Raw genomic sequence first — 57,671 nt, 5'->3', positions numbered from 1 at the left:
ATATTGCAGCTGAAGATGAGTGGGATGCTGAAGATGCGGTTGCTGTACATTTCATTGTTTTTCAGCAGGATCAGGCGATTGCTACAGCACGCTTATTGTCAAATAGCAGTATCGGTCGGGTTGCGGTCCTAACCACAGCACGCGGTTTAGGTGTTGGTCAGCGCCTGATGCAGGCCGTGATTGACTATGCGCGTGCAGAGCAGCGCGAGTTGGTCAAGCTGTCTTCGCAAGTGCATGCCATTGGCTTCTATCAAGCATTCGGGTTCGAAGTTCAAGGCGAGGAATATCTGGATTGTGGCATTCCACATATTAATATGTATTTAAAGCTTTAATTTTCAGCCATTCAAATATAAAAAAGCGAGGCATTGACCTCGCTTTTTTATGCATAGCCTGAATCTGGATCAGTGGCCATGTGCTGGATTTGAGCTGTGCTCGGCATTATCCATGTTGGCATGTTCTTCAGCTGACATATGATGCTCAGTGGCTGTCGTATCTGTAGGAGCCACATTGGCAGCTTCACGTGCTTCACGATCCGCTTGCGCTTTGGCAATGGCTTCTGGAGACATCGTCGGTGCATTTTTAAAAGCGTGTTGCTGAGTGTTCTGTTTATTTTGCTGGCTTGGCATGTAATCCGGTTCATTACTTACTGCAAGCCAAAAAATAAGCATGAATAATCCACCTAAAATACAGAAGATAATAAGTGCTTTCCAACCCCAAGGAGATTTTTCAGGTGAACTGTGATCAGTCATAGGTCTTACCCACGTGGATACCAAACTTATGTAACTTTATAACATAAATTAATCAAAAAGCAGATCAAAATCTGTCATCACATAACGCTGTTCCGTGCTTGAAGCAAATCTGAAAGATAAAAAAAGAGGAAACACGTTCCTCTTTTATTTAAGTGCTCAAATTATTGAATCGGCTGGGTGTGTGCTGCGCGATCTTTGAGGAGCTGTGGAGCTTTGAAGCGTTCGCCATATTTATTTTCAAGTACTTTGGCACGGGTCACAGCTCTGGCCAGACCATACTGATTCAAGAATTGTACTGCACCGCCCGTCCAGGCGGCAAAGCCAATACCAAAAATGGAACCCACATTGGCATCGACCACGGATTCCAGGACACCTTCTTCCAGACAGCGTACGGTATCTAGTGCCTGTACAAACAGGAAGCGGTCAATCATTTCCTGTTCAGAAATATCGTTGTCTTTTTTCCAGTGGCTGAGACCAGACCAGAGCTGCTTTTTGGCATCGGCCGGATAATCATAAAAACCTGCGCCTGCAACCTTACCTTTACGGTTAAATTCGTGAATCATGCTGTGAATCACGTCATCCGCAGGTGATTTAGTGATGGTCTGACCTTGTGCTTCTAAAGCTTTGTATCTTTCATTGGCTACATGTTCAGACAAGGTCAATGACACTTCATCCTGAATCGCCAACGGGCCCACTGGCATACCGGCTTTGAGTGCAGCCATTTCAATTCGCGCTGGATGTACACCTTCTGCCAGCAGGCGTAAACCTTCCTGTACAAAGGTACCAAACACGCGGCTGGTAAAGAAACCACGGCTGTCATTCACCACAATCGGTAATTTGCCAATTTGCTGCACGAAGTCGAAAGCTTTGGCCAGCGTTTCTGCCGAGGTATTTTTACCTTTGATAATTTCCACCAGCTGCATTTTATCGACCGGACTGAAGAAATGCAGGCCGATAAAGTTCTGATCATTTTTTGAAGCCTGGGCTAACTCTGTAATCGGCAGGGTCGAGGTATTCGAAGCCATTACGCCGTTGCTGGCAAGATATTGTTCTGCCTCTTGTGTAACTTGAGCCTTGAGTGCGGGATTTTCAAAAACTGCTTCAATGATCAGGTCACAACCGGCTAGATCTGTATTAGATGCAGTTGTTTGAATCAGGCTTAAAACCTGATCTCGTTTCTCGGCTGATAAACGCCCCTGAGCGACTTTTTTATCCAGCAGTTTCTGGCTATAGGCTTTGCCTTTTTCAGCCGCTTCGATTGAAATATCTTTTAATACCACAGGAATGCCTGTGCTGACAGTCGCATAGGCGATCCCAGCCCCCATCATACCAGCACCTAGAATACCGACTTTAGTGGCTTTCCACCTTTCAATACCTTGAGGGCGACTGGCGCCGGACTTGTTTGCATTCAGGCCATGCCAGAAGGTACCAATCATATTTTTAGAAATTTGACCGATGGCAAGATAAGTAAAGTAACGTGATTCAATGGTCAGGGCTGTATCGACATCGACCTGTGCACCTTCTACCGCAGCCGACATGATCGCTTCAGGTGCAGGGTAGCAGCCTTTGGTTTTATCGCGCAGCATCGCCGGAGCAATAGCCAGCATCTGGGCAACTGCTGGTGTCGAAGGGCTACCACCTGGAATTTTATAGCCTTTTACATCGAATGGCTGCTGAGATTTTGGATTGGCTTTGATCCAGGCAATGGCCTTTTCCAGCAATTCATCGGTACTGTCTGCGACCTCATGAATCAAGCCTAAAGATCTGGCTTTATCGACTCCAAACTGTTTGCCTTCCATCAATAAAGGAAGGGAATTTTGCAGACCGAGCAGGCGGACGCTACGGACGATACCACCGCCACCTGGTAATAAACCCAGTGTGACTTCAGGCAGGCCAAATTTGCTTTTAGGGTCATTCAGGGCAATACGATGATGGGCACACAAGGCAATTTCCCAGCCACCGCCAAGCGCCGTACCATTCAATGCAGCAACAACAGGAATACCGAGAGTTTCGATATAGCGTAGTTTGGCTTTCATCTCTTCAATCATATTGAAGAATTCAGTTGCATGTTCAGGAGTGGCTTGAATCAGTTCGTCCAGATCACCACCAGCAAAGAAAGTTTTTTTCGCTGAACGGAAAATAATCCCGGCAATATCTTCATCTGCTTGTAACTGGGCAACGACTTCATCCAGTGCCGTGCGAAAGTCGGCATTCATGGTATTGGCAGACTGGTTTGGAGAATCAAACGTTAAAATAACAATATTATCTTCATTTTTTTGATATTGAATTGTGCTCATTATTTTTCTCCTTATACCAGTTCAATAATGGTTGCGATGCCCATACCGCCACCCACACAAAGTGTAGCCAGACCCCGCTTTTTGCCCTGGCGTTCTAGCTCGTCCAGTAATGTCCCTAAAATCATCGCACCAGTCGCACCGAGTGGATGTCCCATGGCAATTGCACCGCCGTTAACATTCACCTTGGCAGGATCAACCTTCATCTCATTGATAAAGCGCATCACCACGGCAGCAAAAGCTTCATTGACTTCAAACAGGTCAATATCATCAATTGTTAAACCGGCTTTCGCCAAGGCCTTACGAGCAGCCGGGGCAGGGCCGGTCAGCATAATGGTTGGATCTGCACCGACCAGTGCCGTCGCCAGTACTTTGGCACGTGGCTTCAGACCTTGTTCTTTTACTGCTTGTTCCGATGCGATCAAAACCACAGCCGCACCATCGACAATGCCTGAAGAATTCCCGGCATGATGCACATGATGGACAGCACCCACTTCAGGATATTTTTGCAGGGCAATCGCATCAAAGCCCATTTGTCCCATAGTGGCGAAACTTGGATTGAGTTTGCCCAAGCCTTCTGCAGTCGTTGTCGGTTTGATAAATTCGTCTTTGTCCAGAATTACTACACCAGCTTTGTCTTTTACCGGGATAACAGAGGCGTTGAAATAACCATTGGCTTGAGCGGCAGCTGCTTTCTTTTGTGATTGTTCGGCAAACTGATCTACATCTGCACGGCTATAACCGTCAATGGTAGCAATCAAATCTGCACCAATACCTTGTGGAATAAAGTCACAGGCCATATTGGTTTCAGGGTCCAGTGCCCAAGGACCGCCGTCTGAACCCATCGGCACGCGGGACATGGATTCGACTCCACCTGCAACAACCAGATCTTCCCAGCCTGAACGGACTTTTTGTGCGGCCAGATTGACAGCTTCCAGACCGGAAGCACAAAAACGGTTAATTTGCACACCCGCTACATCATTGTCCCAGCCGGCAGCGATGGCAGCCGTTTTGGCAATATCGGCACCCTGATCACCAATGGGGGTGACACAGCCGAGCACGATATCATCCACTTTTGCGGTATCAAACTGATGACGCGCCTGAAGTTCGTTGAGTAAGCCAGTCAGTAAGGAAATGGGTTTTACCTGATATAAAGATCCATCTTTTTTGCCTTTTCCGCGTGGGGTACGAATGGCGTCAATAATATATGCCTCGCTCATAGCTTGTCCCTTTTATTGATTTGATGAAATTTATTCTAATGACTCGAGTGTAATACTTAATTTTTGAAGTGCAATGACGAGAACGGGCCAGATCATTTGAGCGATTTAGCCAATTTTAACTATAAAAAAAGCCTAAGCTAGGGAGCTTAGGCGGAGAGAAACGATTTTAATTTTTATCGGTTCGGGAGTATCAGCTTAATGATAACCGTGTAATTGACGATACAGACCCGGAGTCACACCTGTCCATTTTTTGAAAGCACGGTGGAAGGTACTGGTTTCACTGAAACCGACCTGTTGCGCGACATCTTCAAGGGTAAGATCAGGGTTAAGTAACAGGTGAATTGCGGCATCACGGCGCAAGGCATCTTTCACACCTTGATAGCTTTTGCCTTCGGCTGCCAGACGGCGACGCAAGGTTTGCGGTGATAGATATAACATCGATGCCACATCATTCAAGGTTGGCATTTCTTCACCAATCTGGCTCTTCAGCACATCACGGATTCTGGAGGTCAGTGAATTGGTATTTTTGAATTTCACCAGCAGTTGGGCCGGTGCTGCTTTTAAAAACTCTTCCAGAGTTTCTTCATTCTGACGAACGGGCAGGTCCAGATAGTCTGCAGCAAAGGTAATTTCGGTGCGTGGCATGTCAAACTGCATCACAGGTGCAAAGAATAAAGCATCATATTCATCGGCATGGGCTGGACGCGGATAGCTAAAGTGTACGCGTTCCAGCGGTACACGACGCTCAATAAGCCAGGAAGCCAGACCGTGCCAGATCATTAGCATACTTTCGGTAATAAAATGATCCGGATCCATTGCATTTGGAATCAATGGCACCAGACGTGCTTCATGCTTGTCACGTTCCAGGGTCACCGACCAGTCATCACCGAAGAGTTTGTAGAACTGGGAAGAAAGTTCCAGTGCATCACCGAGGGTTTTGGCATGAATAATCAGCTGGCACATGATCGCAAATGTACCCAGACGGCGTTGCTGTTTATCAAAACCGACATGCTCGTCCTGAGTCACCATCCACAACATTTTTATAAAGCGGGTATATTGTTCAGGTGAAATACGCGCTTTGGGCTGATGCAGCAGTTCTGCTTCAATCCCGACGTGAGACAATAAAGTATCGACATCCATGCCCAGACGTTTAACGCCAGATAGAGCTGCGTTGACGAAATGGATACTGATCGTATCACGACTCATGTTTAATCCTTCAGTCTCTTTAATGTTCACTAATAATTGACCTAAATGACGAAAAATAATAAAGCAATGGCAATTTACAAGAATACCTTTGCCATTTTCTTACATATTAGATTGCCGAAACTATCAAGGTAAATGGCTGAACATGACATTGTTTTTGTGCATTTATATTCTTATGATGCTAAAAAAAGCAATAGAAGTAGAGCAAATACTCCAATGTCATATGCATTAAAAGGATTGAAAATCCTAGACTTTTCTACACTTTTACCCGGTCCGTTTGCCACTTTATATCTTGCTGATTTAGGTGCAGAAATTGTGCATATTGAATCACCAACCCGACCGGACCTGCTACGGTTAATGCCACCTTTTGCCAATGGACAGGCCACCTCACAGAGTTATCTGAACCGTAACAAGCAATCGGTTGCTCTGGATCTGAAAGATTCTGCAAATATCGAACTGGTCAAATCCAGGATTGCAGATTATGACATTGTGATTGAGCAATTTCGCCCCGGCGTAATGCAACGTCTAGGGCTAGACTATCAAACCTTAAGCGAAATTAATCCGAAACTGATTTACTGTTCCATTACCGGTTATGGCCAAACTGGCACATATAAAGATAAGGCAGGGCACGACATTAATTATCTGGCTTTATCTGGCATTGCCGGACACAGTGGCCGGATTGAAAATGGTCCACCAGCCTTGGGAATTCAGGTCGCCGATGTTGCAGGTGGTTCCATGCATGCCGTAATTGCAATTTTGGCTGCCGTAATTGAACGTCAGCAAAGTGGCAAAGGACAATATATTGATATATCCATGACCGATTGCGTGGTGACGATGAATAATCTGGCCGCATCTGCCAGTCTGGCTGGCAATCAGCATCAACGACCTGAGTCGGGCTATCTGAATGGCGGGACTTTTTACGACTATTATGAAACCCAGGATGGCCGTTATCTGTCAATTGGTAGTTTGGAGCCACAATTTATGCAGGGGCTGGCACAGGCCTTAGAGCTGCCAATTATTCTGGAAAAGGGCAACTCTTTTGCTGAAGAAGATCGTGCCGAGGTGAAGCAGGCGATTCAAAATAAAATCAAGACCAAGCCTTTATCTGAATGGCAAACACAGTTTGCCGCGCTGGATGTCTGCGTCGAACCAGTACTCAAACTTGAAGAAGCGTTACATTCTGATCTGGCCCAGCAGCGAGGCTGGGTGGTACAGGTGCCACTTAAAGCCCGCAGTCAGCAAACTGAAGCACAACTGGCTTGCCCGATTAAATTTTCACGTTCAACGATACGCTATGAATTTGTAGGACAGCAATTGGGAGAAAGTCAAAAGTGGTAATATTTTTAACGTGTTAATAAGATGATTAATGAAATGAGAGGAAATTTTTCCTATATGAAAATAAGTAATAATGATTGAAGATTTTCATCATTATTACTTTAAATTTAATCCAATGCTGTAAATACAGAGATCCGTGAAAGTTTGACAGGCTTATCAATAAAACCGCTATGAAATATGTATAAAAAGCATTTTATTGATAGGTTCAATCTCGCTATCCTTGCCGGCGATATAATAGAAACTACTAGCTGTACGCCATGTATTTATATACTGATTTTGATCAGCAACTGATTAATGAACGTGTTGCACAGTTCCGAGACCAGACGGAACGTTATTTAGCCGGTAAACTCACTGAAGATGAGTATCGTCCGCTTCGTCTGCAAAATGGTTTGTACGTACAGCGTTATGCGCCAATGTTACGTATTGCCGTGCCATATGGTTTGATGAATTCAAAACAACTTCGTAAAGTGGCTGATTTGGCAAAAGAATATGACCGTGGCTACGCGCATATTTCGACCCGCCAAAATATCCAGTTTAACTGGCCTGCACTGGAAAATGTGCCGGATATGCTGGCTGAACTGGCGACGGTGCAAATGCATGCGATCCAGACCTCAGGGAACTGTATCCGTAATACCACGACGGACCAGTATGCAGGTGTGGTTGCCGGTGAAATTGCCGATCCGCGTCCGACCTGTGAATTGATCCGTCAATGGTCAACTTTCCACCCGGAATTTGCTTTCTTGCCACGTAAATTCAAGATCGCAGTTTCTGCGCTGGAAGAGATTGACCGTGCAGCCACTGCATTCCACGATATTGGTGTATATATCGTGCGTAATGAAGCAGGCGAAATGGGCTATAAAATCAAAGTGGGTGGTGGTCTCGGCCGTACGCCAGTGATTGGTAGCTTTATCCGTGAGTTCTTGCCACGAGAAGACCTGATTGCTTATTTGGAAGCAGTACTTCGTGTGTATAACTTGCATGGCCGTCGCGACAACAAATATAAAGCGCGGATCAAGATTCTGGTAAAAGCCTTAACACCAGCAGTATTTGCCGAGAAAGTTGAAGCTGAATTTGCGCATACGGTTAAAACACTGAAAATTGATGCAGACACCTTGGCAAAAATGGATGAGAACTTCACGCCATTCGATTACCAAGATTATGCAGATGAAGATTTCACTGAATTGTTCGCGCAATATCCGAAATTCAAACAGTGGTTCAACATCAATACCAATGCCCATAAAGTGAAAGGGTATCGTATTGTGACGATTTCACTGAAACGTGCCGGAATTGCACCGGGTGATGTGAGCACTGAAGAAATGAACCTGATTGCAGACCTTGCAGACAAGTACACTTTCGGTGAGCTGCGTACCACGCATGAGCAAAACATTTCTCTAGTTGATGTACCGCAAAAAGATTTGTTCGCTGTATGGCAAACCCTTGACCAAAACAACTTGGCACGTGCGCATATCGGTTTCTTGACTGACATCATTTGCTGCCCGGGCGGTGACTTCTGTTCATTGGCCAATGCCAAATCTATTCCAATTTCGGAAGCGATTTCACGCCGTTTTGATGATCTGGATACAATTTACAATTTAGGCAAACTGGATCTGAATATTTCAGGTTGTATGAATGCCTGTGGTCATCACCACGTTGGTAATATTGGTATTCTAGGTGTAGATAAAAAAGGTGCAGAATTCTACCAGATTACGCTTGGTGGAAATGCCGATCATGATGCTTCAATTGGTGATATTCTTGGCCCATCATTTGCAGCCGAAGTCGTGCCGGATATTGTAGAAGAAATTCTGAATACTTATCTTGACCTGCGTCAGGATGGTGAAGAGTTTATTGATACTTATCGCCGTGTCGGCATTCAACCATTCAAGGAGCGTGCATATGCTTAATACCGCACTTCAAGTGCTCTCTAAAGATGGCACGATTGCAGACAATACCTATCAATTAGTTGGTGAAGATGGCGTTTTGCCGCAGGGTGATGTGGTTCTGACTGTTGATCAGCTAGACCAGATTGCCAATGTATCAGGTAAAAAAGCATTGTACTTAACTGTAGACGCTTCTCCTGAAAACCACGAATTTCCACTGGACCAGCTAGATGCCATCTTCATTGAGTTTGCCGGTTTTAATGATGGTCGTGGTTATTCATTTGCAGCACTTCTGCGCCGTCAGGGTTTCCAGGGCGAACTGCGTGCTACTGGGGATGTATTCAAAGATGTGTTGAACTACATGAAGCGTTCCGGTTTCGACACTTTCGTGATTAAAGAAGGTAAGGATATTCAGGAAGCAGCTGCCGGTTTGAATGATTTCAAAAATCCGTATCAGGCATCGACTGCGGTTGCACAGGCACATTATCAAACAGGTGCATAATTTAAATTATGCTGCTGTAAAAAGCCGGATTGAGTCCGGCTTTTTTATGTCTTGATTAAAATTCTCAACTTTCTTCAAGTTGACAGTTGATCATCCAGTGAATTCCAAACTGATCGCTAAAGGCCGCATAAAGTGCGCCCCAAAAGGTCTTTTCAAGCGGCATCTCAATTTGACCATTCACCGATAAAGCATTAAAGAGTCGTTGTGCTTCAGCTTGTTCGCTGGCGTCTAAGTTAATGGAAATATAGTGGTTATTACCTTGCGTGAACACGGTATTGGTTTGCGCGCAAAATTGATCATTCGTATCAGATGCCATCAGTTCTGTAAATTCGTTAATGGGAAGTGAGATATGCAGGATTTTATTTTTATCCGCTTCCGGCAGTGTGACACCTTCTTCGGCTGGCATTTCACCATAACGACTCAGACTTGAAAATTCGCCTCCAAAAACTGATTTATAAAAGTTAAAGGCTGCTTCAGCCTGACCTTGGAAATTGAGGTAATGATTTAGCTGCATGGGAGAACTCCCTTTTTATTGTGCTTGCTTTAATCTACGCCACTTTGCGGTATTTTGCGCGAACACGCTTTATCAAGATGTAAGCGAAAAAAATCCTCCAGATCAGGAGGATTTTTAACTCCCTCTTCCTATGGGAGAGGGATGGGATGAGGGAAGAGGTTACAGTAATTCAATCGCCACAGCAGTCGCTTCACCACCACCGATACACAGGGCTGCAATCCCTTTCTTGCCGCCCGTACGTTTTAGTGCATGAATCAAAGTCAGGATAATACGTGAACCGGTAGAACCCACAGGATGGCCGAGAGCACATGCACCACCGTTGATGTTGACTTTTTCAGGGCCTAGCTTGAACTCATCCATTGGGCACATGGTCACCATGGCAAAGGCTTCATTGATTTCCCAAAGGTCGACATCAGAAGCGGCCCATCCGGTTTTATCCAGCACTTTCTGGATTGCACCGACTGGAGCAATAGTAAACTCAGATGGATGTTGCGAATTCGAAGCATAAGCAACAATTTTGGCTAAAGGATTCAACCCTTTTGCTGCTGCATTGTCAGCCGAGGTAATTACTAAAGCTGATGCACCATCTGAAATCGAGCTAGCATTAGCCGCCGTAATCGTACCGTCTTTAGCGAAAGCAGGACGCAAAGTTGGAATTTTATCGATGTTGGCATTGAACGGCTGTTCATCTTTATCAACGACTACATCACCTTTACGGGTTTTAACTGTTACAGGCACGATTTCATCAGCAAAGTAGCCTTCATTGACTGCAGTTTGCGCCCGCTTTAATGAGCGAATCGCAAAATCATCCATCTGCTCGCGGGTATAACCTTTGGTATTTGCCATATCTTGGGTAAATGAACCCATCAGTCGGCCAGTTTCCGCGTCTTCCAAACCGTCCAGGAACATATGATCCTTGATTTCACCATGGCCCATACGGAAACCGCCACGTGCTTTTGGCAATACATAAGGCGCATTGGTCATGGATTCCATGCCACCTGCAACTACAATATTAGCAGAACCAGCTTTAATCATGTCAGCCGCTTGCATGACGGCTTTCATGCCTGAACCACATAATTTATTAATGGTCACCGCACCAGTAGAATCTGGAAGACCAGCTTGACGCATCGCTTGACGTGCAGGACCCTGCTTTAAGCCTGCAGGGAGTACACAACCCATAATGACTTCTTCAATATCCGTTGGTTGCAGACCCGCACGGGCAATTGCTTCCTTAATAGTGACAGCACCCAGTTCCGGGGCAGTTACACTGGCCAGACTGCCCTGAAAGCCACCCATGGCTGTACGTGCACCATTTACAATTACGATGTCAGTCATTGTTGTATCTCCCTATCAGTTTTGATCGTTTTATCTTGAACTTAAGCAGTATATTGAAAAAAACTGACGATTGAAGCTTTAATCGTACCGAAGCATAAACTGGATAGTTCTATTAACAAGAGGGAAGGCTTTCCCTTCGGATATGCCCCATTTTGCTAAGTATAATACGCTGTTGGCTAGAAAACTGGGCAGAACAGTAGTAGAAACTGCCATTTGAACCAATTGGCAGACCTGTTTGTGCCTGATAAGTGACACTCGCTAAGCTCAAAGCTCCTCGCCAACTCAGGTTACCGTATTTGAGATTAACTACATCAATATGTAAAATGGTCTCTCCTGTATCCACTTGCCTGTTTTTATTTTTATCAATGAAAACCAGCATAGTCTTGTTCCATTGATTGGCTTGGCAAGTGAGAGAATCCTGGCTTGGGCAGATCACTACATTCTGTCGCAAAATTGCAGCCTGACTGCGTGCATAACGATTAATTGTAGATAACTTGATCGGTATGTTTTGAGCTTCCTGTCTGGCTCGGTACTCGTGATAGTAGGGAAGTGCGATACTTGCGAGAATTGCAATCATTGCAATACAGATAATTAACTCAACAATAGTAAACGCTCTTGTTATTTTTTTATACATAGAGTTACCTGATTTATATATTATTTTTCTTATAAGGGTGCTATTAATTATATGTTTTTTATGCTTTATTGAGCGTGTAATTCATTGCTTACTTAAGTTTAAAGAAAGCTGTTAAAAATAATTGGCAATCACAATAGGTCATTCAGAATAAAAAATTGAGTAAAAAGTTACCGAATTACAACGGAAATTGTAAGTAATTTTGTCAATAATTTACTTGATTAGATTAATCAAGCACTTGGAAAAATAATAAAGTGTTTGTATGATGCCATGTGAATAGCTTAAGAATAATACTGGGGTAATAAAAAGCCTATCTCAGGATGGCCTATTTATAAGGCTTGAGCTTGAACAACAATTGTTATCTCTGGAGGATAAATCCATGAAAATGAGTCGTATTGCTTTAGCTATGCTTGTAGTTGCACCTTTTGCTGCTGCAAACGCAGGCGTAACTGTTACTCCATTAATGCTGGGTTATACTTGGCAAGACACCAAGCATAACAATGGTCAGTCCCACTTGTTATCTGCACAACTCGGTCAAGGCGAAATGCAAAACGACTTGTTCGTTGGTGCAGCACTTGGTGTAGAACTAACTCCATGGTTAGGTTTCGAGGCTGAATATAACCAGGTAAAAGGTGATGTTAACCAATCACTTCGTTACATTACTGATGGTCGTCCATCACAAGTTGAACCAGGCGCTGAGTATAAGCAAACTCAAATCAACGGTAACTTCTATGTTACTTCTGATTTAATCACTGGTAACTATGACAGCAAAGTTAAGCCTTACCTATTGGCGGGTGCGGGTCACTACAAATATAAATTTGATGGTTTAACTCGTCTTAACAGCCCAACAGCTCCAGTACGTCGTGACCGTGGTAATACTTCAGAAGGTACTTTAGCAAATACAGGTATCGGTGCTTTCTGGCAGTTAAATGACGCGTTATCACTACGTACTGAAGCTCGTGCTACGTATAACTTTGATCACGAGTTCTGGAACTATACAGCACTTGCTGGTCTTAACGTAGTTCTAGGTGGTCACCTGAAGCCTGCTGCTCCAGTAGTTGAAGTTGCTCCAGTTGAGCCAGTTGCTCCAGCTCCACAAGAGTTGACTGAAGACCTGAACATGGAACTTCGTGTGTTCTTTGATACTAACAAGTCAAACATCAAAGATCAGTACAAACCAGAAATCGCGAAAGTTGCTGAGAAGCTAGTTGAATATCCAAACGCTACTGCTCGCATCGAAGGTCATACTGATAACACTGGTCCACGTGCATTGAACGAACGTTTGTCTCTAGCTCGTGCTAACTCTGTTAAGTCTTCACTTGTGAACGAATACAACGTAGATGCATCTCGTTTGTCTACTCAAGGTTTCGCTTGGGATCAACCGATTGCTGATAACACTACTAAAGAAGGTCGTGCTATGAACCGTCGTGTATTCGCGACAATTACTGGTAGCCGTACTGTTCTAGCTGAACCAGTTATGCAACAACAAGCTCCAGTTACTCAATAATTCGTTATTGAACACAGACTGAAAAAGCGACTCTAAGGAGTCGCTTTTTTTATAGCTGTTTTTTGCATACACTTGCTGTTCTAAAATGATTTTGAGTAAAGGCATGAGCATAGAACTTCCTCAAGACTTGCTGAGTCTGGAAGCCAATAGTGGTATTTATGCAATTTGGATGATCTTTCATCATTATGGTATCGATCTACATATTCCTGATCTGGTGCAATTGACAGGGCACGATGATGAGATGGGAACTTCAACTATTGCGCTCGCAGTTACGCTCAAAACCTTGGGGCTGGATGCTGAATTTTTTACAGAAGTTGATCTGGATAAACAGCCTGTTGAAGTGGAATTTTATCAAAAAGCCCAAGAGCTCAAATTACCTGTTTATGAATCTCCTCTTTCATATGCAGAAATTCAAAAAAAGGCAGGTGAAGGTCGTTTTGTGATTGTGTTCTATGACACTTTAGACGGGGTAGGGAATCACTCGTTAATTTATTCTATCGATGAGCAGGAAATCAGTTTCTTTGATAGCTTTGAGGCAATGCCGGCGCATGTGTTTGAGCAGCAACGGCGAGTAGACGGAATCTGTCAGCAAGCGATTGTGGTTGATGACCGTAACTTTGTAATGCGAAATAGCTAAAATAGAGAGATTAAAAAAGCAGTCCTGAGACTGCTTTTTCATTATTGGCTGGGTTATTCCTGATCAAGCTTCATGGGCTGTACATCCATTTCCTGATAAGACACCAGTTTGGTTTTTTTCTTCCATTTGTAGCCGAACCAGATGGCCAGGAATAGCGGAATACTGATATAGGTCGATAATACGCCCATCCAGTGACCGGCCAAAACATCCTGATAGTTCTGACCCAGAACGACAATCGTACACAGGATAAATGCAAACCAGGGAGCAAAAGGAAAGAATTTGGCACGATAAGCCAGATCTTCGAGTTTATATCCTTGTGCCAGATAACCTTTACGGAAGCGGTAATGGGAAATGGCAATACCGAGCCAGACGATAAAGCCGCACATTCCTGACATGTTCAGCAGCCAGTTAAAGACTTCCTGCTCACCAAAGAAGGTGGTCAGAAAGCACAGAGCTGCAATTGCAGTCGTGGCATAGAGTGCATTCATTGGCACACCACGCGGGTCTAGACGCGCAAACATTTTAGGTGCACTACCTTTACGTGCCATATCAAACAGCATACGGGTAGATGAATACATGCCCGAGTTACCTGCAGATAGAATAGCGGTCAAGATCACCGCATTCATGATGCTTGCAGCAAAAGCAAAACCAGCTTTTTCATACAATAAGGTAAATGGAGAAAGCGCAATATCGTCGGTTGCAGCTGCCTGTAATAAACGTGGGTCATTATAGGCAATCAATGTGCCGATAATGAAAATACACACGATATAAAACAACAGGATACGCCAGAATATCTGTTTAATGGCTACCGGAATGGTTTTCTTTGGATCTTTCGATTCACCTGCCGCGACACCGACCATTTCGGTACCCTGGAAGGAGAATCCGGCAATCATCGCCACACCAATTAATGCCTGAAAACCACCGACAAAAGGTGCATCGCCAATGCTCCAGTTGGCAAATGCTTCTACACCCGGAGTCAGCATGATCTTCACGATCATCCAGATTCCGATGATAATAAAGGCAATGATCGCAAGGACTTTAATCAGCGAAAAGAAAAATTCAGATTCGCCAAAGCCTTTTACTGTCAGGGCATTAATCCCAAAAATAATGGCAAGGAAAATTGCGCTCCAGTACACGCCCGGTATATCGGGAAACCAGAATTTCATAATGAACTGAACGGCAACCAGCTCAAAAGCCACGGTAATGGCCCAGTTGTACCAGTAATTCCAGCCTAGAGCGAAACCAAAACCACCTTCGACATATTTGGTGCCGTAAGTGAAAAATGCACCTGAAGTCGGATTGTGCGTGGCAAGCTCACCCAAGCTGGTCATCAGGAAATAAATCATGATCCCAATCAGTACATATGCAAGCAATGCACCACCTGGTCCAGCATTGGCAATGGTCGCACCTGAGGCCAAAAATAAACCTGTACCAATGGATCCGCCAATGGCGATCATATTCAGATGACGAGCACCCAGCTTACGCTGCAGCTGCATCGTATTTTGCGTTTCGCTCATCATGATTCCTTAACATTTTTTTGAGTGCTGGCGAAGAGCACTTTAAAGCCTTGTTGATCCGCTTTCACTGTGCAGCTACCAAAGTTTTGTTCAATCAGGGTAGGATAGTTCAAGAAACGGTTGGCCACGATCCAAAGCTCGCCGCCTGATTTTAAATGACGACGCGAGGTTTTACATAAGGTTTCACTTGCTGTGTAATCGGTCTCGATTCCCATATGAAAAGGCGGATTACTGACAATGGCATGGAGGAACAAGGGTGCATCCTCAATGCCTGTAACCGCTTTGATTTCAATCTGTTCAGGAGTAAGCTGGTTTTCTTCAAATGTCATTTGTGTAGAAACCAGTGCAAAGGCATCAACATCCATGGCAAAAATCCGGTTTTTCGGATTCAACTTTGCCAGATACGCGCTAATCACCCCCGCACCACAACCAAAGTCAGCAATTTTACCTGAAGTGACTTGTGACAAATAAGGCAATAGCGTAGCAGTTCCTACATCCAAACGGTTTTGACTAAAGACGCCTGGAAGTGCACAAATAATTAAGTCACCATTTGGTGTAGATACGGTATAACGCTGTGCCCAGTCTGCAAGTGCTTTTTTCTCGACCGTATGGTCTAAAACCAATTGCCAAAGCTGGCAATGACGTGCGCTGTCAAGTTTGAGAGTTTTACCAAAAGGCTGCAACTGTTTGGCTGCGCGTTCTATCCCGCCTTTCTTTTCACCGACCAGAAAAATACTGCTGCCCGGTTTAAGCTGCGCTGCCACAGTGTGCAGTAAATAATTCAACAGTTCTTTAGACTTGGGTACAAAAATAACTGCCTGATCAAATTCAGCTTCAGGCATTTCTGCACCAAAATGCACATCTGCTTGTTGTGACTGGAAATATTGAAAATCGTTAAAATTCCATGTCCAGACAGCCGGATTGATAGAGGCATCGAATTCAGCGAGCAGATTATCTGTCGGTGCATTAATCAGTAAGATGCGACCCGACAAAAAATCATATTGTCTTAATAAAACTTCGCTTTTAGGATCCATAGGTATCTCTCCAATATAAAGAACACTGCCTAAGCCTGACCTAGACAGTGTTCTTTGGACATGAAATTACTTCTTTGTTTCAGGAAGTACCACATTCAGAATAAGGGCAGCGATACCACCAGTGGCAACGCCTGAGCTAAAGATATTACGGAATAACTCAGGAAGATGCTCAAGAATTTGTGGAACTTGTGCAACACCTAAACCCAGTGCCAGTGAAATCGCAATAATCAGCAGGGCGCGACGGTCCAGATGTACACCAGCCAGAATGTTAATACCAGAGGCTGCGACTGCGCCAAACATGACCATGACTGCGCCGCCCAGTACCGCTTGCGGAACGGCCTGAATAATACCAGCAACTGCAGGCAACAAACCAAGAATAACCAGCAAAGCCGCAATCCAGATGCCGACATAACGACTTGCTACGCCCGTCAACTGGATTACACCATTATTTTGTGCAAATACTGAACTTGGGAAGGTATTAAAAATACCGGCAAGGAATGAATTTGCGCCATTGACCAGTACACCGCCTTTAATGCGCTGCATCCATTTTGGACCATCGACTGGTTGATTGGAAAGCTTTGAAGTCGCAGTGATATCACCAATCGCTTCCAAAGAGGTCACCAGGTAAATAAATGCCATCGGAATAAACAGGCTCCAGGAGAAGCTTAAACCGAAATGCATGGGAGTCGGAATCTGTACCAGAGGTGCATCTTTTAAGCCGGAAAAATCCAGATGGCCCATAAAGCCCGCCAGGATATAACCACAAACCAGAGCGATCAAAATGGCAGAACTTTTTACCCAGGTAATCCGGATACGGTTCAGAATAATAATCAGCGCCAGGACGGTACAAGACATGATCAGGTTGTCGGCATTGGCAAAAGTTTTATCGCTCATGGCCTGATAACCACCGCCCATGCTGATTAAACCTTCTTTAATCAGGGTCAAGCCAATCAGAAGTACGACAATTCCGGTGACCAAAGGGGTAATCAGTTTTTTGATCCAAGGCAGAATTTGTGACACGCCCATTTCAATGAATGCACCTGCAATCACTACACCAAAGATAGACGCCATTACTGCTTCTACAGGTGTACCCGCAGCCACCATAGCTGACCCAATACCAATAATTGGACCGATGAAGTTGAAACTGGTTCCCTGAACGATTAGCAGACCGGCACCAAATGGCCCTACTTTTTTAGACTGTAAAAAAGTCGCGATACCCGAGATCACCAGAGACATGGATAAAATCATGTTGGTGTCTTCTTTGGAAACACCAAGCGCCAGACAAATCAGTAGGCCAGGGGTCACAATCGGGACAATAATCGCTAATAAATGCTGGAAAGCAGCTAGAAAAGCAATCAGGGGTTTTGGACGATCATCCAGACCATATACCAGGTCAAGTTGATCTTTAGAAGGAGGAGATTGATTAAAATCAGACATGTGTCAATGCAAAATAAGGCTGGATGGCGCTATTCTAATCGAGTTACACGTCTTTACAAAATCAAAAAAGCCTCGACCAGACAAAAAAAGTTGAGGAGTAGGGCTACAGTGACTATAAAAGTTTTGTATTTTTCTGTATAATTTGCCCTCAAATTACACACGCATTGAATTTACATGTCAGATATTAAAACTCTCCGTAACATCGCCATTATTGCGCACGTCGATCATGGTAAAACCACTCTTGTAGACAAACTTTTGCAACAATCAGGTGCTCTCGGTGATCGCGCGGGTGAGATCGAGCGTGTCATGGATTCCGGTGCTATTGAAAGTGAACGTGGTATTACCATTCTTGCAAAAAATACTGCAATCAAATGGTTAGATGAACGTACCAATACTGAATACCGCATTAACATCGTGGACACCCCGGGACACGCCGACTTCGGTGGTGAAGTTGAACGTGTAATGTCGATGGTTGACTGCGTACTTCTTCTTGTAGATTCACAAGAAGGCCCGATGCCACAAACACGTTTCGTAACGCAAAAAGCATTCGCACGTGGTTTAAAACCAATCGTAATTATTAACAAAGTTGACAAGCCAAGCGCGCGTCCAGACTGGGTAATTGACCAAGTATTTGATTTGTTTGATAACTTGGGTGCTTCTGACGAACAGTTAGACTTCCCGGTTGTTTATGCTTCAGGCCTTCGTGGTGTTGCTGGTCCTTCTCCAGAAGAACTTGCTGAAGACATGACTCCGTTGTTCCAAACGATTGTAGATATCGTTGAACCACCAAAAGTTGACGTTGATGGTCCATTCCAAATGCAAGTGTCTTCACTTGACTATAACAGCTTCGTTGGTGTTATCGGTATTGGTCGTATTCAACGTGGTTCAGTAAAATTGAATACACAAGTCACTGTAGTCGATAAAGATGGCAAAACACGTAACGGCCGTATCTTAAAAATCATGGGTTATCATGGTCTAGATCGCGTTGACGTTGAAGAAGCTTCTGCAGGCGATATCGTTTGTGTAACGGGTATCGATGCACTCAACATTTCTGACACTATTTGTGATCCGAAAAATGTTGAAGCTTTACCTCCATTATCTGTAGATGAACCTACAGTATCGATGACCTTCCAGGTAAACAACTCACCGTTTGCTGGTAAAGAAGGTAAATTCGTGACTTCACGTAATATCCGTGAACGTCTAGACCGCGAATTGATTCACAACGTAGCACTTCGCGTTGAAGATACTGACAGTCCGGACCGTTTTAAAGTGTCAGGCCGTGGTGAACTTCACCTTTCAGTTCTGATTGAAAACATGCGCCGTGAAGGCTTCGAGATGGGTGTATCCCGTCCGCAAGTAATCATCAAAGAAATTGATGGTGAAAAACAAGAGCCATACGAGAACGTAACGTTTGACGTTGAAGAACAGCATCAAGGTGCTGTAATGGAACAAATGGGTTTCCGTAAAGGTGAAATGACCAATATGGAAGTTGACGGTAAAGGCCGTATCCGTATTGAAGCAACTGTTCCTTCACGTGGCTTGATTGGTTTCCGTTCTGAATTCCTGACCATGACTTCTGGTACAGGGATCATGACATCAAGCTTCTCGCATTACGGTCCAATGAAACAAGGTACTGTTGCGAAACGTCAAAACGGTGTATTGATTTCTATGGTTCAAGGTACTTGCTTGGGCTATGCATTGTTTACGCTTCAAGACCGCGGTCGTCTATTCGCTAAACCTCAGTTAGAAGTTTACGAAGGTATGATCATCGGTATTAACTCTCGTTCAGACGACATGACAGTTAACCCGACTAAAGCGAAACAGTTAACGAACGTACGTGCATCTGGTACAGATGAAGCGTTAACACTTGTTCCTGCAATTGAATATACGCTTGAACAAGCGCTTGAATTCATTGAAGATGATGAGTTAGTAGAAGTAACACCGAAGTCAATCCGTATCCGTAAGCGTTTCTTGACTGAAAACGAACGTAAACGTAACCGTTCTGGTAAATAATCTGTAGATTATTGGCCCGCTTACTAAAAACCGTAATCTTTTCGAAGATTACGGTTTTTTTATATTTACGCTATGCTCACATCGTAATTTATTAAATCGTATTAAACTAAGTCAAAATTAGAAGTTTCTAGTCAGGTATAATTTAGCCCAAAACTTGAAAATAAAATATGGGAGCAGACATGAGTATTATTCAAGAATTTAAAGAGTTCGCCATCAAAGGCAACGTGATGGATCTGGCGATTGGTGTCATCATTGGCGGTGCATTCAATAAAATCATCGACTCGATGGTCAAAGACATTGTTATGCCGGTAATCAGCTGGATTTTAGGCGGAGATGTTGACTATTCCAACTGGTTCCTGGTACTGGGGGATAATCCGAATAATGTCACGACTCTCGCTCAGGCCCAAGCGGCTGGCCTAAACGTTTTTGCTTATGGTAACTTTTTGACTATTCTGATCAATTTCTTGTTATTGGCTTGGGTGGTATTCCTGTTAGTTAAAGCGATGAACAAGTTGCGCCGTAAGCAGGAAGCAGAACCTACTACGGAAGAGACTCCGGAAGATGTCGCATTGTTACGTGAAATTCGTGACGAGTTAAAAAAACGTCCTGATCCTGAAGCTTAAGTTCCAGGGATTAAAAAACGGCGCCTATTGCGCCGTTTTTTAATTTTCCTCTGCGGCCAAGAGATGAGACACATTGTTTTGCAAGAGGAGAGCTTAAATATAATCTAATTTATTTAAATATCTCGTTAGCCTTGCTGCTGACTATATTCCTCACCTCCAAAAGGAAGAAAGGAAAAATATTTAGAAATCTGCCCGAAACTTAATTTCGACTAAATGGAAACCAAACTGGCTTTTGACCGGGCCATGCAATACCCGTTCTGCTGCAGTAAAAACCAGTTTATCAATCACTGGAACCAACTGACCTTTTTTGATTTCACCCAGCTCACCACCACGTTTGGCAGAATTACAGGTCGAATACTGTTTGGCAATTTTATTAAAATCTGCACCACTTAAAATCTTCTTTTTAAGCTGTTCTGCAGTTTCTTTGTCTTTGACCAGAATATGACGCACAATGGCTGTTTTCATGACTTTTTCCCTCGTACAGTTGCCATTTTTTTGACAGGGAGCTGGAGCTTTTTCAAAGGTTGGCATTCAGGACAAAAAACAGAAGCCCGTTGCCCCAATTTAATATTTTCAAGCGTAGTTTCACAGTTCACGCACATTTCACCAGCGCGGCCATAAGCCAGCAAGGTTTGCTGGAAATAGCCATTTTCGCCCATGGCATTGGTGTAGTCTCTTAAGGTTGAACCACCCAGATCAATCGCCTGCTTCAAGATACGTTTAATTTCCAGCACCAACTTTTCAACCTGCATTAAACTTAAAGTCGAGGCTGGTTGTGCAGGGTGAATACCCAGATTAAACAGACTCTCAGTCGCATAAATATTGCCTACGCCCACCACCACATGGTTATCCATAATTGCAACTTTGGTGCCAACATTTTTATTCTTCAGTTTTTCAAACAAATACTCGGCATTAAAGCTCTCACTTAAGGGTTCTGGTCCCAAGGTATCAATCAGTTTGCTTTGGGATTGGGCATCTAGCCAAAGAATACAGCCAAAACGGCGCGGGTCGTGATAACGCAGTTCGATATCTTCAAACTGGATAATCAGATGGTCATGTTTGCGTAATTCTTCCGTGCTCTCGCATAGACGGAAACTCCCAGACATGCCCAAATGCCAGAGCATCGTCTCATGTTCAAACTCTGCCAGAATATATTTGGAACGGCGACTAAGCTTGAGCAATTTCTGTCCCACCAGCCTGTCTATATTTTCCGGAATAGGCCAACGTAAACTTGACTGGCGCACTTCAACACGTTTCACGCGTTGTTCCAATAAGGGTAATAAACTGATTTTAGTGGTTTCAACTTCTGGTAATTCAGGCATAACACATCGCTGGCGAGGGAGATGCAGCTAATATTGGGTGAATCGGCCAGGATTGCAAGCATTAATCTAAAGGAAATAATTGGAAAATGACTGGATACCCCATATTTATTTAAGCTGTATTTTATTTGAAAAATGAACTTTATTTTTAGGTCTCTCTAGCAGAATTTTAGTTGAATAAACCTAACGAGAAAATTGGTTAAATTATAAGAATTTGAAAAATATATAAATAATTTAAAATATCAAAATAAAAATTATATTTTTATATTTAAATTATAACTAAAAGTTTAATCAATAATAAAAAAAATGCTGAGAATTTATATGAAAATTTATGTAACTTCATGTGCCTGAAAGCAATTTTTAAAACCTTGCTTGTTTTTCTCCTTATGTTCGGGTTTTACATGAAATATTTAGGTCTAGCACTATTGCCTTTGTTGGCTGCCATGACAACCGCACAAGCGGAAACTGCATTTGACCCACAAGGTCAGTATTTACTGGGGGACTGGAATGGTCAACGTACAAAAATGGCCCAACAGGGGATCAAATTTGAAGCCAATCTGTTAACCGATACTGCATATCTTGCTGATGGTGGCCGTAATGAAGGTGCAGATCCATTAACTTCTGCCCAATTATGGCTGGGTACTCAACTGGACATGGAAAAACTGGCAGGATGGGAAGGGGTCACTATACGTGCCGCGATGACTGCACGTCAGGGGCAAAGTACCTCTATTCGTGATTTGCAGGATCCTAATGCCCCACAGTTGGCAAATGTACAAGGCACTTTTGGACGCGGTAATCAGGATAGCCGCCTGAGCGAGCTGTCCATTGAGAAGAATTTTAAAGACCAGGGGCTCAGTATTAAGGCAGGCCGTCTTGGTCTGGGCATGGATTTTAATGTCATGGCCTGTGATTTTGCCAGTACGGCATTCTGTGCAGCGCAAATGGGCAAATGGCAGGGCAATATCTGGATGAATACGCCAGTTGCACAATGGGGTGCACGGGTGAAGCAGCAAGTGGCCCCTGAACTCGCGATACAAGTTGGTGTCTACGAGTTTAATCCAGACAATGGTAATGGTGCCAAAGAAGGTCAAGGCTGGAGTCTGGATACCGACCATGCCGATGGCGTAACCATTCCTGCAGAAATCGTATGGACACCGAAATCATTGGTGAATGGCTTGCCAGGCAGTTACCGTATCGGCGGGATGTACAATACTGCTGATGAGGTTGCCAACCAGAAAGATATTGCCCATCCTGCAGATGCCAAAAACCGTACCTTTGCAGGCTGGTTAGCAGTGGAACAACAGATAACGTCTACAGGTCAGGGCCGCCAGGGTCTGCATTCATTTGCCAACTTTACCTGGCATGACCGCGATACTAACAAAGTGGATAATTCACAACAAATTGGTGTGAAATATATCGGTTTGGTTGACACTCAGCCAAATGATATTCTGGGCTTGGCGGTTAACCGTGTGCATGTCAATCATCGCTTCGCAGATTCGCGTCCAGCTTTGAATGCAGATGCAGAATACAATATTGAACTCAACTATAGCTATAATGCAACAAAGTGGCTGATGTTACGTCCAAACCTGCAATATGTGGTGAATCCAGGGTCAAGCAATAACGTAGATAATGCGCTCGTGCTCGGTTTAAGCAGTCGCCTGATCTTCTAAAAAGTGATGCTTCACGTTATAACTAAACAGGCTTATTAAAGCCTGTTTTTTATTGCCTGATCATATTTGACATGAAGAAAGAGGGAATGCCACGTGACATTATTATTTCAACCGCTACAGTTTGGTTCATTATCACTCAGCAATAAGATTATTATTGCACCGATGTGTCAATATTCAGCCACAGATCAGGGTGAAATCACCTATTGGCATGAGCAGCAATGGGCAAGTTATGCGCTCTCTGGTGCGGGTCTGTGTATTGTGGAAGCGACTGCGGTACAGCCAGAAGGCCGGATCAGTTATGCCGACTTAGGCTTATGGAATGATCAGCAAGCTGCCCAAATAAAAGCATTACTGGCCAAGGTCAAATCTATATCGCCAATGCCATTTGCGATTCAGCTCGCACATGCCGGACGTAAGGCTTCTACAGATAAACCCTGGTCAGGAAAAGGGCAGATCGCGCCAGATCAGCTCCATGGCTGGCAAACCGTTTCTGCAAGCAATCTGCCGTTTCAGGCAGACGAACATCCACCCAAAGCCCTAAGCCATTCAGAAATTGAGCAAGTCATTGCTGACTTTGCAAAAAGTGCCGAACGTGCAGTGGATGCCGGCTTTGACATGATTGAGTTGCATGCAGCACATGGTTATTTATTGCATCAGTTTATGTCACCGCTTTCAAATAAACGCGATGATCAGTATGGTGGTTCACTGGAAAACCGGATTCGTCTGACACTGGAAGTATTGCAAGCCATGATGGCCGCAGTTCCGGAAGGCTATCCGATCGGGGTACGTATTTCGGCCAGCGACTGGATGGATCAGCCAGACAGCTGGACCATTGATTCTTCAATTGAATTGTCTAAAGCACTGGAAGCTGCTGGGGCTGCCTATATTCATATTTCCAGTGCCGGTCTGCATGTCAAACAGCACATTGATGTGAAACCGAATTATCAGGTGCCTTTTGCAGATGCGATCAAGAAAGTGGTGAGTATTCCTGTGATTGCTGTGGGATTGATCACTGAAGCAGAGCAGGCAGAAGATATTCTGCAAAAAGGCCAGGCCGATGCCATCGCCATTGCCCGTGCCATTCTGTACGATCCACATTGGCCTTGGCATGCAGCCGCAGCGCTTGAAGAGAAAATCAAGATTTCACCGCAATATCTGCGCAGTGCCCCGCATGGGTTGAATCATTTATTTGAGCCTTTTTAACACTGCTTTAGTGTCAGAAATTCTTATAATAGGAAATCGCTGGCAAGAGGATAGTGCATTATGATTTTTGCGGTCATTGTGCCCATATTTTTATTATTGGCACTGGGTTATCTGACTGTAAAGAGTCAAGTATTAAGCAAGGAACAGGTAGGTACGGTCGGTGCTTTTGTCATTAAAGTGGCCTTACCCTTGCTGTTCTTTCAATCCCTTGCCTCCAAAGACCTGCATGAAATCTGGTATTTTGAATACTTTGCAGTGTATAGCAGCGTGACCTTAGTGCTCTATGGCAGTGGCTTCTGGATCATGCGCCAGTATTTTCAGAATACGCATTCGCAAAGTGCTGTCCTGTCTCTAGGTGCCGCAATGTCAAATACCGGTCTGATTGGTACGGCTGTGCTGAGTTTATTGATGGGACAGCAGGCAATGACCTATACCTCTCTGGTGGTGATCATTGAAAGTGTATTGCTGATTCCGCTGGTGCTGGTACTCGCGGCAATGGGGACACAACATCAGGCGAATCTAGGTTCCATTTTAAAAAGTGCATTGCTCACCTTGCTAAAAAATCCCCTGTTTATGGGGGTGATGCTCGGGATGGCCTGTGCTGTATTCCAGATTAGAATTCCGGTCTATCTCGATCAGATGTTTGCCTTGATTGGTCAGACTGCCTCACCGCTGGCCCTGTTCGCAATTGGCGGTGGTATCGTGGGAATGAGCCTGAGATATGTCAACCTGCAAAGTTTTTATCTGGTATTTTCCAGCAATATTATCATGCCACTCTTGATGTATCTGGGGCTAAGCCAGTTGACGGGCTTAAATCAGGAAATGGTTCGTGCCGGTACATTGATTGCAGCTTTGCCAATGCCCACGATTTTTGGCATGTTGGGGCAGGCGTATGGGCTGAATGATCGAGCCTTAACCCCATTGTTGATGAGTACTATTGCCGGTTTTATGGTGACCAGTGGTTTAATTGCTTTATGGTGGGGATAATCTTTTAGAAGATGAATGCTCTGTCATTAAAAAAAGCCCCCGATGTGTAGGGCTTTTTTATTTAAATTTATTGATTCAACTTAACTTTTTTTCGCAGGTGCTTTTTTCTGCTCAGCCAGCATTTTGTCTACTGCTGCCAAAGATTCTTTCGCCTGCGGAATATTTTGCTGCGCCAGTGCAGCAAAGATTTTTTTCGCTTCTGGCAGGTTTTGCGGAACAATACTGCCATTGGCAAACATATTCCCTACTGCCATCAGCGCCGGAATATAGCCTTTTTTTGCCAGTTCCTGAATGCTGCTTAGGCCTTGCTGAATCGGTTTTTCATCTTTGTTTTTGAAACCGCTGCTGATGTCATATAAGGCTTTTGCATGAATGGCCTGCATATTGCCTTTGCTGATTAGCGGTTGCAGTTTTTGCAGACCGGCTTTATTGGAGGCTGGCGTATTTTCAGAAAATAGCAGTACCGCCAGATCTACGCTGGCATCTTCAAAATTGGCTGCCGAGGCACGTTCCAGATGCTGTTTGGCTTTGGTCAAATCCTGTTTGAGACCGAGTGTGCCAGCTGCATAGTTTTTACCCAATACATAATTGGCTACCGGATAGCCTTTGCTGGCAGACTGCTCATAGAGTTGAATGGCTTTTTTCTCGTCTTTGACGGTACCTTGGCCAGTCTGGGTTAAATAACCTAAGTTATATAAAGCCTGGGCATTGCCTTGGCTGGCTAGCTTGCTTAAAGCTTCATAGGCGCCTTTAAAATTATTGGCTTTCACCATAGCTTCAATTTTTTCAAATTGCGGATCGATTTGATCTTGTGCGGTATTTGCCAGAGCGAATGATGCAGAAGCTGCGAGAACTACCGCGAGGATTAACTTTTTCATGGTTCCTATAACCTTATTATTGCTGGCACCCTATTCCTTGGTGCGGTTTTAATCATTTTTACTTACATCATCATAAAAGGATTTTATGCTTTGTAAATATGTAATTTGTCACTAAATACAAATCATCAGGACATAATTCACTGGTTTAATCGATGCATGATAGGGACAGGTTTTCGCTCAATTCCAAAGATATTGAAAGGATTACTTTAATTCAGCTATTTTCTCTGATTAAATCTCGCTTTGCATCAGACTCCCAGGATTTCAGCATGTTTGTCAAAACTATTAGACGTCACTATGACAGAATCAACGCAGATGACTCGATTGCCGATGAGGACAAGATTGATGCGTTATTGATGAAACTTGGGGCAGAGTTTTTGATTAGCCAGGAAGACCGGGTATATATCTTTCAAAAAGGTGAACTCACGGCAAAGTTTGATGCCAAACATGCGCGAGCCTATCATTTTAAAGACTATGTCGTGAAAGACATGAACAAACTGTTCCACGGTTTCTAAAATTCCAAAATAAAAAAAGCCAAGAATCTCATCTTGGCTTTTTTTATGGGCGGAACCTGAATTATTGCGGACGCGCGACATCCCCACTCAATGCTTCCGGAAGCTCCAGCACTTCTAGGCCCAATTCGGTTAATGCCTCAGGCTTTGCGACCACCAGCGCTTTATAACCGGCATCAGTCGTGATGCTATTGATGACTTCTACATCATTATTCAGTTTTGTTGCCACAGCAGGTGTGGCACCTGTACCTTGAACCAGATGTAACCAGTGTTTTGGCTTGGCTTTAAACCATAAGCGCGCAATCACTTCCTGACCCAGATAGCAGCCTTTGTCATAGTGAATGCCTTCGCGTTGATGCAAACGCAATTCCTGAGGTTGAAACAGATTGGCGGTAGCTGCCTGAATCCAGGCCTGACCTGATTCAATGGCTTGCTGCTCCCACAGGGTGACATTGGTTTCAGTCGCAACGAAGTCAGTATAAATACCATTGATGACCGGATATACCGGACCGACCAGTTCCAGTTTCATTTTTGAAAAAGCACCAAACTTCTTAATGTGATTCGCCAGTTCTGTTGCCTGATCTTCAGTGCTTACGATTTCAAAGCTTTCCGGACTGATCTTTTTAAGCCATAAGCCAAATTGAATCCGTCCTTTCAGGCTACAGATCGCAGTATAGCGGGTCTGGTTTTCTGCCAAAGTTTCAGTATTCAAAGTCACCTGACCTTGAAGGAATTTTTGTGCATCGACACCATTTAGACTAAACAATGTGAAAGCAGGAGACGTTGCCATAATAAGCCCCAGTTTGAATACTATAAATCAATGCAGTTATTGTGCAGCATGCATCAGACAGAGGCAAACAAAAAAGCCCACAATCTAAATCAAGAGGTTTTTGGGGTAATTGGGAGGTAGAGATGATATGTTTCTAATGCAGATCAATGACAATGAGCTTACCTTCAAAAATACTTACTGTTTTTCTCAAGCGCTAATTTTTGGGGGCGGGGATAGAACAAAGATTCTGCCTGAAATTTGATGGTTTTTTATGCTTTCATTAATTTCTCATACTAAAGAATGAGAAAAATTCAGGTCAATTTTTAAGAAAAATCACAATTTAGAGTCAAAATTCTAAAGTGTGAAGCGTAAATTACTGTAAAAAGGCTATATTTCATATTTAAAGCTTTGAAAATTATAAGATTTGGGAAATGGACTTTCGACAGCGTACAATGCCTTGATTAAAAAACAAGTCATCAAGAAAATTTGATGAATAAAAAGAGTAATGAATGAGGGCAGGTAAGCTATGAATAACAACTACCGTAAACCACTACAAGGCACCCAGTTAGAATACTATGACGTGCGTCAGGCCGTTGAAGATATCCAGCCAGGCGCATATGCCAAACTCCCCTATACCTCCAAAGTGCTGGCTGAACAGCTGGTCCGTCGTTGTGATCCTGCCATTTTAGAACAGTCTTTACGTCAGCTCATCGAACGTAAACAGGACCATGATTTTCCTTGGTATCCGGCACGTGTGGTCTGTCATGACATCTTGGGTCAAACTGCACTGGTTGACCTTGCAGGCCTGCGTGATGCCATTGCCGACCAGGGTGGTGATCCTTCTAAAGTCAATCCGGTGGTGCCGACCCAGCTCATTGTCGATCACTCTTTAGCTGTAGAGTATGGCGGTTTTGATCCGGATGCTTTTGAGAAAAACCGTGCCATTGAAGACCGCCGTAATGAAGACCGTTTCCATTTTATTGAATGGACCAAAACGGCATTTGAAAATGTCGATGTGATTCCGGCAGGTAACGGCATCATGCACCAGATCAATCTGGAAAAAATGTCACCGGTGATTCAGAATCGTGATGGTGTGGCATTTCCTGATACCTGTATCGGTACAGATTCGCATACACCACATACCGATGCCTTGGGCGTAATCTCGATTGGTGTCGGTGGTTTGGAAGCTGAAAATGTGATGCTGGGCCGTGCCTCGTGGATGCGTCTGCCAGATATCATTGGGGTAGAGCTGGTCGGGCAACGTCAGCCGGGCATTACTGCAACGGATATCGTTCTCGCTTTAACCGAATTCCTGCGTAAGGAACGTGTGGTTGGCGCATATTTAGAATTCTTCGGTGAAGGTGCAGACAGCATGTCAGTCGGTGATCGTGCCACGATTTCTAATATGACCCCGGAATATGGTGCAACGGCAGCCATGTTCTATATCGATCAGAACACCATTGATTATCTGACTTTGACCGGCCGTGAGCCTGAGCAGGTGAAACTGGTTGAAACTTATGCCAAAGAGATCGGGCTTTGGGCATCGGAGATGACTCAGGCTGAATATCCGCGTGTGCTGCGTTTCGATTTATCCACCGTAACACGCAACATTGCCGGCCCATCGAATCCGCATGCACGAGTATCGACAGCAGATCTGAAAGAAAAAGGCATTGCCGGTAATCTGGAAGCTGCACGTGCACAAGAAGCAGAAGGTTTAATGCCGGATGGTGCGGTGATTATCGCGGCGATTACCTCATGTACCAATACCTCCAACCCGCGTAATACCGTAGCAGCCGGTTTGCTGGCACGTAAAGCCAATGAACTTGGTCTGACCCGTAAGCCTTGGGTGAAATCATCTTTCGCGCCGGGTTCTAAAGCGGCAGCCCTGTATCTGAAAGAAGCAGGGGTTTTAAAAGATTTAGAAAAGCTGGGCTTTGGTATTGTGGCCTATGCATGTACCACCTGTAACGGTATGTCGGGCGCATTAGATCCAAACATCCAGCAAGAAATTATTGACCGTGATCTATACACGACTGCAGTATTGTCAGGTAACCGGAACTTCGATGGCCGTATCCATCCCTATGCGAAACAGGCTTTTCTGGCATCTCCACCGCTAGTAGTTGCTTATGCGATTGCCGGAACCATCCGTTTTGACATCGAAAAAGATGCTCTGGGCACAGACAAAGACGGTAATCCGATTTACTTAAAAGATATCTGGCCTTCGGATGAAGAAATTGATGCCTTGGTCAAAGAGTCGGTCAAGCCGGAACAGTTCAAGAAAGTGTATATTCCGATGTTTGATCTGGGTGAACGTAAAAAGGCAATAAGTCCGCTGTATGACTGGCGTCTGCAAAGTACCTATATCCGCCGTCCGCCGTATTGGGAAGGTGCACTGGCTGCACCGCGTACCCTCACCAACATGCGTCCATTGGCTATTCTTGGCGATAACATCACTACTGATCATTTGTCCCCATCGAATGCGATTGTGCGTGACTCGGCAGCAGGTGAATATCTGGCGAAAATGGGGGTACCTGAGGAAGACTTTAACTCTTATGCGACGCATCGTGGTGATCACCTGACTGCACAGCGTGCAACCCTGGCGAATCCGAAGCTGTATAACGAAATGGTGGTGCGTTCTGACGGTACCATCAAGCAGGGTTCAAAAGCGCGTGTAGAGCCTGAAGGCGAAGTGATGCGCATGTGGGAGGCGATTGAAACCTACATGAACCGCAAGCAGCCGTTGATCATTATTGCCGGTAAGGATTATGGTCAGGGTTCAAGCCGTGACTGGGCGGCGAAAGGTGTGCGTCTGGCAGGTGTAGAAGCCATTGTGGCAGAAGGTTTTGAGCGTATTCATCGTACCAATCTGGTGGGTATGGGCGTGTTGCCACTTGAGTTTAAGCCGGGTACAGATCGTAAAACATTAAAGCTGGATGGTACTGAACTGTATAGCGTGATTGGTAATATTGCACCACGTTCTACTTTGACTCTGGTGATTGAGCGCGCCACTGAAGATGGTAAGGAACAGACCATCGAAGTGCCTGTGACCTGTCGTCTGGATACCGAAGAAGAAGTTTCTGTATATGAAGCGGGTGGTGTATTGCAACGCTTTGCACAGGATTTCTTGGAAGGGAATGTGTAATTTTCCTCTTTAACCCAAAGTCCATTATGTGGCTTTGGGTTAGTAAGTATAAATGAATACTCTTGGTTAATAATCCATAAATTAGTTTGTAAGTATTGCTAATTCATTTGGATAAAAGGTTTTTAAAATTTCCTTCAATAGAATTGGATATGGTATTCCATAAGCTTTAGCAATTATTGAAACTGAGTCTAAAGGTAAATTAAAAATACCTGATTCTAATTGTTCTATCACATTCGGAATTTCAGGGTATTTCTCCAATAAGTCCGATGGATTAAAAGGTGTAGTTAGTTCTTTTTTAGCATCTTTTAATGTATTTGAGAATGATAAAGGAGAGTTGAAAAAAAACTGCTGTTCTTCTTTTTTATAGAAAGTAGGTTTAAAGCCTTTTCTTCTGAGTAACCAATGTTTTAAAGATGTTGCGCATAGGACATATTTAGAGACTGTTTCGATTTCGCCAGCACTGATAGCATTTTTTAATGTCCTAAGATCAATTCCTGCTAATTGGGCAATTGCTTTGGGATAGTTACAGTTATCGGCGTCAAAATAATTTACGGTAGGATCATGCTCAAGTGCATGACGGACTAAAGCCATTGTCACTATTTCATTTGATTGTGCAGTAATTTGAAAATGATCTGAATGTATAATGTGTATAAAGTCCACACAGTCAGTTAATTCGTCAATACAACACTTATAACCATTGCCATTGACAGCATACTCATATACCCACTCAAATGGATACCAAATTGAACTATTTCTAAAGTAAGTTCTAGCTTTTTCTTCATCTTGTTTAATTTTAAAAGTAGGTAACTCGTAAGCAGATCCTAAATCTTCATATTCACGTACACCAAAAACTTGTTCCATGATGCCATAAATGCCCATATAAGCTTGCATTGTTGAAAAATTACCCAGAGCACACTCATAAATATTTTGGAAAAATTCTTCTTTAGAAATAACTTTTTCTTTAGCCATTAGGATTAATCAATTTAGGGAATTATTATTACTTTAACATTTTTATGAATAATTCAAAGAAAAAATCATAAAAGTATTGTTTTTTTGCTTTTTATTTAATATGATTATTTCATTGAAAATATCATATAGAATTAAGTTATGAATGAAGTAATTGTTAATGAAGCGAATCTTAAAAATAATCACATTTACTTGAACGAAATTTACTCAATTTTTCCAGCAGAGGCTATAGGAGGGAATAATGCGTCATCGAAAGGAAAAGAGCTGGAGATTAGATATATATGCGATGGAAAGACAAAAAAATTTATGACTGATATTGCAGGTGATAAAAAAATATTTAGAAAACGTGGAAAGCTCTCAGGGACTGGCATGCTTTTATCGGATTTAGATGTTAAAGCGGGTGATATTCTTAAGTTTAAAAAGATTGATAAATATGTTTTTGAAATTTGTGTAGTAGTTTAAAGTTGTGGCTACCTTGTATATGTAGAACCAATGAAGTGGACTTACCTTTGTCCTGTTTCGAGTAGTAATTGGTCAGTGTGTAATATACAAAAAACGCGAGTAGTTGTGGGTAGTGTTTGGAACCGTCTTTTAGCTTTTAAAAGGCGGTTTTTTTATTAGTAGTCTTCGCCCAAATGCCACCATCATTTACAAAAATGGACAATAGACATTCATCACTGGAGGGTTATACTAGACAGACCATTTCTAAAACCATGGAGAACAAAGATGGTTACTGCTGGCGAAAAACCCGGAACAGGCTTCTATTTTTGTGTTCAATGCGGTCACCGCACCTACTTAGAAATTGGTACTGATCGTTTACCACCGTGTACCAAATGCCAAGGCAATCAATTTAACAATAAGAATGCCTAAGCAAAAAAACTCAAACAGTTACCCTCTGTTTTGAATGAAAGCCCTATTACTCAATAGGGCTTTTTGCTATCTATATATCTTTATTAAGAGTTTAAACTTGATTGAAAATTGATCAATAAAACCTCATCTTAAACTCTAGATTCACAGTGTTTAAGGCAGCTCAATTGCAACATTATCTTGATCTGAATCACGACTCAGGTATTGCCAACTATGAGATTGGTAATGAATTTATTCGTGTGCAATTCAAGAAAACCTCTAAAATCTATACGTATAGCTATAGCAGTGCCGGTTATCAGCATGTCGAAAACATGAAACAGCTTGCTCAATATGGCGATGGACTAAATGCCTATATTAATCACCATACTCGTCACCTGTTTGTACGCTAAAACTGGTCTGCTTCTTGCTTTGTTAATAGTGCCATCAAGGTAAATATTTTTAAAGAATAAATAGCTGCCTTGAAATAGTACCCGTGCATATAAAAGAGAGGACAGTCACCTATGGACATTAACGGGCATGCACCAGAATCAGGAAAATTAGATCAAAAAGCCCATTTTTATTCCGCATGGCCGCTTATCTTGATTCTTTTCGGAGGGGTGATTGGCTCACTATATGGTGTGATCGCCTATCTGCTTAATCTGAAAATCTATAGTTCTGAACTGACCAGACTCAACAAGGTTTTGGCTAATCTCCTTTGTGGGATGTCAGCCATCAGTGCCTGGTGGTTTAGTGCACAATGGATTCAGAGCAATTTCTTTCAATAAAATAGAAATTCTCTACTGAATATAAATTACAACAAAGATCATTTTTATCGAATAAAAAAGCGTAAAAAAATGAAAATAGAATTTATTTCTCTTTATTTGGGTAGATATTGAAATAAATTTTCAGATTTAATCGAAATTAAAAAAACATAGGAAATTAATTCCGTCCATCTTTGCCTAATATAACTCTCAAGGGTGTGATGGGATCGGAAAGAGTAGCATGCTGTGAGCGGCGCAAAACGCGAGTGCAGTACGAACCCAAAAGGTCTCGATTCGGCTTAGGACGCTATAGACCAAAAGTTTATAGGCTATAAGATCAGGTCTTACCAAGAATGATAGTTGAAGTAAACCATCGCGAGTTTTCCTAACACCCTAAAAAATTCTCTGCTCAATTTAAATCATAAAAATTAAAATATATAAATCATTATCTTATAATTCATCTTCATTCCAATAAGATACAAATCAATTCTTCATTTTTCAAGATGATCTGTTATTTTAAAATCATGAGTTGCCCCGCAGGGGAATCAGCATGAATCTCGATATCTGGTTTCAGTTTTTACTGTTTTGCACACTGATCAATTATGTCATTCTCATGATCTGGTTCATGCTGTTTGTATTTGCCCGAAGCTGGATAAGACAAGTGCATGGCAAATGGTTTCGGCTGTCAGATACCAGTTTCGATGTGATTCATTATTCAGGTATGGCACTCTATAAAATTGGAATTCTGCTATTTAATTTGACGCCCTTGGTCGCAATTTATCTGATGAATCAAGGCTAGGTACTCAACTGCGATTGAATCTTCGAACGATAAGAATAAGACTGGTTCAGCATGAGTTTATCGTGAATGTATTGCGTGGCAGGATCAATAAAAACTAATAATATTTCAAAGGAGTTGAAGCATGAATCAATTCAAATCAGCACTGATTTTAGGTGCCTTGATCGGCTTGGGGATGATTATAGCAGGATGGATTCTGGGTCATAGTGCACTGAAAATTAAAGAGTATGAGCGCATAGTTTCAGTTAAAGGCTTGGCAGAACGCGAAGTCAAAGCCAATGTGGCGGTATGGCCAATCCGTTTTAATGCCGGTAGTCAGGATCTGGCCGAACTGTACGATATCATGCAAACCAATACCCAGGAAATTCAGACCTTTTTAAAAAATGAAGGGTTTAGCGCGGAAGAAATTACCAGTGCATCACCGAGTATCACCGACAAATACGCGCAGCAATATGGCGGTGATGCCAATGTTGCGCTACGTTATACTGCCAGCCAGACCATCACCGTCTATACGCATAAAATAGATAAAGTGCGTGTAGCACAAACTCGACTGGTGGCTTTGGGCAGAAAAGGTATTGCCTTTGCGGGAGATGATTCTGGACAAAGAACAGAATATCTATTTACCAAGCTGAATGACATTAAACCGGCGATGATTGAACAAGCCACACAAAATGCCCGCAGTGTGGCAGAAAAATTCGCTGCAGATTCAAAAAGTCGTCTGGGTAAAATCAAGTCCGCCAACCAGGGGCTGTTTAGTATTGAAGATCGCGACAGCAATACCCCATATTTGAAGAAAGTACGCGTAGTCTCAACGGTCGATTATTATCTGGCAGATTAAGCTGAGCTGGTCAGTGACTGTAATTGACAGCCTGAAAGCAGCTTGTTATTTTGCGCGCATTATTCCCGACGCTATACCTAAAATGCCCATTAACCATGACTTTGTCTATTGTCCACCGCAAGAACCGCTGCGTATTATTTATGAAGATGATGATCTGGTGGTGATTGAAAAGCCGGCCGGATTATTGTCGGTTCCCGGGCGTTTACCTGAACATCATGACAGTGCCTATTTACGTGTGCTGGATAAATATCCGCAAGCCAAAATCACCCATCGTCTGGATATGGCCACTTCCGGTATTTTGATGTTCGCCAAACACCGCGATGCAGAAGTGGCAGTGAGTAAAATGTTTCAGGCACGTACGGTACATAAAAATTATGTCGCGCTGGTACAAGGCAAACTTGAAGGTGAGGGCAGCGTCGACGTGCCTTTAATTACCGACTGGGAAAACCGTCCGCGTCAGATGGTGCATTTTGAACTGGGAAAGGCCGCCAAGACCTTATATCAAGTCTTAGAATATTTACCCCAGCAAGATATTAGCCGGGTACTACTGATCCCCATTACCGGTCGTTCCCATCAGTTGCGAGTGCATATGCTGCATATCGGTCATCCCATTACTGGCGATAAAATTTATCATCCTGAACCCCAGCGTAGTCCTTTAAATCGTATGGCCTTACATGCCAGTTATCTGGCCTTTACCCAGCCTTTGAGTGGTGTCCCGGTCGAAATCAAGGCAGATATTCCATTCTGATTTATTTTATTGAATAGTTATCTCGTCATATATCCGGGTTTTAAACTCATAAAAATGATGATGATCATGCCATTAACATGAGTTGGCCGAAGAGAAAAATGTGAGAATTTGTTTCCGCAACAGCTACAAAAAAGTATCTAGGCAAGCCTGTTTCAGTGAAATTCGTGTATTGATCAGTTGCCTTTCTGGCTGATGATGAATCATATAAATTTTTAATGTTCGGTTTATCTCTTGATGATGAGCCTAGAGAATTTTTATTCTTTTATCTCCTGCTATAGGCCTGATGCCTTTATTTCACTGGTTGTTAATTTTTCCATCATTATTTTTAAACTTTAAGAATATATCCTTTGATATAAAAAAAATTTCAGTTGTTTTAGAAAGGAGGTAGTTTGGACTAATTATTAGTCCATGACATATCCCTAATAATAATTAAAGAAAAATAAAATGAGTGAATGACTTAGTGATGACCAACGGCTTTGATTGCCTGCCAAAAATGATGCAAAATTAATCAATACTTTATAATAATTTTTTTAAATTAATAATTTAGGGCAATGCCCGGGGTTAAAGGAAAGAACGATGCTCAATATAGCTCTCTTCGTTCTCGCGAGTGTTCTGTTATTTGCTTTGCTATGGAGTTTGAAGGGACAGACTTCACTACGTAACAATATCCTGTTTTTACAGGAGAATCTGGATCATTCACGTAGCAAACTGACAGATTATGAAACTCAAGTCGATGAATTGAATTATGAAATCACCCAATTGCGAGTACAGAATGGCAGTTTAAACATTGCGCTGAATAAATACAGAAAATATCAGGATATCTGGAATATCGAGCAATATATTGTTAACCGGACCTTGCAGGCCGAAAACTTTGTTGAGCTGACCAAGCTGGATGCCTCGATCATGATCGATGATCTGAAGGCCTATATTGCAAGAGTCAAAGATTATCTTGTCCAGTTTCAAGCGCAGGCCATAGCCGAGATTGAGCAGCAAGCCCGAGAAAGTTTACAAGGCTATTATGAACAGGCCAGGCAGCAGCATCGCCTGCAAGAAGTATTGAGTGCTTTAGAGCATAAAATACAGGAGAAGCGCTTTGGTTTACAGTTTCCAGCTTCCCACCTTTTAAAGCAGCTGCTTGAGGGTTATGGCGAAACAGATGCGGCTCGGCATCTGCGTCATGTCCGTGAAAGTATTCAGCAAGCCATAGAAACACAGCAGGTGGCGAACTGTAATTATGTAGACGATAACCGCCGTCGAAGTACCATAGAGATCCTCAGTCTGGCTTTCAACAGTAAAGCAGATTTATACCTCTCCCAATTAAGCCCAGACAATCTCGCCGAAATGCTGCAGGCCTTAAAGAATGATTATGTATTACTGAATTATACTGGGCAGGCACTGAGTCAGGCCATGATTCAGGAGTCCTATCTTGACCTGCGTTTAGAGGAGCTCAAGTTTGCTGCAATGCTGTTGCAACTGCGACAAAATCACCCGCATCCACAGATTGCCTAGATGATGAAGGTTACAGGTCTAAACGATTTTTCTGGAACATTCTGATGGCCACATATTGCTTTAAACCCTGATATTTTGAGGATTTTTAGTTTGAAGGAGTGGATCAGTTATTCATTCTATATGTATAAAAATCATGTGTTTATTTATGGTTAAAAGATAATATTTTTTGTCTTGTTCTCGATAATTGTACAAAAATCAGCTAATCTTAAATGCAGAATAAAACAGCATCATAATAAGGATACTTCTATGTCACGTGATTACAATCAATTTCCTGACGATGAAAATGGCAATGTACTGTGGCAAATGCATCAGGATGGCGACGATCTGCAGGAAGCACATGAGATTGAATTTTCGATTGCCTTTGCTGATGAAGCACAGGCGGATCGTTGTGCTCTGCATCTATTAAAAGAAGAACAGAAAATCAGCCTGTTTCAGGATGAAGAAAGCGATACCCTGGAATGGATCATCACGATTTATGTGTATATGGAGCCAGCTTACGAAGATATTGTGGATCTGGAGCAATGGTTCAGTAAAATCGCTGCACAATTTCAGGGCGAATATGATGGCTGGGGTTGTATGGCCTACGTCTATGACGATGAGCTGGATGAAGAAGAAAGTAGCCTGCGCAGCAGCTGATCCAACCTATACTTAAATGATTTAAATAAAAAAAACCGGGATTACCGGTTTTTTTTGTCTGTTCAATACAATTTTTATGCAAAAAACTTGAATTCGCACATAGATACATACTCATTATATATGGCCAGATAAAAACTGGATAAAATGACCGAGATGAGTTTTCAACTCAAGCTGATCATTTACTATAAATGCAGGGACTATCCCTCAATATAAAAATAATAAGAATAAATAAAGGACAGGACCAAATGAGTTACACCTTAAAAATGCATCGTGTGTTCAGTGCACCACCGGAGCGGGTGTATCGTGCCTTTGTGCATCCGGATGCATTGGCGAAATGGTTGGCACCGCATGGCTTCATTGCCAAGGTTGAACATGCGGAAATCAAACCCGGTGGCCGCTATAAAACCACTTTTACCAATTTCTCTACCGGTACCCAGCATCATTTTCACGGCATTTATCATGAAGTTGTTCCTAACCAGTTATTGCGTTACACCGATCAGTTTTCTACCCCGGACCTAGAGGGTGGAATAGAAGTCACCGTCATCTTTGAAAAAGTATCAATCGGCACCAGTTTACATATTATTCAGGTAGGTTATCCGGATGTGGTACCACCGGCGGTGTGTCATTTGAGCTGGCAGGAATCACTGCAACTCTTATCTTTACTGGTTAATCCACAGATATCAGATCATTGATTTCTTCAAGCTCAGGTGCTGGTTGCATTCCAGCTTTTCTGGTAATTAGCGCTGCCTGCAAAGATGCTATACTGTACGCTTATTTGTTTGTTTATTTAATTTTTCTCTTTTTCGAGGTTTTTATGGGTCTGCCAAACTGTCCAAAATGTCAATCTGAATATACCTATGCAGATGGCGATCTACTTATCTGTCCTGAGTGTGCACACGAGTGGAAAGAAGGCGAAATCACTGAAGAGCAAGTGATCATTAAAGATGCTAATGGCAATGTGTTGGCAGACGGCGATAGCGTAACGGTCATTAAAGACCTGAAAATCAAAGGTTCATCTTCAGTGGTAAAAGTGGGTACCAAAGTGAAAAGTATCCGCTTGTTGCCGGATGCGGCCGATGGGCACGATATCGATTGTAAAATTGAAGGCATTGGGCCGATGAAACTGAAATCTGAATATGTAAAAAAAGCTTAACTTGATCTTGGCTAAAGAAATCTGTTGAGAAATAACATGGCTGATTTAGCCTATTATTTCTCAATATTGCCATAAATGCTGGGCTGACCATTTTTGTAGCGCCCTGATCCTTACCTTTCTGATTCGAGACCCCTTCAATGCCACACCTGCATCTGGAATATTCTGACAATCTGCAACACATCGAGATCAAGCCTTTATTGGTCGCGATCCATCAGGCACTTGTGGGCGCCGGCTATGTCAGCGATCCCAATGATTTAAAAAGTCGGGCAATTATGCAGCAGGATTATGTGATTGGACTGGATGTTGTGACAGACCAAGCTTATGTGCATGCCAAAATTTCCCTGTTAAGTGGGCGCAGTGTCGAAGTACGTCAGGCAATTTCTGAATTGGTACTCGATCTGATGCAGCAATATATTGCGCCCCAGCCGGGCTTAAACATACAGCTCTGTGTGGAAATCATTGAAATGCCAAAGCAGACTTATAGTAAAGTTGTTATTTGAATGCTGGCGTTGACAGGAGTATGGGATAAGAATTAAATGTATTAAAATTTTATCAATTGCAGTTTGAAAATTATAAATAATAAAGCTAACTGGTCTGCAAGGAATTCCTGTTTTCCTTTCTGCAGACTTTTAAAAAATCTATTTTTAAATGATGTTTTATGTCATTTACAGACAGGAGAGAAAAGCTCTAAAGTAGATTTCGATTGCTGCTGCTTCCTGAATCATCCAATCATGAAACAGCATGCTCATTCTGAGAGAAATAAAAATAATTGTATAAATGATGTCAGGTGAGTTTTGGCGGATCAGGTAGTAAAGAGAGTGAAGCGAGAACAGCGCTTTAACATAAGCAGAATAATAAAAAACAAAAGATCAAAAATCCGGTGAGATGAGTGAGCCGCGATTTAAGGTCTGAATTGTCCGGTTAAGGGGAATTTTATGCAAGTTTTTGGCAATCAACAATTGGCTCGGGAAGTCATGGCATTTCTTCGAGAATGGGACAATGCCATAGCCAGACTCGAAATTCAGGATATTATTGAATTGTGCCGGCCCGATATCCGTCTGGTTGATGTCAGTATGGAGGTGAAAGGTGTCGAAGCCTATCAGGCCCTCTGGCAACAATATCGGCGCTTTATGCCCGAAGGAATACGTGTAGAGCGGCAGAATATAAACATTCATGTCACGCATGATCTGGCCATGGTAGATGGCTATGTGCGAGTCAACTATGCGGTGATTGAACCGATTTTTCAATTAGGCTGGTGTCGGGTGAGCATGTGCCTGAGCAAGCAGCAGGGCAAATGGCAATTATTACATCAACATACCTCAGTTCCGGTACAGCTCGAAACCCGGAAAATGCGTCGGATCAAAAGCGTGAGTTAAGCCACCAGGCTGAAAAGATTTAAATGAAATATCTTTGCAAATGATTACAGGAATACCTTTGTAACAAAAATAGAGAAAGTCCTAAATTGTGTTGAAGGAATAATAGTTTAGGACTTTTCAGGTGGCTAACAACAAGAACAGTCAAATACAACCCCGATCAAGCAACCTGCAACAGCAGAATGAAGTATTCATGCCGGATCAGTCCGAACAGCAGCGCACCCAACATGCACTCAGAATGATGGCTGGCTTTGTGATTGCTGCCGTCGTGATAATGGCACTATATTTTGGCCGTGATATTTTTCTCCCTCTGGCCTTGGCTATTCTGCTGGCATTTTTGCTCTCGCCACTGGTTTCCCGTCTAAAACGCTGGGGCTGTCCTCAATGGGCCGCAATTGGCCTGGTTATGTGCCTGACCTTGTCATTTTTGGGGGGTGCTGCAACCTATCTGGGGGTACAGCTTGGCAAGCTGAGTCAGGAGCTGCCGCAATATCAGGACACCATCCAGAAAAAACTGAATATGCTCAAGGACTATCGTCAGGGGCCGAGTATGTGGGATGGCGCAATCCAGACCTTTGACACGGTAGAGAACTCGATAGAAGTTCCAGATCAGGAAAAAGACGACCCGAATGTCCAGAATGTCAAAGTAGTAGGCCTGGAACCCTCGAGTGAAGAAGCTGCACTGGACTGGTTAAATAAAATCCTGAATCCGCTGGCAATTATCGGGATTGTGTTCCTGTTCATGGTATTAATTTTACTCAATCGCAAAGACCTGCATGACCGCTTTCTGAAGCTCTTGGGCGGTAATTTGAATATCGGAACCGATGCGCTTGATGATGCCGCCAAAAGTATCGGAACCTATTTGCGCATGCAGCTGCTGGTCAATGTGACCTATGGTATTCCCATGGCGATTGGACTGCTGGTGATTGGTGTGCCGGCAGCGATCATGTGGGGACTGATCGCGGTAGTTATGCGTTTTGTGCCCTATGTTGGCCCGATCGTTTCAGCTATTTTTCCGATTACGCTGGCCTTCGCCGTTGATCCGGGCTGGGACATGGTGCTATGGACTGTAGCCTTGATACTGGTGCTGGAACTTATCAGCAATAACGTGATTGAACCGTGGCTCTATGGGGAAAGTACCGGTCTGTCTACTTTGGCAATTATTCTGGCTGCCACGTTCTGGACCACTCTCTGGGGACCGGTGGGGCTAATCTTGTCGACGCCTTTAACTGCCTGTCTGCTGGTTTTGTCCAATTATGTGCCGGCACTGGGTTTTGTCAAAACCCTGCTCGGCAGTACGCCAGTATTGTCCCCCTCCGAGCGTTTTTACCAGAGACTGGTGGCTGATGAAGTCAATGATGCAATGCAGGTAGCCAATGATTACATCTGTGCGCAATTGCCAAAAAAGCCCAGTGCAGAAGAGGTGGCTCGTCGTGTACAAATGTTCTATGGCGAAGTGGCTATTCCAGCCATTCGCATTTATTCGCAAGGACATGATAGCGATGTTACTGCCGAACACCGGTTGCGCCTTTATCAGGGCTTGCAGTTCTTTAATCATGCGTTTCAAAAAGCTTATCCGAGCAAATTAAATGCTGAGCAGCCCGAAGTCTATTGCGTTGGTGCGCGTTGGGAAATTGATACCCAAATTTCTGCCATGTTGGCGCACACCCTGAATCTTAAACAGATTGCTGCCCGGAATGATCCGAATGTGCTGATTCAATCGGGCGAATCTGAAAAGGGCATTGTATTGCCAGCTTCAACCAAAATTTTATGCGTGTCGATTTTTCATCATGCGCCTGCGGCACAGATTCGTTTGCTAAAATATAATTTGGAACAGCAATATCCTGATTTGAAAATCATTTTTGCGACTTGGGGTGTGACACAGCTAGAGCTTCTGGATGAACTGCAACAACGTTTTGAGCTGGAGGCACTGGTCAATAATGTCGATGATCTGATTCTGACTGTCGAGACTTATACCTTGGATGAAGGGGAAAGCTGGTTTGAGAATCTGGAGATCAAGAATGAAAAAGAACGACAACAGGCTTTAAATGAATTGGGTTTATTGGATCATCGTCATCAGATCCTTTATAAACAATATATTGAAGAAGCCCGTCAGGCCTTTGACGTTGATTACGCACAAATTTCCTGGCTGAATCAGCATGAAATGTATATTCCGGTCAGTCCTTTTACCCAAGAACCTGTAGCAACCCGACAAATGTGCAAGGATTCAGTCTGCACTCATCTGCTCTATCAAAATGAGCCTTTGGTGATAGAAGACCTGCAGCGTGACCCTCGCTTTCCACATCTGTCAGAATTAAGACAGCAGCATATCCGTTTCTATGCCGGTGTGCCCTTAAAAGATAAAAATGGAATAGCGCTGGGGAGTCTGTGTTTGCTGGACAAGCGACCAAGACAGATGCAGGCGGAAGATATGATCTTGCTTAAGGCTTTGGCACAGGATTTGATGGCAACCCTGAGCAATGAGCGCAAGAAAAAAGATAAACAGAAGCAGATTGAACAGATGCAGCCAGCTAGCTCGGTAAGCGTTTTAAAAAAGGACTAAATGATGAAACAAAAATGGATCTACAGCATCAAAACCATGAGTGTCACATTCGCCTTGGCCAGTATCAGTTCATTGAGTATGGCAGCTATTCAGGGCCTGCATTTTTCACATAAGGATTGGGAAATTGCCTGTGATAATACCGGGACCTGCCGTGCTGCCGGATATCAATCTGACTCAGACATGGACCGGCCAGTTTCGGTGCTATTAGAGCGTGCTGCGGGTGTGAATAGTAACATCAAAGCTCGGGTCCAGATTTTACCCTTAACGATGGCCACGCCCACTCGACAGCTTCAGTTGCAAATTGCCAATACAGCTTATGGCATGATTGGTCTGAATCGGGAGGGAATAGGGCAACTCAGTAATGATCAAACGCGAGCCTTGCTAAAAGTTGTACAGGGAACAGCTCCAGTTGTATTTAAGAATACGCAATCACGCTGGAACTTATCGACCGCTGGAGCCAGTGCCGTTTTACTCAAGATGGATGAATTTCAGCGTCGACTTTCTACATCCTCAGCCTTGATCAGGCCGGGAAAAAAGTCCGATCAGACGGTCCTCAAAGCCGCAGCGATACCGAAAATTCAGATACCAAAATATCAGTCAGGCAAAGTCACTCAAGCGAAACTGAAGACGACAGCCAGTCAGCAAATGATTCGAAAACTGCAAGCGACTACCAACGAGGATCAGTGTGACTTGCTGTTTAGCCAGAATTTTATGTCGGATGATGTCATGACAATTTATCCCATCAATGCTCAAAATCAGCTGGTTCAGATTCCATGCTGGCGCGGGGCTTATAATGTGGGCAGTGGTTTCTGGCTGATGGACCAGAACAGGCAGTTGAAGCAGCTGGTAACCACTTCGGGAGAAATCTTTAATAAAGGCCAGATATTTTCCGGGCAAAAAGTGCGCGGTTTGGGTGATTGTGTTCGTCAGGAACAATGGGCCTGGAATGGCAAGAAATTTGTCAAAAGCTTCAGTAGTCTGACCGTGCAATGCAAAGGCTTTGCTGGCGGTGCCTGGAATTTACCGACCTATGTAAGCAAAGTCATTTATCCGGCCAAATAGTCTTATTTAAAAAATAGCAGCGATAAAAAAAGCCTGAAGCATTCAGGCTTTTTAATTTTAAATCATGTGATCTTAAAAACGCTTTGGAATTCTCTGGCCATTTGGAACAGGAATTTCAGCATTTTTTAATACCCCAAATAGCCAGGTTTCAGCATACTGTACTGCAGTTTTTAACTGATCGCCCATAGCCAGACGCCCGGCTATGAAACTGGCCAGTGAACAGCCTGAACCATGATATTCACCTGGCAAACGGGGACAACGGGTTTCGTTAATCAACTCACCTGCAATATACAGGCTGTTCTGAATATAATCAGGCGTATCTTCATGGCCACCTTTGACCAAAACCGCCTTTGCACCCATTTCAAATAATTTTTGAGTGGCCAGTTTGAGGTCTTGTTCACCGGTCAAGGCACGCAGTTCAACTGTATTTGGCGTTAGGATGGTGGCCAATGGAATAAGCTGGGTAAATGCTTTGACTAACGTTGCCTGATTGCCCAGCGAGCCGCCACTATTGGCGACCAAAACCGGATCCAGCACATACAGATAATCTGGATGTGCAGTCAGAAATTCGGCCAGAGCCGCGATATTGTCTGTAGTGCCTAACATGCCGGATTTTACGCAACGAATGGGCAGGTCATTTACCACCGCATTGGCCTGTGCCAATAGCAATTCTCTGGAAGTGGCTTCGAAACCAAAAACCTGCTGTGAATTTTGAATGGTGAGGGCTGTGCAGGCAATTGCCGCATGTGCACCACTTTGACCAATGGCTTCAATATCTGCTTGAAGGCCGGCTCCACCTGAAGGGTCTAAACCGGAAAAGCAAAGTACGGTAGGGCGCAAAAATGATGTCCTTCATTCACTAAAATTGCATTAGTATAGGCAAATTTGAATGAACTCTCGATATTAATTTATATCGGTGCCGATGAGAGGGGATAGGCGGTGATTAAGAATATTTTAATTGATCTGGATGGAACATTAACTGACCCGAAAGTGGGGATTACGACGTCTGCGCGCTATGGTCTGGAAAAGATTGGTCATCCGATTAGCGATGAGATCAATATTGACTGGATTATTGGCCCTCCCTTAAAAGCCTCGCTGGCCAAAATCTTAAATGTTGAAGCCGATCATGTTCTGGCCGAGCAGGCTCTGATGGCTTATCGGGAGCGCTTTGCAGTGAAGGGTCTTTATGAAAATCATGTTTTTGAGGGTGTAGCAGAAACCCTGGCAGAACTGAAACGCCGGGGCTATCGCTTGTTTGTCGCTACGGCAAAACCGACAGTGTATGCCAAACAGATTCTGGAGCATTTTGATCTGGCCCAGTATTTTACAGAAATTTATGGCAGTGAGCTGAATGGCGAGCGAACCAATAAAGCTGAGCTGATTCAGTATATTTTAGCGCAGCAACAGTTACAGGCCGATCAATGCATGATGGTCGGTGACCGTGAGCATGACATTTTTGGTGCCCGTCAAAATGGTATGGAGACTATTGCGGTAAATTATGGCTATGGCAGTCAGCAAGAATTAGCACTGGCACAACCTAAATATCAAATAGACTGCTTTAATCAGTTGCTAGATTATTTTAAATAAAACCTAATCTTTGCTTATTTTATGTGAGCTGATTTTTAGAGAGGTGATGTCTATAAGCTGCTTTGTTTATAGCGAATATACTATCTGGCAACCAGTTCTCTTATGATGAAATTATAAGCCGTATTAGCATCCTGCAGGCCATAGAGTTTTTTTATGGGTCGAATATTTAAAGCGTCAAAAACCAGCTCGATGCCAGCACCACCATAATGACGATCATCAGAAAAATTTTGATGATCGTCAGGCGATGTTGGGAGGGAAGACTGGCTTGGGTCAGCGCATTTCCTGCGTGATCAAACAGGATGACATTTTGCACCTTACTTTCATAACCGAGTTCGAGCAAAGCGCGCTTTTCAACTTCAGTTAAACCATCTTCCGGCAAATCCATGATTTGCAGCAATGCTATAGGGCTGAATAGCCTTTTCATGACCGGTGAGGGTAACAGCTGTTTTAGGGTCACTGCGGCTGCATCAAAGTCGGCAATAATACTCCGGGGATGGTCATAAGGTACATCCGGTAGGCGTGTATGTGTGATCGTGCCATCTATATCCATTAGCTGCATTTTGTCTTTATAAATTTGCACCCATACAGCATCTGGAAATTTTACTAATTGTTCTTGCAGCATTGGTAAGGTCTGATTTTGTTGATATTTACCCACTAAATAAGCGATAAACGTCTCTAGCATCAAGACGGGATTTGTAAGGTTCGGTTATTTGGCAGGAGAACCATATTTATTGTTTTGTGGTTTGGTTTCAGTTGCCCACCACCAGATCAATACAAGAACACCAATCACGGTAAGCATCAGTAATTGCCACCAACCAGAGCGTCCAATATCATGTAAACGACGCGCGCCAACTGCCAGACTCGGGACCAGAAGTGCCAGATTAAGCAGGCTATTTACTATGGGTTCAGTGCCTAAAACTGTATCTATGACCTCAGCAATAATGCCTAAAATTACACAAAACAGCATAAAAAACCAAAATTCTTTACGGCGTGCCCGGCCAGAAAAATTTGCATAGTTGGTCAGACATTTTACAAACCAGTCAATGCTGCTGTAGTTTTCCTCGGCCTGATCCAGATTGGAATATTTACCGAGCTCACTGGAAATTTTTTCCCCGAGATAAATGGCATTGCCCAGAGCCAGATAAATATCAGCGGCTTCACCCGCGCTGTTTACGATAAAATCGACCCGATCCCCGCGTGATGGCGGACGTTCTGCACGCCAGTCTGCACCATTAAAAGTATAGTGCTGGTTATCATCCCCCGAGATCACCCCGGTATTGTTTTGGATAGAAAAATTAAGAATTGAGCCTTTCATGCTGGTTCTCGTCTATCAAGCTGGATTATTGTTTTAACGCGAGGTAATTTCTTATCAGAATAACTTTAGCATAACCTGATTTTTAAAAATTCATAGTGAAATGGCAGCAGGTTTCTCATATATTCAGAAGCGTTATAGCCTCAGTACTTCGATCTTCAATTCAGGAATAATGGAGATACTGGATTATTAAGAATAAAGAAGGTAAAACAGTAATCCAGCTGATTTATTTGTGAAATTTTTATCAGAAACTCAAGCTCAATTTACGCTGTAAATATCAACTTTTATATTTAAGGTAGGGTTTTAAGTTTGAATATGTAACGTCATAATAAACAGGTAGTTAGGGTTTTCTTGTTTACAAAAAATATATAATAATACTAATAATAACAACATTTTATTCATGTTTTTAATTTATTAGTAACAATTTTTAAAACCCAACAGGCATACAATAAGAAACTTCATATTTTGTGATGAGGGTATCACATTTAATGTATATCTCCCCATTATCCAAAGCCATTTACCTTTGCTGTGCTTCTCTACTCTTGACCACTACAGTTACGCATGCCGAGACTGCTTTCAGTACAGAAAGCCCATGGATGTTAGGTGACTGGAACGGGCAACGTACCCAGTTGCAACAACAAGGTTATGATTTCAATTTTGGTTATACCGGTGAAATGGCAAGCTTGATTGATGCCCAGAGATCTTCGAGCCATGCAACTGAATATGCAGACCAGTTTGTTTTTGGGGCTCATCTGGATCTGGAAAAAATTGCAGGCTGGCAAGATACCGAAGCGCAAATTACTGTTACCCAGCGTAATGGTCATTCTCTTTCTCAAAGCGCTGCTGCTTTAAATGGTCATTTGAGTTCAGTGCAAGAAGTCTGGGGCCGTGGTCAAACCTGGCGCCTGACTGATTTATGGATCAAGAAGAAATTCCTGGAACAAAAACTGGATGTGAAAGTCGGACGCTTCGGTGAGGGTGAAGACTTCAATAGTTTTGACTGTGATTTCCAGAACCTGGCACTGTGTGGCTCCCAAGTCGGGAACTGGGTTGGTGATCAGTGGTACAACTGGCCGGTAAGCCAATGGGCAGCACGGGTCAAATATAACATTAGCCCTGAACTTTATGCCCAGGTCGGTGTCTATGAATATAACCCTGAGAATCTGGAACGTGGTAAAGGATTTAACCTGAGCACAGATGGTTCCAAAGGAGCAATGCTTCCTGCAGAAGTAGTCTGGACACCGAAAGTGGGCGTACAAAAATTGCCGGGTGAATACCGTGCTGGTTATTACTACAGCACAGCGGAGGCTGGAGTCATTTCCAATCCGGAGCAAACCGATCATCACCATGGGGGCTGGGTAGTGGTCAAGCAGCAATTCACTGCACATGACGGAGATACTTCGCGTGGTTTGACCGGCTTTTTAAATGCAACAGTGCATGATTCCAAAACCAATAGTGTCACCGATATGCAAAATATCGGGCTGGTTTATAAGGGTGCCATGGATTCACGTCCTCAAGATGAAATCGCACTGGGTATTGCACGGATCAATATGAATGACGATGTCATTGGTAACCATCATCAAGAAGTCGATGCAGAAATTTATTATGGTTTGCATGCCACCCCCTGGCTCACCATTCGCCCGAATCTGCAATATGTTCGTCACGTCGGCGCATATAAAGATGGTGAAAATGTCTGGGTAGGTGGAATCAAGTTCAACACATCATTCTAAAAACAGTTTTTAGTTGCAAATACACTATTGAATCTCTAAGTCTTCTATTGCTTTGATGAGTAATGCCTGCTTAAGACAGTGATGTATTTCTAACTAAGAATTTAACAATAAGGGTGCTTATGCCGGTCTGGTACATGAGCTTTCAAAAAAATTTTTATAGGCGTTCGATATGAATACTTCATCTTCAGGTTCGGTATGGAGAACGATTTTAGCAGTCATTGCCGCTGTTTTCGGTGTAGGACTGCTGATTGGAGGGATTTATCTTGCAGTGCTGGGTGGGTCTTGGTACTACATCATTGCAGGTATACTCTTTATTGCAACCGCAGTGCTGTTATATCGACGAAAGAGCGCTGCACTCCTGGTTTATGCCGTATTCGTTTTGGCAACGGTGGTGTGGGGGCTGTGGGAAGTCGGTTCAGATTTCTTTGCACTTGCGCCGCGTTTGGATATTTTAGGTCTGTTTGGTCTGGCTCTGCTGATTCCGGCGGTAACACGCGGTTTTGATCAAAGCAAAGGTGCGAAAATTGCCCTAGGCAGTTCACTGGCCATTACCATCGCTGTCATGATTTATTCTGTATTTAATGACCCGCAAGAAATTCGCGGTGAATTAAAATCCAAGCAGCCTGCTGCCCACCAGCCAATCCCCGGTGTGGCAGATGAAGACTGGCCTGCTTATGGCCGTACCCAGTCCGGTTTACGTTATTCACCCTTAAAGCAGATTAATACTGAAAATGTCAAAGATTTGCAGGTGGCTTGGGAATATCACACGGGCGAATTCAAGACTGAAAATGACTCGGGCGAAACCACCAATCAGGTTACTCCAATCAAGGTGGGTGACAACATGTACATCTGTACCACTCACCAGAAATTGACTGCGCTTGATCCGGCAACTGGTAAGGCGAAATGGACCTATGATCCAAAACTAAAAGCTGATCATACCTATCAGCATTTAACCTGCCGTGGTGTATCTTATTATGATGTCAACAATACGGCTGGTTTTGAAACTAGTCTCGCTTCGAAAAAAAGCAGCTCTGCTGAATGTCCACAAAAAGTGATTTTACCAGTCAATGATGGGCGTCTGGTTGCGGTAAATGCAACCACCGGTAAAGTCTGCTCTGACTTTGGTAAAAATGGTGAAGTTGATCTGCAAAAAGATATGCCATTCCCATATCCGGGCGGTTATATTCCAACCTCACCGCCTGTAGTAACCGGCACCACCATTATTATTGCGGGTTCAACCACAGATAACTATTCAACTGAAGAACCGTCAGGTGTGATCCGTGGTTATGATGTCAATACCGGTGAACTGCTTTGGGTATTTGATACAGGTGCTGAGGATCCGAATTTAATTCCTGCACCGGGTCAGAAATTTGTACATAACTCTCCAAATGCTTGGGCACCTTTGGCCTATGATGCAGAGCTGGATATCGTCTACGTGCCAACGGGTGTCGGTACCCCGGATATTTACGGTGGTCACCGTACCGAGTTAGACGAGCGTTATGCCAACTCGATGCTGGCCTTGAATGCGACGACCGGTAAGCTGGTATGGAACTTCCAGACTACCCATCACGATTTGTGGGATATGGACGTACCTTCACAGCCGACATTGACCGAGATCAAAGACAAAAACGGGAATATGATTCCGGCTATTTATGTCTTGACCAAAACCGGGAATGCTTTTGTGCTGGATCGTCGTAATGGTAAAGCCATTGTACCGATTACCGAAAAACCGGTACCACAATCTGTGAAGCGTGGCCCTCAGACCAAAGGCGAGTTCTATTCTAAAACTCAACCGTTCTCTGATTTTAATCTGGCGCCACAAGAGAAATTGACCGATAAACAGATGTGGGGTGCGACCATGTTCGACCAGTTGGTCTGCCGTGTTGCGTTCCACAAACTGAATTACGATGGCATTTATACCCCACCTTCTGAAAATGGGACGCTGGTCTTCCCGGGTAACCTGGGTGTGTTTGAATGGGGTGGTATGTCGGTGAATCCGGACCGTCAAATTGCACTGACCAATCCGATTGGCTTGCCATTTGTATCAAAACTGATTCCTCAAGATCCGAACCGTCCTAAGACGGCTAAAGGTGCAGGCACAGAAGCCGGCGTTCAACCGATGTATGGCGTGCCTTATGGCGTTGAAATCAGTGCGTTCCTGTCTCCGTTTGGGCTGCCGTGTAAACAGCCATCATGGGGCTTTGTTGCAGGTGTGGATTTAAATACTCATGAAGTGGCCTGGAAACGCCGCATCGGTACCATTCGTGACAGTATGCCGGGCATCCCATTGCCACCATTCAAAATGGGTGTGCCGATGCTGGGTGGACCTATTTCAACTGCGGGTAACGTAATGTTTGTGGGTGGAACTCAAGATAACTATATCCGTGCCATTAATGTGAACAACGGTGATGAGTTGTGGAAAGGCCGTCTACCTGCAGGTGGTCAGGCTACACCAATGACTTATGAAGCCAATGGCAAGCAGTATGTGGTCATTATGGCGGGTGGTCATGGTTCCTTTGGTACCAAAATGGGCGACTCTCTGGTGGCTTATGCCTTGCCAGACAATAAGTAACTGACTCTCTGTTGTTGTATGGAAAAGCCTGATTCGTCAGGCTTTCCCATCAGTTTTTTTATAAACCTTTAGAATATTAAAGAAAATCATGTGGGCTGCACGATATTGAATGAAGTAAACAAAGATTTTGATAAATTGCTTTGATAGGTGACTTCTATTGACCACGCAGCTTAAAACTAAAATTTCTACTTGTAATCTGATCAAGCAAACTCGATCTACTGATCATTGAAGATCAAACCGGCTTATAGAATTAATCATGTGATGTGCTTCGGCAGCTTATGAGTTTTCTAAGTCATAGAGATAACTGGAACCTACAAAATATGCAGCATCAATTTCGACATCTCCCTGTAAAAACCACATTATCCTGTTTAATCGCCTGTATGAGCCAGACGCTGTATGCTGAAAATACTGCTACAGAAGTGCAAAAACTTGCGCCTATTATTGTGCAGGCGACCCGAACTGACCGGGAGAAGTTGAGCACGCCTGCATCGGTTTATTATCTGGAGCAGGCACAACCAGAGAACAGCCTGAATGTGAACCTTTCGGAAACATTAAAAGGTGTTCCAGGACTGCAGTTAAATAACCGTGAAAACTATGCTCAGGACCTGCAAATTTCGATGCGTGGCTTTGGTGCGCGCTCCAGTTTTGGTGTACGGGGTGTACGTTTATATGTGGATGGAATCCCTGCAACAATGCCGGATGGACAGGGACAAACCTCGAATATTGATTTGAACAGTCTGGACCATATTGAAGTATTGGGTGGTGGATTTTCATCACTGTATGGCAACTCTTCCGGGGGAACGATTTTAACCACCACGCGAGAGGGGCAAGGTACCGACTCGATTGAACTGGGTCATTCTGCCGGCAGTCAAAATAAAGGGCAGACCAAGCTAGTTTTGCAAGGCGGTTCAGAAAATGCCAATGAGCCGAGCTATATGATCAGTTCGTCCTATTTTGATACCGACGGTTTCCGGGATCATAGCGGCGCGCATAAAGTCCTGAGCAATGCCAAGCTGACTTGGGACCTGGAGGACGGCTCTAAAATTAACTGGATTAATAATTACGTTAAAATTGCTGCGGATGATCCCGGTGGGTTGACTCGCGAACAGTGGCAAGCCAATCCTAAACAGGTCGCTACGAATGTCCTTTTATATAATGCGCGTAAAGAAATCGAACAGCTACAAACCGGGATGACTTGGAATAAACCGATTAATGATCAGCATGAACTCTACGGGATGGCCTATTGGGGACAGCGTGCAGTTACCCAATATCAGTCAATTCCGCGTACAGCACAAAGTGGAGTCAATCATGCCGGTGGCGTAATTGATTTTGACCGTCATTTCTACGGTGCTGACCTGCGCTGGACAGCTAAAGATATTTTGCCAAATGCTAATCTGATTGCCGGTATCGCCGTGGATACCATGACCGAAGACCGTAAAGGCTATCAAAACTTTTCAGGCAATACCTTGGGTGTAAAAGGTGAACTTCGCCGGGATGAAGACAATCGCTTGTGGAATCTTGATCCATATCTGCAAGCATCCTATGCATTCTTGCCAGACTGGACGCTGGATGCCGGCTTGCGTTATAGCAATGTGCATTTTAAGTCTGAAGATAAATTCCTTTCCAATGGCGATAATTCAGGCAAAACCGATTATCAAAAATTATTGCCATCTTTAGCATTAAGCTGGAAAATCTTACCTGAGCTGATGGCCTATGCCAGTTATGCCCAAGGCTTTGAAACCCCAACATTTACCGAAATGTCTTATCCTGCAAATACTGCTGAAAACCGCAGCTTAAGTTTAAAAGCAGCGGAAAGCGAAACCTATGAAGTCGGTTTGAAATCTGCCAGTGAGTGGGGAGATGTCACCGTAGCAGCCTTCCAGACCAGGACGAAGAATGACATTGTTTCTGCAGGGAGTGACAATGGTCGCTCTACTTTCCGTAATGCCGATAAAACTTTAAGAGAAGGTGTGGAACTCTCCTGGAACAAAAACCTGTGGCGCGATCTGACTGCACAAGCCAGCTATAGCTATATTGATGCCACTTTTGATGCAGATATTCCTGCTATAGGTACTGTTCCTGCCATTACAGACGGGAACTATATTCCAGGGATTGCCAAAAATCAGGCATTTTTAAGTCTGGGCTGGAAACCAGATAATGGTCTACACATTGGACTCGATATTCGTTATAGCGACAAGATTTATGTGAATGATTTAAATTCTGATACTGCACCAAGCTACACGGTCGCTGGCGCCAATGTGGGTTATCAATGGAAAATGCCGGATTGGTCAGTGAATACTTTTGCACGGGTCGATAACCTGTTTGATAAAGATTATTCTGGTTCGGTGATTGTCAATGAAAGCAATAGCCGTTTCTTTGAGCCGGCAGAAGGGCGGAACTGGAGCGCTGGTCTGAGTGTGACAAAAGAATTTTAATTCAGATGGTTCACTGTTCCTAAATTAAAAATAAAAAGGTCCCGTTATATCAGCGGGATTTTTTTAAATCTTGCTCACCACTAGTGCTTGTCATACTTATATGCAAGCGTCCAATAACGTAGTTTTTTGCAAATATCAAATAAATGAACTAATCACCAACAGTCTTTGCCTAACTTAATAAACACTTTATATTTTGCTTAAAAAAACAACTCAAACCTTATACTGTTTTTCAGGTAATTCACCTACTTTATAAAGGCAAATTTAATCGATAAAACGTTAAAGGGTGCCATTATGAAAGCTATTCAAATGAAGAAGATGATGAACTGTGTTGCGGTCAGTGGTGCATTAATCTTTGCTGCAGGCCAGACGATGGCAATGAACCAGCAAGCTACGCACGCTGGGAAGCAGCATTCTGCAGTATCGAGTGACAGTCGTGTAAATTTGACTGAAGGTCAGGTGATCAAGGTATTAAGCACAGCGAATAATGGTGAGATTAAGCAGGCTAAAACCGCATTGCCAAAACTGAAAACGCAAGAAGCCCGTAATTATGCACAAATGATGATTACTGATCATACAGCCAATGAGAAAAAAGCTCAGGCCCTGGCAAATCGTTTAAATCTGAAGCCACAAACAAGCAGTATCAGTACATCATTGCAAAATGACAGCGACAAGATGGTGACTATGCTGAGTCGATCAGCTACTCCGGATAAAGACTATATGACCAGTCAGGTAGAAGTTCATCGTAAAGTAGTGACCATGCTAGACAAGCAGTTGATTCCGAATGCTAAAAATGCAGAATTAAAAAATATGCTGACCCAAACCCGTACTGCGGTCGCTGCGCATCTGAAAAAGGCTGAACAGATCGTTGCCAAGATGAAATAACTTGAAACTCATCCTTTGATTGGGAAATCTGGCATTGATCATGCCAGACTTTTCCCTTAATTGTGCTTTATAAAAAATCCCGCTTTTTAAGCGGGATTTTTTAATATAGAGGTTTTTAAAAGATGAATCGAAAGAATCTGGAAAATACTAGATTGTCTGCTGATTTACCCGCTTTGATAATTCTTCGGCACTTTCCATCCGTTCAGAATATCGATCGGTGAGATAAGCAGACTGACCGCGGGTGAGTAGAGTGAACTTGTAGAGTTCCTCCATCACATCCACAATGCGGTTGTAATAAGGTGATGGTTTCATGCGACCATCTTCTTCAAATTCAAGGAAAGCTTTCGGTACAGAAGACTGATTTGGAATCGTGATCATCCGCATCCAGCGTCCTAAAACACGCAACTGATTCACTGCATTAAAGGATTGCGAACCACCACAAACCTGCATCACGGCCAGCGTCTTGCCTTGAGTCGCACGAATTGCACCGGCTGCCAGAGGAATCCAGTCAATTTGGGCTTTTAGAATCGAACTCATCGAACCATGACGTTCCGGTGAACACCAGACCATGCCTTCTGACCAGGCCAAAAGTTCATGCAGTTCTTTTACCTTAAGGTGGCTCGTATCTGCATCCTCAGGTAAGGGTAATCCTTTGGGATGGAAGATTCTGACTTCGGCGCCAAAATATTCCAGTATCCGGCCCGCTTCCTGAACAGCGAGCCGGCTGTAGGACCGTTCACGGTTTGAACCATACAGCAGCAAAATCCGGGGTGGATGATCCAGTGCTTTGGCCTGAACTTTGTCCAGCGTCGGTGTTTCTAGCAGATTCAAATTGATATTCGGGAGATCCATCGGGTTATGCCTCTTTAAACACTTTTTTTCTTAGCCATAATGAAACGCTGACCAGCGCAATCAGAACCGGAACTTCAACCAGAGGGCCAATCACGGTGGTGAATGCCACAGGGGACGCGAGACCAAAAGTGGCAATCGCAACCGCCAGCGCCAGTTCAAAATTATTACCGGCAGCGGTAAAAGAAATGGCCGCAGTTTTAGGATAATCATTGCCCATCCACTTGCTCATAAAGAAGCTGATAAAGAACATCACAATGAAATAAATGGTCAGGGGAATAGCAATTCTGAGTACATCCAGTGGCAGGCTGACCACATCACCGCCTTTAAGGCTAAACATGGCGACAATGGTAAACAGCAAAGCCAGCAGGCTGAGCGGACTGATTTTTGGAATAAACTTCGTTTGATACCATTCCAGACCTTTTTGCTTGACCAGAATCAAACGTGTCAAAAAGCCCAGCAAAAATGGAATCCCCAGATAAACCAGAACCGCGTGGGTAATCGTCCAGAAGCTGACATCAATCACCTGTGCTTCCACACCAAAATAAGGCGGCAAGAAGGTCAAAAACAGCCAAGCATAGCTACTGAAAAACAGGATCTGGAAAATACTGTTAAATGCCACCAGTCCGGCCACATACTGGTTATCGCCACAAGCCAGACCATTCCAGACCAGCACCATGGCAATACAACGCGCCAAGCCGATCAGGATGACACCCGTCATATATTCAGGATAGGATTGCAGAAAAATCAGCGCCAATGCAAACATCAGGCAGGGTGCAATCAGCCAGTTCTGAACCAGAGATAGGGTAAGTGTGCGTTTATCCTTAAATACCTGCGGCAAGGTGGCATAGTCCACTTTGGCAAGTGGTGGATACATCATGATAATCAGACCAATGGCAATCGGAATATTGACCGAATCAATACTCATCCGGTCTAAAGTAATTGAAGCCTGAGGAAAGAAAACCCCAATCCCGATCCCCAGCAGCATGGCGATAAAAATCCAGATGGTCAGATTCTTATCTAAGAATGACATTTTTGAAGCAGACATGATATTGGGCTCAGGATAATTCGCAAGGTGATGAAATGGTAGATTTTAACTTTTGAATTTCTGGATCTTGTGCGATGACTTTTAATACTTCATTTGCCCAGACCGGCAAATCAGGATTTAAACGGTAATAAACCCATTGCCCTTGGCGTTGATCTAGCAAAACGCCCAGATTTCTCAATAAGGCCAGATGACGGGAGATTTTGGGCTGGCTCAGATTTAATTGCTCTGTGAATTCACAGACGCAGACATTCTGTTTGGCCATGACCAGCTTTAAAATATCTAAACGTGTTGAATCGGCAAGACATTTGAAAAAATCGGTCTGGTGCATCACGATATCCTGATATATTTACTATTGCGAATATACGGATATCCGTATATAAAAGCAATATTGTGTATACACTGAGAAAACTCATGTCTCAAAAGATCAAGATTTATCATAATCCTGAATGTGGAACCTCTCGAAACACCTTGGCCTTGATCCGTAACACCGGTGAGGAACCACAGGTAATTGAGTATCTGAAAACACCACCAACAAAGGAAGAACTGATTCAGTTAATTCGGGATGCAGGTCTGTCAGTACGTGAAGCGATTCGTAAAAATGTAAAGCCCTATGAAGAACTTAACCTGGAAAGCAGCCATTGGATAGGTGATCAACTGATTGATTTCATGCTGCAATATCCGGTTTTGATCAATCGTCCATTTGTGGTGACTGAACTTGGTGTGAGATTGTGTCGACCATCAGAAATTGTTTTAGATATTCTTTCCGCTCCGCAGCGCGCAGCTTTTAGCAAGGAAGACGGGGAAATGATTATTGATGAAGCAGGGAAACGGTTGAAATAAATTCCAGCATTGAAGCAGATAAGTCAGATCGTAAAAAAGCCACCGCAGAGGTGGCTTTTATTTAATATATATTTTATTGAAAACTTATTCTAGATAAAGTCCCAACTATTAATGGTGATCAACAATAAACTTGGCTCGATCATAAAGTTCATCAAAAGTAATAATTTCAACATTCTTAGAATTTTGACGAAATAGCTCAAAAGTCTTCTTTTTTATTTCTTGGTTTTTGTTGTTATCCGTATCAATTTCAGACCAATTGC

56 protein-coding genes (2 of these 56 cut by a window edge) are annotated in these 57,671 nt (G+C 43.4%); 34 read left to right on the top strand and 22 right to left on the bottom strand.

What is annotated here, in order from left to right; translation table 11 throughout:
• A protein-coding gene (locus AY607_RS10965; protein ID WP_064102533.1) for a GNAT family N-acetyltransferase crosses the window boundary here: on the top strand, nucleotides 1–332 show its 3' portion. It extends 100 nt beyond the left edge of the window; only the last 332 of its 432 coding nucleotides appear in the window; its start codon lies off the left edge, out of view; its stop codon occupies nucleotides 330–332.
• Nucleotides 333–401: 69 nt separating this feature from the next.
• On the opposite strand, the gene AY607_RS10960 is transcribed toward AY607_RS10965, so the two are convergent.
• From AY607_RS10960 to AY607_RS10945, 4 genes are all read right to left on the bottom strand, one after another.
• Entirely contained in the window at nucleotides 402–749 is a 348-nt protein-coding gene (locus tag AY607_RS10960; RefSeq protein WP_064102532.1) for a hypothetical protein, read from the bottom strand.
• Nucleotides 750–910: 161 nt separating this feature from the next.
• Nucleotides 911–3,046, bottom strand: a complete 2,136-nt coding sequence (locus tag AY607_RS10955; protein ID WP_064102531.1) for a 3-hydroxyacyl-CoA dehydrogenase NAD-binding domain-containing protein — start codon at nucleotides 3,044–3,046, stop codon at nucleotides 911–913.
• An 11-nt stretch (nucleotides 3,047–3,057) separates the two neighbouring features.
• Nucleotides 3,058–4,263 carry an acetyl-CoA C-acetyltransferase gene (locus AY607_RS10950; RefSeq protein ID WP_064097077.1) on the bottom strand — a complete coding sequence of 402 codons (1,206 nt, stop codon included), beginning with the start codon at nucleotides 4,261–4,263 and terminating at the stop codon, nucleotides 3,058–3,060.
• A 195-nt stretch (nucleotides 4,264–4,458) separates the two neighbouring features.
• Nucleotides 4,459–5,469 (bottom strand): AraC family transcriptional regulator, encoded by a 1,011-nt coding sequence (locus tag AY607_RS10945; protein WP_064097078.1) that lies wholly within the window; start codon nucleotides 5,467–5,469, stop codon nucleotides 4,459–4,461.
• Nucleotides 5,470–5,682: 213 nt separating this feature from the next.
• On the opposite strand from AY607_RS10945, the gene AY607_RS10940 reads away from it, so the two are divergent.
• The 3 genes from AY607_RS10940 to AY607_RS10930 all read left to right on the top strand — a co-directional run bounded on the left by AY607_RS10940 (nucleotide 5,683) and on the right by AY607_RS10930 (nucleotide 9,180).
• The gene (locus AY607_RS10940) at nucleotides 5,683–6,804 is read left to right on the top strand and encodes a CaiB/BaiF CoA transferase family protein (RefSeq protein WP_064102530.1); all 1,122 of its coding nucleotides are present in this window, start codon (nucleotides 5,683–5,685) and stop codon (nucleotides 6,802–6,804) included.
• 254 nt (nucleotides 6,805–7,058) lie between these two features.
• Nucleotides 7,059–8,702, top strand: a complete 1,644-nt coding sequence (locus AY607_RS10935) for a nitrite/sulfite reductase (protein WP_064102529.1) — start codon at nucleotides 7,059–7,061, stop codon at nucleotides 8,700–8,702.
• Entirely contained in the window at nucleotides 8,695–9,180 is a 486-nt protein-coding gene (locus AY607_RS10930) for a DUF934 domain-containing protein (RefSeq protein WP_064102528.1), read from the top strand. Before AY607_RS10935 ends, AY607_RS10930 begins: the two co-directional genes overlap by 8 nt.
• Nucleotides 9,181–9,244: 64 nt before the next feature.
• On the opposite strand, the gene AY607_RS10925 is transcribed toward AY607_RS10930, so the two are convergent.
• From AY607_RS10925 to AY607_RS10915, 3 genes are all read right to left on the bottom strand, one after another.
• Nucleotides 9,245–9,694, bottom strand: a complete 450-nt coding sequence (locus AY607_RS10925; RefSeq protein WP_064102527.1) for a VOC family protein — start codon at nucleotides 9,692–9,694, stop codon at nucleotides 9,245–9,247.
• A 159-nt stretch (nucleotides 9,695–9,853) separates the two neighbouring features.
• A complete protein-coding gene (locus AY607_RS10920; protein ID WP_064102526.1) occupies nucleotides 9,854–11,029 on the bottom strand; it encodes a thiolase family protein in 1,176 nt (391 codons plus the stop codon).
• A gap of 112 nt (nucleotides 11,030–11,141) precedes the next feature.
• The gene (locus AY607_RS10915) at nucleotides 11,142–11,663 is read right to left on the bottom strand and encodes a GspH/FimT family pseudopilin (protein ID WP_064102525.1); all 522 of its coding nucleotides are present in this window, start codon (nucleotides 11,661–11,663) and stop codon (nucleotides 11,142–11,144) included.
• 376 nt (nucleotides 11,664–12,039) lie between these two features.
• On the opposite strand from AY607_RS10915, the gene omp38 reads away from it, so the two are divergent.
• Both omp38 and AY607_RS10905 read left to right on the top strand, forming a co-directional pair.
• Nucleotides 12,040–13,167 carry an outer membrane protein Omp38 gene (omp38, locus tag AY607_RS10910; protein WP_064102524.1) on the top strand — a complete coding sequence of 376 codons (1,128 nt, stop codon included), beginning with the start codon at nucleotides 12,040–12,042 and terminating at the stop codon, nucleotides 13,165–13,167.
• A gap of 103 nt (nucleotides 13,168–13,270) precedes the next feature.
• Complete coding sequence (locus tag AY607_RS10905; RefSeq protein ID WP_064102555.1) at nucleotides 13,271–13,804, top strand: hypothetical protein; 534 nt, start codon at nucleotides 13,271–13,273, stop codon at nucleotides 13,802–13,804.
• Between the two features lie 53 nt (nucleotides 13,805–13,857).
• On the opposite strand, the gene AY607_RS10900 is transcribed toward AY607_RS10905, so the two are convergent.
• From AY607_RS10900 to AY607_RS10890, 3 genes are all read right to left on the bottom strand, one after another.
• Nucleotides 13,858–15,321, bottom strand: coding sequence for an amino acid permease (locus AY607_RS10900; RefSeq protein ID WP_064097084.1), 1,464 nt, complete (start codon nucleotides 15,319–15,321; stop codon nucleotides 13,858–13,860).
• A complete protein-coding gene (locus AY607_RS10895; RefSeq protein ID WP_064102523.1) occupies nucleotides 15,321–16,355 on the bottom strand; it encodes a methyltransferase in 1,035 nt (344 codons plus the stop codon). Before AY607_RS10895 ends, AY607_RS10900 begins: the two co-directional genes overlap by 1 nt.
• 66 nt (nucleotides 16,356–16,421) lie before the next feature.
• Nucleotides 16,422–17,792: a uracil-xanthine permease family protein gene (locus tag AY607_RS10890; RefSeq protein WP_064097086.1), complete on the bottom strand. Its 1,371-nt coding sequence runs from the start codon at nucleotides 17,790–17,792 to the stop codon at nucleotides 16,422–16,424.
• 174 nt (nucleotides 17,793–17,966) lie between these two features.
• Here AY607_RS10890 and typA point away from each other — a divergent pair, with 174 nt between their 5' ends.
• Together typA and mscL are read left to right on the top strand one after the other, a co-directional pair.
• Nucleotides 17,967–19,805 (top strand): translational GTPase TypA, encoded by a 1,839-nt coding sequence (gene typA / locus AY607_RS10885; protein WP_064097087.1) that lies wholly within the window; start codon nucleotides 17,967–17,969, stop codon nucleotides 19,803–19,805.
• A gap of 179 nt (nucleotides 19,806–19,984) precedes the next feature.
• Nucleotides 19,985–20,428 carry a large conductance mechanosensitive channel protein MscL gene (gene mscL, locus AY607_RS10880; protein ID WP_064097088.1) on the top strand — a complete coding sequence of 148 codons (444 nt, stop codon included), beginning with the start codon at nucleotides 19,985–19,987 and terminating at the stop codon, nucleotides 20,426–20,428.
• Nucleotides 20,429–20,608: 180 nt separating this feature from the next.
• Here mscL and AY607_RS10875 read toward each other — a convergent pair whose 3' ends face one another.
• Nucleotides 20,609–20,893 (bottom strand): peptidylprolyl isomerase, encoded by a 285-nt coding sequence (locus tag AY607_RS10875; protein WP_064097089.1) that lies wholly within the window; start codon nucleotides 20,891–20,893, stop codon nucleotides 20,609–20,611.
• The gene (gene mutM, locus AY607_RS10870) at nucleotides 20,890–21,750 is read right to left on the bottom strand and encodes a bifunctional DNA-formamidopyrimidine glycosylase/DNA-(apurinic or apyrimidinic site) lyase (RefSeq protein ID WP_064097090.1); all 861 of its coding nucleotides are present in this window, start codon (nucleotides 21,748–21,750) and stop codon (nucleotides 20,890–20,892) included. Before mutM ends, AY607_RS10875 begins: the two co-directional genes overlap by 4 nt.
• A gap of 398 nt (nucleotides 21,751–22,148) precedes the next feature.
• Here mutM and AY607_RS10865 point away from each other — a divergent pair, with 398 nt between their 5' ends.
• From AY607_RS10865 to AY607_RS10855, 3 genes are all read left to right on the top strand, one after another.
• Complete coding sequence (locus AY607_RS10865) at nucleotides 22,149–23,417, top strand: carbohydrate porin (protein ID WP_064102554.1); 1,269 nt, start codon at nucleotides 22,149–22,151, stop codon at nucleotides 23,415–23,417.
• Nucleotides 23,418–23,510: 93 nt separating this feature from the next.
• Nucleotides 23,511–24,620 carry an NADH:flavin oxidoreductase/NADH oxidase gene (locus AY607_RS10860; protein WP_064097092.1) on the top strand — a complete coding sequence of 370 codons (1,110 nt, stop codon included), beginning with the start codon at nucleotides 23,511–23,513 and terminating at the stop codon, nucleotides 24,618–24,620.
• 60 nt (nucleotides 24,621–24,680) lie between these two features.
• On the top strand, nucleotides 24,681–25,607 hold the full coding sequence (locus AY607_RS10855) for an AEC family transporter (RefSeq protein WP_064102522.1): 927 nt from the start codon (nucleotides 24,681–24,683) through the stop codon (nucleotides 25,605–25,607).
• Nucleotides 25,608–25,687: 80 nt separating this feature from the next.
• Here the strand turns inward: AY607_RS10855 and AY607_RS10850 are convergent, their stop codons facing one another.
• Nucleotides 25,688–26,485, bottom strand: a complete 798-nt coding sequence (locus tag AY607_RS10850) for a tetratricopeptide repeat protein (RefSeq protein WP_064097094.1) — start codon at nucleotides 26,483–26,485, stop codon at nucleotides 25,688–25,690.
• Between the two features lie 266 nt (nucleotides 26,486–26,751).
• Here AY607_RS10850 and AY607_RS10845 point away from each other — a divergent pair, with 266 nt between their 5' ends.
• Nucleotides 26,752–26,997: a hypothetical protein gene (locus AY607_RS10845; protein WP_064097127.1), complete on the top strand. Its 246-nt coding sequence runs from the start codon at nucleotides 26,752–26,754 to the stop codon at nucleotides 26,995–26,997.
• Nucleotides 26,998–27,058: 61 nt separating this feature from the next.
• On the opposite strand, the gene AY607_RS10840 is transcribed toward AY607_RS10845, so the two are convergent.
• Entirely contained in the window at nucleotides 27,059–27,784 is a 726-nt protein-coding gene (locus AY607_RS10840; protein ID WP_064097095.1) for a YgfZ/GcvT domain-containing protein, read from the bottom strand.
• A 505-nt stretch (nucleotides 27,785–28,289) separates the two neighbouring features.
• On the opposite strand from AY607_RS10840, the gene acnD reads away from it, so the two are divergent.
• Nucleotides 28,290–30,905: a Fe/S-dependent 2-methylisocitrate dehydratase AcnD gene (acnD, locus tag AY607_RS10835; RefSeq protein ID WP_064102521.1), complete on the top strand. Its 2,616-nt coding sequence runs from the start codon at nucleotides 28,290–28,292 to the stop codon at nucleotides 30,903–30,905.
• An 81-nt stretch (nucleotides 30,906–30,986) separates the two neighbouring features.
• Here acnD and AY607_RS10830 read toward each other — a convergent pair whose 3' ends face one another.
• The gene (locus tag AY607_RS10830) at nucleotides 30,987–31,874 is read right to left on the bottom strand and encodes a hypothetical protein (RefSeq protein ID WP_064102520.1); all 888 of its coding nucleotides are present in this window, start codon (nucleotides 31,872–31,874) and stop codon (nucleotides 30,987–30,989) included.
• Between the two features lie 138 nt (nucleotides 31,875–32,012).
• Here AY607_RS10830 and AY607_RS10825 point away from each other — a divergent pair, with 138 nt between their 5' ends.
• The 15 genes from AY607_RS10825 to AY607_RS10760 all read left to right on the top strand — a co-directional run bounded on the left by AY607_RS10825 (nucleotide 32,013) and on the right by AY607_RS10760 (nucleotide 44,156).
• Nucleotides 32,013–32,333, top strand: a complete 321-nt coding sequence (locus tag AY607_RS10825; RefSeq protein WP_064102519.1) for a hypothetical protein — start codon at nucleotides 32,013–32,015, stop codon at nucleotides 32,331–32,333.
• A 264-nt stretch (nucleotides 32,334–32,597) separates the two neighbouring features.
• Entirely contained in the window at nucleotides 32,598–32,741 is a 144-nt protein-coding gene (locus AY607_RS14875; RefSeq protein WP_004645925.1) for a zinc ribbon-containing protein, read from the top strand.
• A gap of 164 nt (nucleotides 32,742–32,905) precedes the next feature.
• Nucleotides 32,906–33,127: a hypothetical protein gene (locus AY607_RS10820; protein ID WP_064097128.1), complete on the top strand. Its 222-nt coding sequence runs from the start codon at nucleotides 32,906–32,908 to the stop codon at nucleotides 33,125–33,127.
• A 111-nt stretch (nucleotides 33,128–33,238) separates the two neighbouring features.
• Complete coding sequence (locus AY607_RS10815) at nucleotides 33,239–33,502, top strand: hypothetical protein (RefSeq protein ID WP_064097099.1); 264 nt, start codon at nucleotides 33,239–33,241, stop codon at nucleotides 33,500–33,502.
• Between the two features lie 526 nt (nucleotides 33,503–34,028).
• Entirely contained in the window at nucleotides 34,029–34,277 is a 249-nt protein-coding gene (locus tag AY607_RS10810) for a DUF6868 family protein (RefSeq protein WP_064097100.1), read from the top strand.
• Nucleotides 34,278–34,398: 121 nt separating this feature from the next.
• Entirely contained in the window at nucleotides 34,399–35,112 is a 714-nt protein-coding gene (locus tag AY607_RS10805; protein WP_064102518.1) for an SIMPL domain-containing protein, read from the top strand.
• 82 nt (nucleotides 35,113–35,194) lie between these two features.
• Nucleotides 35,195–35,860 carry a pseudouridine synthase gene (locus AY607_RS10800; RefSeq protein WP_064102553.1) on the top strand — a complete coding sequence of 222 codons (666 nt, stop codon included), beginning with the start codon at nucleotides 35,195–35,197 and terminating at the stop codon, nucleotides 35,858–35,860.
• 576 nt (nucleotides 35,861–36,436) lie between these two features.
• Nucleotides 36,437–37,369 carry a DUF4041 domain-containing protein gene (locus AY607_RS10795; RefSeq protein WP_064102517.1) on the top strand — a complete coding sequence of 311 codons (933 nt, stop codon included), beginning with the start codon at nucleotides 36,437–36,439 and terminating at the stop codon, nucleotides 37,367–37,369.
• Nucleotides 37,370–37,615: 246 nt separating this feature from the next.
• The gene (locus AY607_RS10790) at nucleotides 37,616–38,005 is read left to right on the top strand and encodes a ribonuclease E inhibitor RraB (RefSeq protein ID WP_064097103.1); all 390 of its coding nucleotides are present in this window, start codon (nucleotides 37,616–37,618) and stop codon (nucleotides 38,003–38,005) included.
• A 245-nt stretch (nucleotides 38,006–38,250) separates the two neighbouring features.
• Nucleotides 38,251–38,697, top strand: a complete 447-nt coding sequence (locus tag AY607_RS10785; RefSeq protein ID WP_064097104.1) for an SRPBCC domain-containing protein — start codon at nucleotides 38,251–38,253, stop codon at nucleotides 38,695–38,697.
• A 122-nt stretch (nucleotides 38,698–38,819) separates the two neighbouring features.
• Entirely contained in the window at nucleotides 38,820–39,158 is a 339-nt protein-coding gene (locus AY607_RS10780) for a zinc ribbon domain-containing protein YjdM (protein ID WP_064097130.1), read from the top strand.
• Between the two features lie 137 nt (nucleotides 39,159–39,295).
• The gene (locus tag AY607_RS10775; RefSeq protein WP_064097105.1) at nucleotides 39,296–39,658 is read left to right on the top strand and encodes a 5-carboxymethyl-2-hydroxymuconate Delta-isomerase; all 363 of its coding nucleotides are present in this window, start codon (nucleotides 39,296–39,298) and stop codon (nucleotides 39,656–39,658) included.
• Between the two features lie 435 nt (nucleotides 39,659–40,093).
• Nucleotides 40,094–40,534 carry a YybH family protein gene (locus tag AY607_RS10770; RefSeq protein WP_064097106.1) on the top strand — a complete coding sequence of 147 codons (441 nt, stop codon included), beginning with the start codon at nucleotides 40,094–40,096 and terminating at the stop codon, nucleotides 40,532–40,534.
• A 121-nt stretch (nucleotides 40,535–40,655) separates the two neighbouring features.
• A complete protein-coding gene (locus AY607_RS10765; protein ID WP_064102516.1) occupies nucleotides 40,656–43,094 on the top strand; it encodes an AI-2E family transporter in 2,439 nt (812 codons plus the stop codon).
• Nucleotides 43,095–43,097: 3 nt separating this feature from the next.
• The gene (locus AY607_RS10760; RefSeq protein ID WP_064102552.1) at nucleotides 43,098–44,156 is read left to right on the top strand and encodes a DUF1176 domain-containing protein; all 1,059 of its coding nucleotides are present in this window, start codon (nucleotides 43,098–43,100) and stop codon (nucleotides 44,154–44,156) included.
• A gap of 72 nt (nucleotides 44,157–44,228) precedes the next feature.
• Here AY607_RS10760 and AY607_RS10755 read toward each other — a convergent pair whose 3' ends face one another.
• Nucleotides 44,229–44,996 carry a hydroxymethylpyrimidine/phosphomethylpyrimidine kinase gene (locus AY607_RS10755; RefSeq protein ID WP_064097131.1) on the bottom strand — a complete coding sequence of 256 codons (768 nt, stop codon included), beginning with the start codon at nucleotides 44,994–44,996 and terminating at the stop codon, nucleotides 44,229–44,231.
• Nucleotides 44,997–45,095: 99 nt separating this feature from the next.
• On the opposite strand from AY607_RS10755, the gene AY607_RS10750 reads away from it, so the two are divergent.
• The gene (locus tag AY607_RS10750) at nucleotides 45,096–45,743 is read left to right on the top strand and encodes an HAD-IA family hydrolase (protein WP_064102515.1); all 648 of its coding nucleotides are present in this window, start codon (nucleotides 45,096–45,098) and stop codon (nucleotides 45,741–45,743) included.
• 166 nt (nucleotides 45,744–45,909) lie between these two features.
• Here AY607_RS10750 and AY607_RS10745 read toward each other — a convergent pair whose 3' ends face one another.
• Both AY607_RS10745 and AY607_RS10740 read right to left on the bottom strand, forming a co-directional pair.
• Entirely contained in the window at nucleotides 45,910–46,425 is a 516-nt protein-coding gene (locus AY607_RS10745; protein WP_064102514.1) for a hypothetical protein, read from the bottom strand.
• Between the two features lie 24 nt (nucleotides 46,426–46,449).
• The gene (locus tag AY607_RS10740) at nucleotides 46,450–47,058 is read right to left on the bottom strand and encodes a DUF805 domain-containing protein (protein ID WP_064102513.1); all 609 of its coding nucleotides are present in this window, start codon (nucleotides 47,056–47,058) and stop codon (nucleotides 46,450–46,452) included.
• A gap of 485 nt (nucleotides 47,059–47,543) precedes the next feature.
• Between AY607_RS10740 and AY607_RS10735 the strand changes: the two genes are divergently transcribed.
• The 4 genes from AY607_RS10735 (at nucleotide 47,544) to AY607_RS10720 (ending at nucleotide 54,674) form a co-directional block, all read left to right on the top strand.
• Nucleotides 47,544–48,785 (top strand): carbohydrate porin, encoded by a 1,242-nt coding sequence (locus AY607_RS10735; RefSeq protein WP_064102512.1) that lies wholly within the window; start codon nucleotides 47,544–47,546, stop codon nucleotides 48,783–48,785.
• A gap of 169 nt (nucleotides 48,786–48,954) precedes the next feature.
• A complete protein-coding gene (locus tag AY607_RS10730; RefSeq protein WP_064102511.1) occupies nucleotides 48,955–51,357 on the top strand; it encodes a glucose/quinate/shikimate family membrane-bound PQQ-dependent dehydrogenase in 2,403 nt (800 codons plus the stop codon).
• Nucleotides 51,358–51,677: 320 nt separating this feature from the next.
• Nucleotides 51,678–53,792 carry a TonB-dependent receptor gene (locus tag AY607_RS10725; RefSeq protein WP_064097114.1) on the top strand — a complete coding sequence of 705 codons (2,115 nt, stop codon included), beginning with the start codon at nucleotides 51,678–51,680 and terminating at the stop codon, nucleotides 53,790–53,792.
• A gap of 291 nt (nucleotides 53,793–54,083) precedes the next feature.
• The gene (locus AY607_RS10720; protein ID WP_064097115.1) at nucleotides 54,084–54,674 is read left to right on the top strand and encodes a DUF4142 domain-containing protein; all 591 of its coding nucleotides are present in this window, start codon (nucleotides 54,084–54,086) and stop codon (nucleotides 54,672–54,674) included.
• A 147-nt stretch (nucleotides 54,675–54,821) separates the two neighbouring features.
• Here the strand turns inward: AY607_RS10720 and arsH are convergent, their stop codons facing one another.
• Genes arsH through AY607_RS10705 form a run of 3 tightly spaced genes read right to left on the bottom strand, consistent with a single transcriptional unit; the run spans nucleotide 54,822 to nucleotide 56,899 of the window.
• Nucleotides 54,822–55,526 (bottom strand): arsenical resistance protein ArsH, encoded by a 705-nt coding sequence (gene arsH / locus AY607_RS10715; protein ID WP_064097116.1) that lies wholly within the window; start codon nucleotides 55,524–55,526, stop codon nucleotides 54,822–54,824.
• 4 nt (nucleotides 55,527–55,530) lie between these two features.
• A complete protein-coding gene (arsB, locus tag AY607_RS10710; RefSeq protein ID WP_064097117.1) occupies nucleotides 55,531–56,571 on the bottom strand; it encodes an ACR3 family arsenite efflux transporter in 1,041 nt (346 codons plus the stop codon).
• Nucleotides 56,572–56,581: 10 nt separating this feature from the next.
• Nucleotides 56,582–56,899 carry a metalloregulator ArsR/SmtB family transcription factor gene (locus AY607_RS10705; protein WP_064097118.1) on the bottom strand — a complete coding sequence of 106 codons (318 nt, stop codon included), beginning with the start codon at nucleotides 56,897–56,899 and terminating at the stop codon, nucleotides 56,582–56,584.
• Nucleotides 56,900–56,982: 83 nt separating this feature from the next.
• On the opposite strand from AY607_RS10705, the gene arsC reads away from it, so the two are divergent.
• Nucleotides 56,983–57,411, top strand: coding sequence for an arsenate reductase (glutaredoxin) (arsC, locus tag AY607_RS10700; RefSeq protein WP_064102510.1), 429 nt, complete (start codon nucleotides 56,983–56,985; stop codon nucleotides 57,409–57,411).
• Between the two features lie 108 nt (nucleotides 57,412–57,519).
• On the opposite strand, the gene AY607_RS10695 is transcribed toward arsC, so the two are convergent.
• On the bottom strand, nucleotides 57,520–57,671 hold the 3' portion of the coding sequence (locus AY607_RS10695; RefSeq protein ID WP_081408815.1) for a Shedu immune nuclease family protein. 988 nt of this gene lie beyond the right edge of the window; the window shows 152 of its 1,140 coding nt (coding positions 989–1,140); its start codon lies beyond the right edge, outside the window — the gene reads right to left on this strand; the stop codon is at nucleotides 57,520–57,522.

Origin of the sequence: Acinetobacter sp. SFA (assembly GCF_001647535.1) — a bacterium.
Taxonomy (GTDB): Bacteria; Pseudomonadota; Gammaproteobacteria; order Pseudomonadales; family Moraxellaceae; genus Acinetobacter; species Acinetobacter pecorum.
This window is presented reverse-complemented; position numbering and strand designations above follow the sequence as displayed.

Excerpts from the sequence above, each read along its gene's own strand:
- AY607_RS10810 (WP_064097100.1), top strand. The coding sequence starts at position 34,029 with ATGAATCTCGATATCTGGTTTCAGTTTTTACTGTTTTGCACACTGATC.
- AY607_RS10890 (WP_064097086.1), bottom strand. The coding sequence starts at position 17,792 with ATGTCTGATTTTAATCAATCTCCTCCTTCTAAAGATCAACTTGACCTG.
- AY607_RS10735 (WP_064102512.1), top strand. The coding sequence starts at position 47,544 with ATGTATATCTCCCCATTATCCAAAGCCATTTACCTTTGCTGTGCTTCT.
- AY607_RS10930 (WP_064102528.1), top strand. The coding sequence starts at position 8,695 with ATGCTTAATACCGCACTTCAAGTGCTCTCTAAAGATGGCACGATTGCA.
- AY607_RS10850 (WP_064097094.1), bottom strand. The coding sequence starts at position 26,485 with ATGAAAAAGTTAATCCTCGCGGTAGTTCTCGCAGCTTCTGCATCATTC.
- AY607_RS10895 (WP_064102523.1), bottom strand. The coding sequence starts at position 16,355 with ATGGATCCTAAAAGCGAAGTTTTATTAAGACAATATGATTTTTTGTCG.
- AY607_RS10855 (WP_064102522.1), top strand. The coding sequence starts at position 24,681 with ATGATTTTTGCGGTCATTGTGCCCATATTTTTATTATTGGCACTGGGT.
- mutM (WP_064097090.1), bottom strand. The coding sequence starts at position 21,750 with ATGCCTGAATTACCAGAAGTTGAAACCACTAAAATCAGTTTATTACCC.
- AY607_RS10780 (WP_064097130.1), top strand. The coding sequence starts at position 38,820 with ATGGGTCTGCCAAACTGTCCAAAATGTCAATCTGAATATACCTATGCA.
- arsH (WP_064097116.1), bottom strand. The coding sequence starts at position 55,526 with ATGGATCTCCCGAATATCAATTTGAATCTGCTAGAAACACCGACGCTG.
- arsB (WP_064097117.1), bottom strand. The coding sequence starts at position 56,571 with ATGTCTGCTTCAAAAATGTCATTCTTAGATAAGAATCTGACCATCTGG.
- AY607_RS10915 (WP_064102525.1), bottom strand. The coding sequence starts at position 11,663 with ATGTATAAAAAAATAACAAGAGCGTTTACTATTGTTGAGTTAATTATC.
- AY607_RS10790 (WP_064097103.1), top strand. The coding sequence starts at position 37,616 with ATGTCACGTGATTACAATCAATTTCCTGACGATGAAAATGGCAATGTA.
- AY607_RS10775 (WP_064097105.1), top strand. The coding sequence starts at position 39,296 with ATGCCACACCTGCATCTGGAATATTCTGACAATCTGCAACACATCGAG.
- AY607_RS10805 (WP_064102518.1), top strand. The coding sequence starts at position 34,399 with ATGAATCAATTCAAATCAGCACTGATTTTAGGTGCCTTGATCGGCTTG.
- AY607_RS10795 (WP_064102517.1), top strand. The coding sequence starts at position 36,437 with ATGCTCAATATAGCTCTCTTCGTTCTCGCGAGTGTTCTGTTATTTGCT.
- AY607_RS10785 (WP_064097104.1), top strand. The coding sequence starts at position 38,251 with ATGAGTTACACCTTAAAAATGCATCGTGTGTTCAGTGCACCACCGGAG.
- mscL (WP_064097088.1), top strand. The coding sequence starts at position 19,985 with ATGAGTATTATTCAAGAATTTAAAGAGTTCGCCATCAAAGGCAACGTG.
- AY607_RS10940 (WP_064102530.1), top strand. The coding sequence starts at position 5,683 with ATGTCATATGCATTAAAAGGATTGAAAATCCTAGACTTTTCTACACTT.
- AY607_RS10900 (WP_064097084.1), bottom strand. The coding sequence starts at position 15,321 with ATGAGCGAAACGCAAAATACGATGCAGCTGCAGCGTAAGCTGGGTGCT.
- AY607_RS14875 (WP_004645925.1), top strand. The coding sequence starts at position 32,598 with ATGGTTACTGCTGGCGAAAAACCCGGAACAGGCTTCTATTTTTGTGTT.
- AY607_RS10945 (WP_064097078.1), bottom strand. The coding sequence starts at position 5,469 with ATGAGTCGTGATACGATCAGTATCCATTTCGTCAACGCAGCTCTATCT.
- AY607_RS10960 (WP_064102532.1), bottom strand. The coding sequence starts at position 749 with ATGACTGATCACAGTTCACCTGAAAAATCTCCTTGGGGTTGGAAAGCA.
- AY607_RS10840 (WP_064097095.1), bottom strand. The coding sequence starts at position 27,784 with ATGGCAACGTCTCCTGCTTTCACATTGTTTAGTCTAAATGGTGTCGAT.
- AY607_RS10745 (WP_064102514.1), bottom strand. The coding sequence starts at position 46,425 with ATGCTAGAGACGTTTATCGCTTATTTAGTGGGTAAATATCAACAAAAT.
- AY607_RS10935 (WP_064102529.1), top strand. The coding sequence starts at position 7,059 with ATGTATTTATATACTGATTTTGATCAGCAACTGATTAATGAACGTGTT.
- AY607_RS10760 (WP_064102552.1), top strand. The coding sequence starts at position 43,098 with ATGAAACAAAAATGGATCTACAGCATCAAAACCATGAGTGTCACATTC.
- AY607_RS10925 (WP_064102527.1), bottom strand. The coding sequence starts at position 9,694 with ATGCAGCTAAATCATTACCTCAATTTCCAAGGTCAGGCTGAAGCAGCC.
- AY607_RS10865 (WP_064102554.1), top strand. The coding sequence starts at position 22,149 with ATGAAATATTTAGGTCTAGCACTATTGCCTTTGTTGGCTGCCATGACA.
- acnD (WP_064102521.1), top strand. The coding sequence starts at position 28,290 with ATGAATAACAACTACCGTAAACCACTACAAGGCACCCAGTTAGAATAC.
- typA (WP_064097087.1), top strand. The coding sequence starts at position 17,967 with ATGTCAGATATTAAAACTCTCCGTAACATCGCCATTATTGCGCACGTC.
- AY607_RS10815 (WP_064097099.1), top strand. The coding sequence starts at position 33,239 with ATGGACATTAACGGGCATGCACCAGAATCAGGAAAATTAGATCAAAAA.
- AY607_RS10740 (WP_064102513.1), bottom strand. The coding sequence starts at position 47,058 with ATGAAAGGCTCAATTCTTAATTTTTCTATCCAAAACAATACCGGGGTG.
- AY607_RS10905 (WP_064102555.1), top strand. The coding sequence starts at position 13,271 with ATGAGCATAGAACTTCCTCAAGACTTGCTGAGTCTGGAAGCCAATAGT.
- AY607_RS10955 (WP_064102531.1), bottom strand. The coding sequence starts at position 3,046 with ATGAGCACAATTCAATATCAAAAAAATGAAGATAATATTGTTATTTTA.
- arsC (WP_064102510.1), top strand. The coding sequence starts at position 56,983 with ATGTCTCAAAAGATCAAGATTTATCATAATCCTGAATGTGGAACCTCT.
- AY607_RS10845 (WP_064097127.1), top strand. The coding sequence starts at position 26,752 with ATGTTTGTCAAAACTATTAGACGTCACTATGACAGAATCAACGCAGAT.
- AY607_RS10730 (WP_064102511.1), top strand. The coding sequence starts at position 48,955 with ATGAATACTTCATCTTCAGGTTCGGTATGGAGAACGATTTTAGCAGTC.
- AY607_RS10950 (WP_064097077.1), bottom strand. The coding sequence starts at position 4,263 with ATGAGCGAGGCATATATTATTGACGCCATTCGTACCCCACGCGGAAAA.
- AY607_RS10705 (WP_064097118.1), bottom strand. The coding sequence starts at position 56,899 with ATGCACCAGACCGATTTTTTCAAATGTCTTGCCGATTCAACACGTTTA.
- omp38 (WP_064102524.1), top strand. The coding sequence starts at position 12,040 with ATGAAAATGAGTCGTATTGCTTTAGCTATGCTTGTAGTTGCACCTTTT.
- AY607_RS10770 (WP_064097106.1), top strand. The coding sequence starts at position 40,094 with ATGCAAGTTTTTGGCAATCAACAATTGGCTCGGGAAGTCATGGCATTT.
- AY607_RS10875 (WP_064097089.1), bottom strand. The coding sequence starts at position 20,893 with ATGAAAACAGCCATTGTGCGTCATATTCTGGTCAAAGACAAAGAAACT.
- AY607_RS10800 (WP_064102553.1), top strand. The coding sequence starts at position 35,195 with ATGCCCATTAACCATGACTTTGTCTATTGTCCACCGCAAGAACCGCTG.
- AY607_RS10720 (WP_064097115.1), top strand. The coding sequence starts at position 54,084 with ATGAAAGCTATTCAAATGAAGAAGATGATGAACTGTGTTGCGGTCAGT.
- AY607_RS10920 (WP_064102526.1), bottom strand. The coding sequence starts at position 11,029 with ATGACTGACATCGTAATTGTAAATGGTGCACGTACAGCCATGGGTGGC.
- AY607_RS10725 (WP_064097114.1), top strand. The coding sequence starts at position 51,678 with ATGCAGCATCAATTTCGACATCTCCCTGTAAAAACCACATTATCCTGT.
- AY607_RS10830 (WP_064102520.1), bottom strand. The coding sequence starts at position 31,874 with ATGGCTAAAGAAAAAGTTATTTCTAAAGAAGAATTTTTCCAAAATATT.
- AY607_RS10825 (WP_064102519.1), top strand. The coding sequence starts at position 32,013 with ATGAATGAAGTAATTGTTAATGAAGCGAATCTTAAAAATAATCACATT.